The organism is Clostridium sp. UBA4548, from assembly GCF_002387895.1.
Taxonomy (GTDB): Bacteria; Bacillota; Clostridia; order Clostridiales; family Clostridiaceae; genus Clostridium_J.
Genome location: NZ_DGLI01000030.1, coordinates 1 through 47,636 on the forward strand (window position 1 = coordinate 1; position 47,636 = coordinate 47,636).

40 protein-coding genes are annotated in these 47,636 nt (G+C 30.4%); 30 read left to right on the plus strand and 10 right to left on the minus strand.

Going from position 1 to position 47,636, the window contains the following annotated elements:
- Window positions 1-307 precede the first annotated feature (307 nt).
- A complete protein-coding gene (locus tag B3040_RS12820) occupies window positions 308-1,390 on the minus strand; it encodes a GIY-YIG nuclease family protein (protein WP_291573893.1) in 1,083 nt (360 codons plus the stop codon).
- Window positions 1,391-1,543: 153 nt separating this feature from the next.
- Here B3040_RS12820 and B3040_RS12825 point away from each other — a divergent pair, with 153 nt between their 5' ends.
- The 5 genes from B3040_RS12825 to B3040_RS12845 all read left to right on the plus strand — a co-directional run bounded on the left by B3040_RS12825 (window position 1,544) and on the right by B3040_RS12845 (window position 5,971).
- A complete protein-coding gene (locus tag B3040_RS12825) occupies window positions 1,544-1,678 on the plus strand; it encodes an SHOCT domain-containing protein (protein ID WP_291573895.1) in 135 nt (44 codons plus the stop codon).
- Window positions 1,679-2,227: 549 nt separating this feature from the next.
- Window positions 2,228-4,135 carry an endonuclease MutS2 gene (locus B3040_RS12830; protein WP_291573896.1) on the plus strand — a complete coding sequence of 636 codons (1,908 nt, stop codon included), beginning with the start codon at window positions 2,228-2,230 and terminating at the stop codon, window positions 4,133-4,135.
- 190 nt (window positions 4,136-4,325) lie between these two features.
- Entirely contained in the window at window positions 4,326-4,760 is a 435-nt protein-coding gene (locus tag B3040_RS12835) for an N-acetyltransferase (RefSeq protein ID WP_291573898.1), read from the plus strand.
- A gap of 134 nt (window positions 4,761-4,894) precedes the next feature.
- Window positions 4,895-5,461 (plus strand): hypothetical protein, encoded by a 567-nt coding sequence (locus tag B3040_RS12840; protein ID WP_291573901.1) that lies wholly within the window; start codon window positions 4,895-4,897, stop codon window positions 5,459-5,461.
- Between the two features lie 345 nt (window positions 5,462-5,806).
- Complete coding sequence (locus tag B3040_RS12845) at window positions 5,807-5,971, plus strand: hypothetical protein (RefSeq protein ID WP_291573903.1); 165 nt, start codon at window positions 5,807-5,809, stop codon at window positions 5,969-5,971.
- A gap of 115 nt (window positions 5,972-6,086) precedes the next feature.
- On the opposite strand, the gene B3040_RS12850 is transcribed toward B3040_RS12845, so the two are convergent.
- Window positions 6,087-7,196, minus strand: coding sequence for a DUF4397 domain-containing protein (locus B3040_RS12850; protein ID WP_291573904.1), 1,110 nt, complete (start codon window positions 7,194-7,196; stop codon window positions 6,087-6,089).
- 620 nt (window positions 7,197-7,816) lie between these two features.
- On the opposite strand from B3040_RS12850, the gene B3040_RS12855 reads away from it, so the two are divergent.
- The 3 genes from B3040_RS12855 (at window position 7,817) to B3040_RS12865 (ending at window position 11,699) form a co-directional block, all read left to right on the plus strand.
- The gene (locus B3040_RS12855; protein ID WP_291573906.1) at window positions 7,817-8,995 is read left to right on the plus strand and encodes an HD-GYP domain-containing protein; all 1,179 of its coding nucleotides are present in this window, start codon (window positions 7,817-7,819) and stop codon (window positions 8,993-8,995) included.
- A 606-nt stretch (window positions 8,996-9,601) separates the two neighbouring features.
- On the plus strand, window positions 9,602-11,077 hold the full coding sequence (locus B3040_RS12860) for a protein adenylyltransferase SelO (RefSeq protein WP_291573908.1): 1,476 nt from the start codon (window positions 9,602-9,604) through the stop codon (window positions 11,075-11,077).
- A 283-nt stretch (window positions 11,078-11,360) separates the two neighbouring features.
- Window positions 11,361-11,699, plus strand: coding sequence for an arsenate reductase family protein (locus B3040_RS12865; RefSeq protein WP_291573911.1), 339 nt, complete (start codon window positions 11,361-11,363; stop codon window positions 11,697-11,699).
- A 319-nt stretch (window positions 11,700-12,018) separates the two neighbouring features.
- On the opposite strand, the gene B3040_RS12870 is transcribed toward B3040_RS12865, so the two are convergent.
- Window positions 12,019-12,204, minus strand: a complete 186-nt coding sequence (locus tag B3040_RS12870) for a hypothetical protein (protein WP_291573913.1) — start codon at window positions 12,202-12,204, stop codon at window positions 12,019-12,021.
- A gap of 262 nt (window positions 12,205-12,466) precedes the next feature.
- Here B3040_RS12870 and B3040_RS12875 point away from each other — a divergent pair, with 262 nt between their 5' ends.
- Both B3040_RS12875 and B3040_RS12880 read left to right on the plus strand, forming a co-directional pair.
- On the plus strand, window positions 12,467-13,231 hold the full coding sequence (locus B3040_RS12875) for a LytR/AlgR family response regulator transcription factor (protein WP_291573915.1): 765 nt from the start codon (window positions 12,467-12,469) through the stop codon (window positions 13,229-13,231).
- Window positions 13,218-14,492 carry a sensor histidine kinase gene (locus B3040_RS12880; RefSeq protein ID WP_291573917.1) on the plus strand — a complete coding sequence of 425 codons (1,275 nt, stop codon included), beginning with the start codon at window positions 13,218-13,220 and terminating at the stop codon, window positions 14,490-14,492. The genes B3040_RS12875 and B3040_RS12880 overlap by 14 nt, the downstream gene beginning before the upstream one ends.
- Here B3040_RS12880 and B3040_RS12885 read toward each other — a convergent pair.
- Window positions 14,489-14,635: a hypothetical protein gene (locus B3040_RS12885; RefSeq protein WP_017416897.1), complete on the minus strand. Its 147-nt coding sequence runs from the start codon at window positions 14,633-14,635 to the stop codon at window positions 14,489-14,491. The genes B3040_RS12880 and B3040_RS12885 overlap by 4 nt on opposite strands.
- A gap of 34 nt (window positions 14,636-14,669) precedes the next feature.
- On the minus strand, window positions 14,670-15,233 hold the full coding sequence (locus B3040_RS12890; protein WP_291573921.1) for an accessory gene regulator B family protein: 564 nt from the start codon (window positions 15,231-15,233) through the stop codon (window positions 14,670-14,672).
- A gap of 494 nt (window positions 15,234-15,727) precedes the next feature.
- Between B3040_RS12890 and B3040_RS12895 the strand changes: the two genes are divergently transcribed.
- Window positions 15,728-17,503, plus strand: coding sequence for an aminopeptidase P family protein (locus tag B3040_RS12895; RefSeq protein ID WP_291573923.1), 1,776 nt, complete (start codon window positions 15,728-15,730; stop codon window positions 17,501-17,503).
- Window positions 17,504-17,775: 272 nt separating this feature from the next.
- Here the strand turns inward: B3040_RS12895 and B3040_RS12900 are convergent, their stop codons facing one another.
- On the minus strand, window positions 17,776-18,132 hold the full coding sequence (locus tag B3040_RS12900; protein ID WP_291573925.1) for an MmcQ/YjbR family DNA-binding protein: 357 nt from the start codon (window positions 18,130-18,132) through the stop codon (window positions 17,776-17,778).
- 430 nt (window positions 18,133-18,562) lie between these two features.
- Between B3040_RS12900 and B3040_RS12905 the strand changes: the two genes are divergently transcribed.
- The 8 genes from B3040_RS12905 to B3040_RS12940 all read left to right on the plus strand — a co-directional run bounded on the left by B3040_RS12905 (window position 18,563) and on the right by B3040_RS12940 (window position 27,193).
- On the plus strand, window positions 18,563-20,101 hold the full coding sequence (locus B3040_RS12905) for a PAS domain-containing sensor histidine kinase (protein ID WP_291573927.1): 1,539 nt from the start codon (window positions 18,563-18,565) through the stop codon (window positions 20,099-20,101).
- A 123-nt stretch (window positions 20,102-20,224) separates the two neighbouring features.
- Window positions 20,225-20,800 (plus strand): phosphate propanoyltransferase, encoded by a 576-nt coding sequence (gene pduL, locus B3040_RS12910; protein WP_017416902.1) that lies wholly within the window; start codon window positions 20,225-20,227, stop codon window positions 20,798-20,800.
- Window positions 20,801-21,106: 306 nt separating this feature from the next.
- The gene (locus tag B3040_RS12915) at window positions 21,107-21,676 is read left to right on the plus strand and encodes a TetR/AcrR family transcriptional regulator C-terminal domain-containing protein (protein WP_291573929.1); all 570 of its coding nucleotides are present in this window, start codon (window positions 21,107-21,109) and stop codon (window positions 21,674-21,676) included.
- A 64-nt stretch (window positions 21,677-21,740) separates the two neighbouring features.
- Entirely contained in the window at window positions 21,741-22,619 is an 879-nt protein-coding gene (locus B3040_RS12920) for a DegV family protein (RefSeq protein WP_291573931.1), read from the plus strand.
- Between the two features lie 361 nt (window positions 22,620-22,980).
- The gene (locus B3040_RS12925) at window positions 22,981-23,727 is read left to right on the plus strand and encodes a nitroreductase family protein (RefSeq protein ID WP_291573934.1); all 747 of its coding nucleotides are present in this window, start codon (window positions 22,981-22,983) and stop codon (window positions 23,725-23,727) included.
- 287 nt (window positions 23,728-24,014) lie between these two features.
- Window positions 24,015-24,281, plus strand: a complete 267-nt coding sequence (locus B3040_RS12930) for a metal-sensing transcriptional repressor (RefSeq protein WP_026051124.1) — start codon at window positions 24,015-24,017, stop codon at window positions 24,279-24,281.
- A 52-nt stretch (window positions 24,282-24,333) separates the two neighbouring features.
- Entirely contained in the window at window positions 24,334-26,778 is a 2,445-nt protein-coding gene (locus B3040_RS12935; RefSeq protein ID WP_291573936.1) for a heavy metal translocating P-type ATPase, read from the plus strand.
- A gap of 208 nt (window positions 26,779-26,986) precedes the next feature.
- A complete protein-coding gene (locus B3040_RS12940) occupies window positions 26,987-27,193 on the plus strand; it encodes a heavy-metal-associated domain-containing protein (RefSeq protein WP_291573938.1) in 207 nt (68 codons plus the stop codon).
- 107 nt (window positions 27,194-27,300) lie between these two features.
- Here B3040_RS12940 and B3040_RS12945 read toward each other — a convergent pair whose 3' ends face one another.
- Window positions 27,301-27,927 carry a flavodoxin family protein gene (locus tag B3040_RS12945; protein ID WP_291573940.1) on the minus strand — a complete coding sequence of 209 codons (627 nt, stop codon included), beginning with the start codon at window positions 27,925-27,927 and terminating at the stop codon, window positions 27,301-27,303.
- A gap of 154 nt (window positions 27,928-28,081) precedes the next feature.
- Here B3040_RS12945 and B3040_RS12950 point away from each other — a divergent pair, with 154 nt between their 5' ends.
- The 7 genes from B3040_RS12950 to B3040_RS12980 all read left to right on the plus strand — a co-directional run bounded on the left by B3040_RS12950 (window position 28,082) and on the right by B3040_RS12980 (window position 36,284).
- A complete protein-coding gene (locus B3040_RS12950; RefSeq protein ID WP_291573943.1) occupies window positions 28,082-28,453 on the plus strand; it encodes a winged helix-turn-helix transcriptional regulator in 372 nt (123 codons plus the stop codon).
- Between the two features lie 547 nt (window positions 28,454-29,000).
- On the plus strand, window positions 29,001-31,283 hold the full coding sequence (helD, locus tag B3040_RS12955; RefSeq protein WP_291573945.1) for an RNA polymerase recycling motor HelD: 2,283 nt from the start codon (window positions 29,001-29,003) through the stop codon (window positions 31,281-31,283).
- A gap of 275 nt (window positions 31,284-31,558) precedes the next feature.
- Entirely contained in the window at window positions 31,559-31,984 is a 426-nt protein-coding gene (locus B3040_RS12960; RefSeq protein ID WP_291573947.1) for a flavodoxin, read from the plus strand.
- A 136-nt stretch (window positions 31,985-32,120) separates the two neighbouring features.
- Window positions 32,121-32,726 (plus strand): DUF3793 family protein, encoded by a 606-nt coding sequence (locus B3040_RS12965; RefSeq protein WP_291573949.1) that lies wholly within the window; start codon window positions 32,121-32,123, stop codon window positions 32,724-32,726.
- 277 nt (window positions 32,727-33,003) lie between these two features.
- A complete protein-coding gene (locus B3040_RS12970) occupies window positions 33,004-34,755 on the plus strand; it encodes a methyl-accepting chemotaxis protein (protein ID WP_291573952.1) in 1,752 nt (583 codons plus the stop codon).
- 360 nt (window positions 34,756-35,115) lie between these two features.
- Window positions 35,116-35,778 carry an amidase family protein gene (locus tag B3040_RS12975; RefSeq protein ID WP_291573954.1) on the plus strand — a complete coding sequence of 221 codons (663 nt, stop codon included), beginning with the start codon at window positions 35,116-35,118 and terminating at the stop codon, window positions 35,776-35,778.
- Window positions 35,779-35,927: 149 nt separating this feature from the next.
- Window positions 35,928-36,284 carry a DUF2512 family protein gene (locus B3040_RS12980; RefSeq protein ID WP_291573956.1) on the plus strand — a complete coding sequence of 119 codons (357 nt, stop codon included), beginning with the start codon at window positions 35,928-35,930 and terminating at the stop codon, window positions 36,282-36,284.
- Window positions 36,285-36,487: 203 nt separating this feature from the next.
- Here B3040_RS12980 and nadC read toward each other — a convergent pair whose 3' ends face one another.
- From nadC to nadA, 3 genes are read right to left on the minus strand one after another with little or no spacing between them, the layout of a single operon-like run.
- Window positions 36,488-37,330: a carboxylating nicotinate-nucleotide diphosphorylase gene (gene nadC, locus B3040_RS12985; RefSeq protein WP_349679179.1), complete on the minus strand. Its 843-nt coding sequence runs from the start codon at window positions 37,328-37,330 to the stop codon at window positions 36,488-36,490.
- On the minus strand, window positions 37,266-38,612 hold the full coding sequence (locus B3040_RS12990; RefSeq protein ID WP_291573960.1) for an L-aspartate oxidase: 1,347 nt from the start codon (window positions 38,610-38,612) through the stop codon (window positions 37,266-37,268). Before B3040_RS12990 ends, nadC begins: the two co-directional genes overlap by 65 nt.
- 4 nt (window positions 38,613-38,616) lie before the next feature.
- Entirely contained in the window at window positions 38,617-39,522 is a 906-nt protein-coding gene (nadA, locus tag B3040_RS12995) for a quinolinate synthase NadA (RefSeq protein WP_291573963.1), read from the minus strand.
- A gap of 599 nt (window positions 39,523-40,121) precedes the next feature.
- Here nadA and B3040_RS13000 point away from each other — a divergent pair.
- From B3040_RS13000 to B3040_RS13015, 4 genes are all read left to right on the plus strand, one after another.
- Window positions 40,122-41,573: an amino acid permease gene (locus B3040_RS13000; RefSeq protein WP_291573965.1), complete on the plus strand. Its 1,452-nt coding sequence runs from the start codon at window positions 40,122-40,124 to the stop codon at window positions 41,571-41,573.
- 365 nt (window positions 41,574-41,938) lie between these two features.
- The gene (locus B3040_RS13005) at window positions 41,939-42,214 is read left to right on the plus strand and encodes a hypothetical protein (protein ID WP_291573967.1); all 276 of its coding nucleotides are present in this window, start codon (window positions 41,939-41,941) and stop codon (window positions 42,212-42,214) included.
- 441 nt (window positions 42,215-42,655) lie between these two features.
- Window positions 42,656-43,861: an FprA family A-type flavoprotein gene (locus tag B3040_RS13010; RefSeq protein WP_291573969.1), complete on the plus strand. Its 1,206-nt coding sequence runs from the start codon at window positions 42,656-42,658 to the stop codon at window positions 43,859-43,861.
- Window positions 43,862-44,112: 251 nt separating this feature from the next.
- Window positions 44,113-47,571, plus strand: coding sequence for an ATP-binding protein (locus B3040_RS13015; protein ID WP_291573971.1), 3,459 nt, complete (start codon window positions 44,113-44,115; stop codon window positions 47,569-47,571).
- The last annotated feature ends 65 nt before the right edge of the window (window positions 47,572-47,636 follow it).

Consider the following 47,636-nt stretch of genomic DNA (forward strand, 5'->3'; position numbering starts at 1 on the left):
AAATTATTTTACAGACTCAAAAAATAAATAAGTCAGTATGATTGTATATTTTGAGTTATACTGCGTCAACAGAACCCTTAGATAGATCTACTATCTGCTGAACCTGTTTCCTTGTCTGCACAAGCTTGCTTGTGAACTAAAAATATCCTTCACATCTTTGACTTGTTATTTGTTTTCAAATGCTTAATAAGTTTTTAGAAGAGTAATAGTAAGGTTAAGAACTGAAACTCGCATAAATAATATATATTGTTATATTGCTCTATTGTTATAAATATATATTTATAACAATAGAGTAATATTTATATATTTATGACATGGATTTTTCTAGATGTAATTCAATAGCTTCATCTATTTTTGTACTATTGATGGATTTAAGATGTTCATCAGGAATAATTATATACTTACAATTACTAGTCCTTAAATAACTATAAATAATTTGAGCCTCATCAATATCATCTCTAGTAACTTTAATAGAAGAATTAAGAACATCAGCATTAAAGTTAATAAGTATATCATTTTTTAATACTTGAATTAATTCTTTGGTAAGGCTATGAAAAGTATATTTCTTACTGAAGATAACTTTATTTCCTTTGATAAAGAAAGATTTAATTTGATTTTCTTTAAGTGACTCAAGCATCAGAATATTATTATTTGCCTTTGTAAAATCTATAACCTTTTCTTTGTTTATGATAGATTTTATTGCTTCTATACAATCCCTGTATTTTGCAGCAACTTCGAAGTTGAACTCCTCTGATGCCTTATTCATTGCTTCTTCAAGTTCTAAGATCAAAGTATTATCAAGCCCATTTAGTAATCCTATAATTTTTTTTATTATGATGCTATACTGATCTTTAGCCCTGCCACCCATACACATACCAAGGCATAGTCCTAGGGAGTGCTTAAGGCAAGTAGAATTTTTTTTAGTAGGATTACTACAATTTATTTTATAAAACTCCTTTATACCTTCTAAAGCATTTTCTATAATACCTTTTGTTGCATAGGGTCCAAAGTAAAGATTTCTAGGATTTTCATCATTACTATTTGTTACTTCTATCTTTGGATAACTCTCGTCCATAGTTATTTTTATATATGTATAAGCTAAAGGATTTTTCATCAGCTTATTATAGGCAGGTTTCAACTTTTTGATTAATTGGCATTCCAACATAAAGGCTTCAAATTCTGTATCTGTAACTATATAATCAAGGTCCTTTAGATTTTGCACAAGTTTTTCTAGTTTTGAAGAGGAAGGCTTTGATTTGTAAAAGTATGATCTAACTCTGTTTTTTAAATTTTTAGATTTTCCCACATAAATTATAGTGCCTAAGGAATCCTTCATTAGATATACTCCAGGGCAACTGGGAAGATTTTTAACCTTTTCCTTTAGCGTCATAAAAATATCCTTTCTATATACATAGAATTTTAACAAAATAATAAAATTAAAGATAAAGCATAAACAGGATTATGGGTAGCATCTACACCTGTAATTATAGTAGCATTACATAAAATTAACTTCAATGGATTATAGTATTTACCAAAACTTACTTTGAGTAAAATTACATTCAGTGTGACTGATGAAATATTAAAGTTTAAGCAACTTTTAGATATGAGAGCAATAACTCAAGAAGAATTTGATAAGAAGAAAGTTGAATTGATTTCCATATACACTCCTAGCTGTTAAATTCTATAGAGTAGTTGACAATTTATAGTCCTATGTAATAAGATGATAATGATAGGTTTCATTAAAAATAAATGAGGTGCTTTATGAGCGTGTTAGTATCTAAATAGATAAAATTTTATAACTAAATAAGTCTTTGAAAAAGGGGTGTTTTATACCTTTATTTGTCATGGGATTATTTAGTAAAATCTATGAAGATACAATCCGCAAAGTGCTGTATATTAAGAAAGGGTAGTTTATTCTACCTTTTATGAAGTTACGTATTTTTAGCTGTGGTGGTATCCACAGCTTTTTTGTTTTTTGGGAATATTAGGCATTTGAAAATAAATAACAAGTCAAAGATGTGAAGGATATTTTGAGTTAGACAAGGAAGCAGGTTCCGCAGATAGTGGTGCTATCTAAGGGTTCTGCTGACGCAGTATAACTCAAAATAGACAAACAAACTGACTTATTTATTTTTTCAAAATGCCTTAATAGATGAAATCTATCTATAGGGATAGTATCTTCATGAAGTAAAAAGAAAAGAAAAATTCTACATGAGGAGAGAAGATAATGAATACAAATACATTTAATAAGTTACAATATATGGAATTGAAGGAAGTAGTAAAGTCCTATTGTGTAAGTGGGTTAGGAAAAGACTTAATAGATAAGCTTGAACCAAGCACAAGTTTGAAGGTTGTGGATCAAAGACTTAATGAAACAACTGAAGGGCGGGTGCTTCTAGATACTGTTAGTCATATTCCATTAGAGGGAGTATTTAATATAACAAATATTATAGATAGTATGGAAAAAGGAGCAATTTTAGAGCCTGAAGCATTGACCACTCTTTGTAATTTCCTAAGAGGCTGTAGAAAAATTAAGGAATTTATGAAGGGAAAAGAATTTTATGCTCCTACCTTAAGTGCATATGGAGATTCTATTACGGAATTTAAGTCTGTAGAAGAAGAAATTGAGTTTGCAATAAGAGGTAGTGTAGTAGATTCTAATGCCAGTAAAGAACTGAAAAAAATTCGTAGGCATATAGAAGTAACTGAAGGGAAGATACAAGAAAAGCTAGAGAACTTTTTAAAAAGTAGCAACAATAAAACTTATATACAAGATTTTTTCATTAGCAAGAGAAAAGACAGATATACAATTCCTATAAAGTCCACTTATAAAAATTATGTAACAGGAACAATTGTAGAAACCTCCTCTAAGGGGTCTACAGTGTTTATTGAGCCAAGTATTATATCAAAAAATACTTTGGAATTAGTAGAACTAAAATCCGAGGAAGCGCTAGAAGAGTATAAGATATTATCTTATTTAACAGGCTTGATTTTTGATAATATAAGAGCAATAAAAATTAATATTGAGGTAATGGCAGAATATGATATGATTTTTGCTAAAGCTAAATATAGTAGAGAGATTCAGGGAATAAAGCCTAAGCTTAATGACTACGGATATATAGATCTTGTTAAAGGAAAGCATCCTCTATTAAAAGGAGATATAGTGCCTTTAGATTTTAGAATTGGAGTAGATTACAGGGCTTTAATAATAACAGGACCTAATGCTGGGGGAAAAACTGTTGCCTTAAAAACCGTTGGACTTTTAACTTTAGCTGTGCAGTCAGGGTTTCATATTTCAGCTAAAGATGGAACAGAGATGTCTGTTTTTGAGAAGGTTTTCGTGGATATTGGAGATGATCAAAGTATTGAGAACTCCCTTAGTACCTTTTCTTCTCATATTAAGAACTTGGCAGATATTATTAATTGCAGTAATAGGTCTACTTTAATCCTTTGTGATGAAATAGGAAGTGGAACTGAACCAAATGAAGGGGCAGGTCTTGCTATTGCTATTTTGGAAGAATTTTATCATAAAGGGTGTATAATCATGGCAACTACCCATTATGGTGAGATTAAAAATTTCTCTGAGAGTCATAATGATTTTGAAAATGCTGCTATGCAGTTTAAAAGTGATACCTTAGAGCCCTTATATAAATTAATTATAGGAAAATCAGGAGAAAGTAATGCTCTTTGGATATCTAAGAAAATGGGTATAAAAGAGTCTATTCTTGAAAGAGCAAGGCAATATATTGAAAATAAAAGTTACAACTTAGATTTAATAAAGGACAGCAAAGTTAAAAAGAAAAAAGAAGAGGAAGTAATAAGTAACAAGGAAGAGTATGAGTTTAAAACTGGAGATAAAGTTTTTCTTATAGATCATAGCGATTATGGCATTGTTTATGAATCAGTGGATAGATTTAATAATATTAAGGTGTTATACAAAGATAGCTTTGTTGAAGTTAATATAAAGAGACTTAAGCTAGACTTAAAGGCCGAAGAACTATATCCAGAGGGATACGATCTGAATACCTTGTTTGTAAGTTATAAAGAAAGAAAGCTTGAAAGGGATATAGAAAGAGGTTCTAAGAAAGCTCTTAAGCTTATTCAAAAGGAAATGAGAAACAATAGAAAATCTTAAAAATTAAGTTTATTTGTGTACTAAGGGAGATTTATATTTCATTGAATATTCAATGGAGTAAAACGTAAAGTATATATGAGGTTAATCTTAAAGAAGTAGAAATGCTTAGTACAATAATTTAAAGGTTTTGTATTGGTAATAAGCTATTTGGAGCAGTTGATATAAAAAGTTAGTTGAGAGGAATATTATTATGATTAAAAAATTAGCTATAAATGACGATGAAATCAATAAGATAATGGAAATTTGGAAAGAGGCTACCATTAAGGCTCATAATTTTATTTCAGAGGATTATTGGTTAAATAGTTATAATGTTGTAAAAGAAAAATACATTCCCATGGCTGAAACCTATGTTTATTTAGAGCAGGGACAAATACAGGGTTTCATAAGTGTCATAGGCGGAGATTTTATTGGAGCGGTGTTTGTTCATGTAAATTGTCAAGGTAAAGGGATAGGAACTAAGTTAATTGATTATGTAAAATCCATTTATTCAAAGATTAATTTGGCAGTTTATAAGGAAAACTATAAATCTGTAGAGTTTTATAAAAAGGCTGGATTCATAGTTGAAAGTGAAACCATAAATGAAGAAACTAAGAGACCTGAATATATTATGTGTTTTCAAAAGTAGCAGGAATATGAAATTAGGTTTTTAAAAATCTTATTTTGATTTCTTAAGAAATATTTAAGAAATATGATAAGTAATTCTTAAAACCACTCTTTTATAATTATATATATAAAATAATTTAACAAGGGTGGGTTTTAATGAAGAAGGTAAATCTTGCAATAATTACTGTGTTGATTATGTTAGTTGCCATTGTAACTATCTATGAGACAATGTTAAATAATAAGTCACAACAAGGGGATCTAAGGGGAAAAATTTATTCCTATATGATGGATAAGCAAAATCGAATAGAGGTATATGAGGCAGCTATTGACCTAAATGGAGGTAAGTCAGCAAATACCTGTGTATATTTTTTATCAGAGGTTTTAAGAAGAAATGATGTGCAAATATCCAAGGATACAGCTAATACATCCCAAATTTTAAAAAAGCTAAATCAAATGGGATGGAAGAAAGATACTGATTATAAGAATTTACAACCAGGTGATATTGGTTTTACTACAGATGCCGATGGAAATAAAGAGGGTATTCCAACTCATACTTATATTTTTATGGGATGGGTGGAAAAAGGAAATTATGACTTCGCTTATATAGTTGACAACCAAGCAAAGGACTATGATAACAAAATTTATCATATTAGTAATATCAAAAATGTAGGTGAAGCAAATGGTTTTACCAAAGAAGCTTTTAGTTTCTTTATGAGCCCCTAACTGAAAACTAATATTAATTATTTTTTAGTTGTATAAATTTAAGAAGTGATCATAATTTATCAGTAATTATACTATAAGCAGGACTAAAATATAGTTCATAAAGAGCAATAAGAATTTTGCCGAAATTACTTTAATTTACATTGTAAGTTACCTAGTATAATTTCACCTTTTGCCTCATACTTATATAACACCTATTTCTTACGAAGGAGATAGAGATATCTTTTTAAATTAACTTTTAAAGGATTCAATAATATTTTTCAACAATATTATTTTATGAGATAACTTATGTTGAACATAGGAATAATGTAATAGAATTGTAAGGAAACAGTTAATAGGAGGGGTACAATGAGAAGGGTAGATTATAAGAAACTAAGAAAAGACTTGTTAAGTAAAGCAAAAGCATCAGGGATTACACTTCTAGTTATAGTGGTAGAGAATGCGGACGAGGATAAACTTCTTAGTTTATCAGAGGAGTATGGTTTAGATATTTCACAGTATATTACTGAATAAGGGAAATGATTTTGTGGTTTAAATTGGGTATCTCAATGTTTATAAAATACCATAACAACAAAAAAGGAACTACTCATAGTGCTTACTTATGCATTATGAGCAGCTCCTTTTTTATTTAGTCATTATTAAAACCAAAGGATACTATTACAATAGTCATATCAACTATTTTTTTGTTTGGAACTTGTAGGGATGACATAATTTCAAATATCCAAGGATAAAGAAGACTAAGATCTCTTCCAGCCATATTAGCTCGTTTTCTAAGAGTGCCTTTGTATCTATTATGGTTTTTTTGTACATAATCAAGGATTACTCGCACTAGATATTCAGCTACTTTTCTATGAAGACCGAACTTTTCAAGGTCGGAATAAACTACTTCATGTTTGCCGCAAAAATCATCCATAACTTCATCCATATTCTTAGGAGATCTATACATTGCAGTAGTGGTAGTAGTGGTGGTGATTTTATATTCTAGTGGATAATATTCTTCATCAAAGTTAGTAGTTAGAATTCCAGGAGTTCTGTTTACTGTTGCATAAACTTGTAAAGAAGGATCACCTTCTAAATTGCCAAGTACATAAACTGTATAGTAAAAGTTAGGCATAATTTCAACATTGGAGATAGTCATTACTACAGAGGTACTTCCTGTAGGTCTTATTTGTAATGTATAAACTCCTCTTGGGATATTAATGTAATTCGTAACTTCACCAAATTCTACATCTTGGAAGAGCACAGCACCATTTTGGAGCGTTACATCTACAGCTGGTGCGTCTGGAGATAAGTGAACTACCCTTACAAAAGCACCTTGACCTGTTGAAGGGGTTATATCTTCAGGTATAGGTAGCAATCTGAGATCATCCATGCTGCCAATTGCTGCAATAGTAAGTCTTGTTCCACTGGGGACTTCAACATCAGTATCAATAACTGGAGAAGTAGTAGTGCCAGTACCATATACTTTCACATTATAAGTTCCAGCTTGAAGAGGTAAATAACCAGTTGCCTCTGTAAAAGCTAGATTTTCAGCTACTAGGTTATCGTCAACATAGATATCAACTGCAGGAGCATCAGGTGAAGCGTGTAAGATTTTTACATAGGACATGGTGCCTTCAATGGAAGTACCGGTGTTATTATTGGTATCATTATTCATGCCGTTCATAGTGTTATTGTTATTCATATCATCAGAACGATAATATTGATAATGTTGTTTCTCTATTGGATTATTATACATTTTAAGTATCCTTTCATAATATTTACAATTTATAATATTAAGTTTTATTTGAAAGAGTTACTGTATTTAAGCAAAAAACAAGAATTTTCTGTTTTACTATAGAAAAAAGATTAAATCACTATGGGCAGCTGGGGTTATCTTAGTTAGTAAAAGGAAATAAAACATGGATTTGGATGAAGATAAAAGGTTTATTATTTAAATACAACTAAGACTAGTATAAATACCTATGTAAGGCATCTGAAAATAAATAATAAGTCAAAGATGTGAATAATAGTTTGAGTTCACAAGTAAGCTTGTGCCGACAAGGGAACAGGTTCCACAGATGCCAGAGATATCTAAGGGGCCGGTTGGCACAGTAGAATATAAAGTAGACAAGCATACTGGTTTACTTATTTTTGAAGAGGTCTAGGTAGAAATAGCTTATGCTTCAAAATATACTGTGTTTTAAAACATAAAAGAAATTTAAGTAGTAAGCTACATTAACGATAATTTATGTAAGAAGCTTAAAACTAACCGTGTTAGTAATAAGTCCATCATATTAAGGTCAAACATAATACGGGATAAGTTAGTTATGACAAGCTATCTAAAAGAAATTTATAATGATAAAGTGGGGTGTAGTTATGGAGGAGTATAAAGAGATGCAAGAAAATATAACTAATTATGAGATTAAGCACATTAATGAATTAGTTAGTGGGGATATTGTTTTACATCCTATCTATAGAGAAGATGGATTGCTTTTAGTAAATAGATATACTATGTTAACACCTTTGTTGATTAATAAGATGAGATTACATATGAATAATAACTTAAGGGTATTAACAACAGATACAAGGGAAAAATTTACTGATTTTATTAATGGAAAATCATTTATAAGTAAGGACTTTCTGAATAAATTGAAGGAAATTGTTATTGAGTCAAATAAATCTTTTCATTATTCTATAAGTCTAGAAGAATATATGAGTAAAGATATTAAATTTAAAAATAAAGAATCTATTTTAACCACATTATTAAAATCTATGCCTTTGTGGAATAGCATGGAGTCTTACTTAGAGGGAAATACACTTAAGGTTAGAGTAGAAAGTGCTAAGGAAAAATTATTGGAAAAGGTACACAGTGATAAGGTTTTACTTTCATTTATAAATAGAATTAAAGATTATGATGATTTACTTTTGATGCACAGTGTAAATACCTTAGGGATTTCCTTTCTAATAGGAGCTACCTTAGAACTAACAGAGGAGGAACTTGTTCAACTAGGTATTGCGGCTTTGTTTTGCAATATAGGATTTTTAAAGTATGACAATAAAGTTTTTCAAAATTATATAAATAATGGTGAAGAAGCACAACTACAAATTGAACATATTAAGGCTTCCTTAGATATTTTAGGAGAATCAGAGTATTGTAAACAAAAATCAATTTTTTATGGTATCTATGATCACCATGAACATTATTGTGGTGGTGGAGTTCCTAATGGAAAGCAGGGCGACCAGATAAGTTTATTTGGTAAAATACTTAAAATTGCTGTTGAGTATGATGACTCTGTTGGGGGATACTTTGCCAATAGTGGGAAAATATCCTATGAAACTATTAGTATGCTTTTAGATAATAAGGAAGGCTTTTTTGATAATAATATTTTAAAGGTATTTATGTATAGATCAAATTTGTATAAAATTGGCAACCCTATAAGAATATCAATTAATACAAGGGGAGAAATATTAGGATTTACAAACTTTATTAATTATCCAAACAAGCCTATAATAAAACTTAAAGATGGTAGTATTATAGATACTTATAGAAAGTAAACTTTACTGTTAATATGATGAATAACTTAGATGCTTAGTCCTTCTTGACATTGTCGGGGAGGATTTTTCAATGAAAAAAGAGTAGAAACTAAAAAGTTTCTACTCTAAAAATCAAAAGGGGGTAATGTTGTTAAAGATTCTATCATCAAGGGGTTTATATTTATTATTATACAATAATGATTATTAATATCAAGTAGAAAAACATAAAAAAATGAAAGTTTACATTATATTCATAAATTATTTTGATTTATGAATATAAGTATTGATTGGGTTTAGTAATTATAAAATAGTAATTAAATAATGGTTAAATATTATAAGCTATCTTTTAAGAAGTGGAGTTTTAGGCAATTAAAATTAAATATTAAAGTAACAATATCTTTTTAGAAAGGTATAATAAAAATCTCTCAGCAGACAATAAAATAGATATATTTCGTTAGAAAAAAAGTATTACAATTAGCTGGATAAGTTTAGGTTTAAAATAGTTAAATAACTGTAATTAAATAAATAGACAATATGTATTATCAAAAATTACTTATTAAGGCAGAACTTTAATTTACATGTAACAGAAAAGTAAATAAAAAATATAAGATTAAGAAGGGAGATATTATGGTAGAAGGAAAAGGTATAAAAGAAATAGGGTGGAACCTAGATAACAGTTATGCGCGATTACCTGAGAAATTTTTTACTATTGTTGATCCAAACCCTGTTCCATCACCAAAAGTGGTAATAATTAATGACTCCTTAGCATCATCTTTAGGGTTGAAGGTAGATATGCTGCGAAGTAGTGATGGTATAGCTATGTTTTCTGGAAATCAGGTGCCTGAAGGTGGATTACCACTTGCACAAGCTTATGCTGGTCATCAATTTGGGTATTTTACTATGTTGGGTGATGGAAGAGCAATGCTACTTGGAGAGCAAATTACACCCGAAAATCAAAGGTTTGATATTCAGTTGAAGGGATCAGGTAGAACTCCTTACTCCAGGGGTGGTGATGGTAAGGCTGCTCTTGGGCCTATGCTAAGAGAGTATATAATCAGTGAAGCTATGGATGCTCTTGGAATTCCAACTACTCGTAGTTTGGCGGTGGTGACAACAGGAGAAACTATAATACGTGAAACAGAGCTACCTGGTGCAATAATGACAAGGGTAGCTGCTAGTCATCTTAGAGTTGGTACTTTCCAGTATGCTTCAAGGTGGTGTACTGTTGAAGAACTTAAAGCGCTTGCTGATTACACTTTGGATAGACATTTTCCTGAGGCTAAATCTAGTGAAAATCCATATGTTTCTTTATTGAAGAAGGTTGTCAAAGGGCAAGCTAAGCTTATTGCAAAATGGCAACTAGTAGGATTTATTCATGGGGTAATGAATACTGACAATATGGCAATAAGTGGTGAGACTATTGACTATGGACCTTGTGCTTTTATGGATACCTATGATCCAGCAACTGTTTTTAGTTCCATCGATGCTCAAGGACGTTATGCATATGGAAATCAACCAGCAATGGCGGGATGGAATCTTGCTAGGTTTGCTGAAACCTTATTACCACTATTACATCATAATCAAGAAGAAGCACTGAAAATAGCTCAAGATGCAGTTTCAGAATTTGCTGAATTATACCATTCACACTGGATTACTGGAATGAGAGCAAAACTGGGAATCTTTAATGAGGAATTGCAAGATAAAGCTTTAATTGAGGACCTACTAAACATAATGAAAAAGTATGGTGCAGATTATACAAATACTTTCAGGGGATTAACATTAGGCAATTTTGAAGATGTTACATTGTTTGGTACTTCGGAGTTTTCTAAGTGGCATGAATTGTGGAAGGCAAGACTTACAAGACAAGAACACTCAGAAGAATCTTCCTATGAGTTAATGAGAAATAGCAATCCAGCAGTGATTCCCCGTAATCATAGGGTAGAAGAAGCTCTGGAGGCTGCAGTTATAAAGGGAGATTATACTGTGATGGAAAGACTCCTAAAGGTTATTTCTAAGCCTTATGATCATTCAACAAAACAAATAGAGTATTGCACATTGCCAGAGATTTCAAAGCGCCCTTATAGAACATTTTGCGGTACTTAATTAATAAAAACAAAATATAAAAGAAAAAAGTTAATGAACAATTTTAAATCACAGTGATAAAAAGGGCTTAGGCCCTTTTTTATTGCTAAAAATATTTAATTAATAGGATAATTAGTTTATAACTTCCCATAAGTTTTAGTTATAAAAAATCAGGTTTAAATTGAGATTCAATTAAAGAAAGATATGTAGAAGGGTTGTATAGACTTTTTCAATTATGAATACTCAGGTATAATATAAAAATATAATAAAAAATAAAGATTTCAGGTGAAAGGAGTTGCAATTAGTGAATATTCAAATTTTCGGAACAAAAAAGTGTTTTGACACAAAAAAAGCAGAGCGATATTTTAAAGAAAGAAAAATAAAATATCAATTGATTGATTTGAATATAAAAGGATTAAGTAAGGGAGAACTGCAAAGCGTTATAACTTCAGTTGGACTAGAAAAATTAATTAATAGCAAATCAAAGTTATATGAAAAATTAAACTTAAACCATATTAGAAGTTTAGAGATCAAAGGAGAAATATTACTTAATAATCCACTTCTTTTAAACACCCCAGTAGTGAGAAATGGAAAACAAGCTACTGTGGGCTATGAGCCAGAGCTTTGGAAGGCATGGGAATAGCACTAAGATTTCTCTATAGGGAGTCAAATTAAGGATTAAACTTATACAGGAAACCAATATAGGTTTCCTTAAGGCGTTTTGAAGATGAATAAAATAACCTTTTACTAAGGAAGTGAATATTAAAAAGAACTACTTAAGTAATTTCTTAGGTAGTTCTTTAAAATTGGTTACTTGTTATATATTGTAAAAATAATTAAAAATCTATTGATTCATTTCCATATTTTGTGTTATAATAAAGAAGTGGGCAGATTGCAGATTGAGTAATTTGCTTATGATATTAGAAATATTGTGTTTTAATGCAATGGATAACTTGGCAGAGTTATCTATTGTATTTTTTTTTATCAAGGTTTAATGTAATTTCAGAAGAAACCTCATCACCTTTTAAAGTTGTTTTTGATTGAAACAAGCCTTTCATTAGTTCCTGCTTATAGCAAAAGCCCAGTAGCATAGCAACAATTCCTAACATTGTAACACATAGAATAACAATAATAAAATTCAAATTCACAAGACCACACTCCTTTTTATATTTATAGGTGCAATCTGCCCACTTTTATAAAAGCTTAAAAATTATATAGGTCTATAGTTTAATTGTAGCATATAATTTTGATAATATATTTAATGGAGCATAAAACACCTAAAATATGTCATTAATTTTATGCAATTATTTAATTTGATTAATCAAATTATTTAATTTAAAGGAGGTGTTTTCAAATAAATATAGAATAAGTAATTAAATACAAATTTTGGTAAAGGGGCATGATAACTTTATGTACAATATATTAATTTTAGAAGACGATTGTATTCAGTTGAAAACCCTATCAGGTATTATAAAACAATGTGATAAAAGTTACCAAGTATATGAAGCCAATGATATTGCTGAGGCAATTAAAATATCCAAGCAGGTAAAGATTAATCTTTTTTTTATAGATATTAACTTAAAAAATGAATCTGGTCTTAATTTTGCCTATGAAATAAGAAGAATGGATAGCTATGGGCTAACTTGGATAGTTTTTGTAACAATCTATAAAGAATATATGCTTTCGGCCTTTAAGAAAGTTCACTGCTATGATTATATTTTAAAGCCTTACAATAAGGAAAATATTCAAAACTTAACAAAGCGATTGTTGTCAGACAATAGGCAGCAAATTGCTGTTACAGAAATTAAGAAAAAATTTATTATTGTACCTATAAAAAACATACAAGTGAAAATATTTGTTAATGAAGTTATTTTTGTGGAGGTTTTTATTAGAACTTCCATAATTCACACTATTAATGGTTCATTTACCATAGATTATTTATCTCTTAAAAAATTAAACGCTATGATAGACTATGAGGATATACTTCAGAGTCACAGATCTTATTTAGTTAATATAAGATATATCAGCAAAATTGAGAAGACTAATGATAAAACTTCTTATATAATTTACTTTAATAACACTGATAAGACTGCATTATTGGGGTACAGCTTTAAAAAAAATATATTGGATAGATTCAGTGATCCTGTAGGTGGGGAGATAAATGAGCAATTATAAGATATTTATTGTAGTACTTTTAGAAGTAGGTAGTTTTATGTTACTTTGGAATATGTTTAATAGAGACTATGAAAAGACGGTGTTAAAGAGTATCGCCATTGTCTTTTGCACTTCATTAGTAGTTTTAATTACAAATTATATTTATCCTCCTATGCAATTTTTAGTTAATTACTTGTTCTTATTTCTAGCGATTAATTTGGTGTTTAAAAAAATAATGAAGTACTTATTGCTTGAGTTTGGATTGGTTTTAGCGATTTTTGGAATAATGCAACTTACTGTAATAATACTTCTTAGGATATGTATTCCAGCATTTATGGTGAAGGATGATTTTATATATTTACTTGTAGCAAACATAATATGTATGATTTTAAGCTTTTTTATTTCCAGGTATATGACTTACGGAAAGCTAATTATATTATTTAGACAGGGAAGTTTTAAAATATACTTTTTCTCTATAAATCTACTTATGTATATAATTACTGCAAAGTGGATATGGAATTTTAAAAGGTATGAGTTTTTAGATGATATTTCAATATACCTTGTAATTCCTATAGTATTTATTCTGGCAAATTTATTTTTTCTTGAATATCAAATGAAAAATAATGAATTAAAAAAGTCATTAGAAGATTATGAAAAATATTCTCCTGTAATAGCTAAGCTTCTAGAAGATGTAAGAGTAAGACAACATGATTTTAAGAATCATTTAAATACAGTTTATAGCCTTGTTTTAGTTTCAGATGAAAGGAATTTAAAGAGTACTATTACCCAGTATATAGATTGTCTCAATATTTCCTTAGAAAATATTGAAAAGGTGTTGCAGATAGATAATACAGTAGTAACAGCTGTAATCTATAATAAAATAAATGAAGCTTCGAAGAATAATATTGAGTTTAGATATAGTATTCAAAAGAATTTAAAGTTTCCTTATAGAGATTATGAGCTTTCAGAGATTCTTAATAATCTTTTAGATAACGCTTTTGATGCTGTTACAAATTCGAAAAGTGATAAAAGAAAAATATTTTTAAATATTGGATATCTTGAGGAAAACTGCATTATAGAAATGGGAAATACTGGGGAAAGGATAGAGTTTAATGATATTTCAAAAATTTTTGATGCAGGATATACTACAAAAATAGGAGAAAATCGAGGATATGGTCTTTATAATGTGAAAAGAATAGTTGAGTCCTATGGTGGTAGAGTTCAACTATCCTTTGAAAATAACTATACAATTTTCAGCATAAAGTTATCAGAGGCTACCTAAAATTCATCCTTTAAACATTCTGGAATTTCAGGCTCCCCAAGGAAAAGAAAAGATCCATACCAAGGAAACACCAAGGCAGTTACTGTAAGACAAAGTGTACACAACATATTTTTCCCTTTAAAACTGTTAAATAAATTTTTCATAATACCCTCCTTATAGAATAAATTAATTATTTGGTTATAGCTTCGGCTTTTTTATCAGTACAAGTTGAACGCTTTGCAGCAATATAGTACTGAAGCCGCAGTTAACATAAGCAGTGTTTTTTAAAGACAATAGGATAATGGTCCATATAGCTATAGATGAAGCTGCTATAATCTTATATTGCAGCTTTTTTTTCTTATCTTTTATTGGTCTTCGTACACTACACATTGGAGCTTTCAATGAAACTATTAAAAAGCTAGCTATACCAGCAAAAAGGTAGTATGTCCTTGGGAGTTGTGGTATTAAAGGAGCTATCATGCTGGTGAAAATAAACATTGCAGTAGTTAAAAGTAAACAATTTAAGGCACCTTTTAGATGGATTCCTCCAGCAAATACTCTTGTAGACATTAATACTAGCAAGGAAAAAAAGAATAACTTTTCCTTATGGATTATATTAAAAAATAGCACTAAAAAAATAATTTTAAATCCCTCGCCTAGAAGTATACTTAGGCCATATTGTATTCTTCCACGGTCTTTTGCATTATTGTAGGTTTCGGTACAAATAAAGGAGGTCAGTTGTGAAGCTAATTTATCCACCATATCTCATACACCCCTAAAAGTGAAAATAATTTAAACTATCATTACATTTAGTAAAAAGGATTTGTTTATGTAATGATATGATTCGGAAATTATATTTATTACAGTTTAAGCTTACATTTCTAAAAGTTTAAAGAAACTATCTAATGAAAATAAATAATTTTAAAATATATAAGTTGCAACAGTATTTCTACAATAATCAATAAATTAAAAACAGCTTATATGAGAGAGAATGAAAAAGCAGACTTATTGTTTGTGTAGTTTCTTTATTTCATTCTATGTAGTAAAAATCATTATAAATCAAATGTGTTTTTGGTGAAAAATATTTTTCATATATGAATTATAAGGTAATTTGTGATATGATATTCATGAAGAAGAAAAAATGCAATATAGTTATGAAAAGCGAAACGTAAGGTAATAGAAGTTACTGTTTTAGCTTAGAAAGTATAACTACACAACTAAAATAAAATCAATTAGTTTTAAGGAGGACATGGGATATGGAGATTAAGGAAAGGATATCAAAGCTAAGAGAATTAATGGTGCAAAGTAATGTGGATGCTTATATTGTACCAAGTCAAGACCCTCATTTAAGTGAATACGTTGGTGAACATTTTAAATGCAGAGCATGGATAAGTGGGTTTACTGGGTCAGCTGGGACTGCAGTATTTACAAAAGAAAAAGCAGGATTATGGACCGATGGAAGATATTATATTCAAGCAGAAAAACAACTTAAAGGTACTGGCATAGAGTTGTTTAGAGCAGCAGAAATTGGAGTTCCTAGCTATACACAGTGGTTACAAAGTGAGCTAAAAGAAAATAATATTGTAGGATTTGATGGAATGGTATTTTCAACATCTTTTGCTGAGAAGATGGAGAAGGATTTATGGAGTAAAGGAATAAGAATAAATAGTGATTTAGATTTAATAAGTCCAATATGGACAGATAGACCAGAGATCCCATCTGATGAAATATTCCTTCACCACACAAAATATTGCGGTAAAAGTAGAAATGAAAAAGTTTCTCAAGTAAGAGAAAAAATGAGTAAAAGTGGAGCAAATTATTATTTGGTTTCTTCATTAGATGACATTTGTTGGCTTTTAAATATTAGAGGGAATGATGTGTCAAACAATCCTTTTGCAACAGCGTACTGTCTTGTTGGGGAAAGAGAAACTTTTCTATTTATCAATAAAAACAAAGTAAACAGCAGTGTGGAAAGAGAATTAATGCAGAGTAATGTTTTTGTTAAAGATTATGATGAGATTTATAACTCTCTCAAGGAGTTAGAGGATACTTCAGTAATTATACTAGATTATGATATGGTTAATTATAGCTTGGTTGAGAGTATAAATAAAAAAGTTAAAAAGATTCATCGCCCTAACCTAACAACTAGGATGAAAGCTATAAAGAATGATGTGGAAGTGCAAAATATTAAAGATGCATATATAAAGGATGGGGTTGCTTTAGTCCAACTTTTCAGATGGATTAGAGATAATGTTGAAAATATTACCGAAATTGATGTGGTAAAAAAAGCTGAAGAATTTAGAAGAAATCAACCACTATCTATGGGACCAAGCTTTGATAGTATAGCAGCCTATAAAGAAAATGCAGCAATGATGCACTACAATCCCTATAATGAAGAAACACCTAGATATTTAAAAGAAGAAGGGTTTTTCCTCTTAGATTCTGGTGGACAATATCTTAATGGAACTACTGATATTACGAGAACTATATCCTTAGGAAAGCTAACTGATGAAGAAAGAAGAGATTTTACTTTAGTATTGAAATCAGTTATAGCTCTTTCCACAATAAAGTTCCTATATGGTGCTACAGGATCAAATTTAGATATACTAGCTAGAAGACCACTGTGGGAATATGGTATTGATTATAAATGTGGCACAGGTCATGGCATAGGATTTTTTTCCAATGTCCATGAACAACCTCAACGTTTTAGCCAGGTTCCCAACAACATTAAGTTGGAAAAAGGGATGATGATAACCATAGAGCCAGGGGTTTATAAGGAAGGAAGACACGGGGTTAGAACAGAGAATACTGTGGTAGTTGTAGAGGATGAAAAAACGGAGTTTGGCCAATTCATGCGCTTTGAAGAGCTATGTTATGTACCAATCGATAGAAGTGCAATACTTCCTGAAATGCTTACAGAGTTTGAGAAAGAATGGTTAAATAATTATCATGATAAAGTATTTAAAACCCTTTCGCCATATTTGGATGAAAATTGCAAGCAGTGGCTCTTGAGGGAAACTGAAAAGCTATAGTTTATTGTAGCATTTTTGGTACTAGTTCGGTTATACTTAGTGAAGTCTTGAACTTAGAAGAGAACAAAGACTTAATGAAATACAAGAATCATAGGATCAAGAAGGCATAAATATTAATTTTGTGCCTTCTTGATTTTTTACCTAGTAGTTAACATACCAGGATATTAATAATTTTAGACCATGTTAAGTGGAGTAAAATAATTTTAAATAAAGTTTTTAGAATAAATTAAACAAGAGAGCAGATTTCTTAAAATATAAGAGAAATCTAAATTTTATGTCTCAAGTATTTCCTTTTGTAGTCTTTTTGATAAGCTATTAAATACAATATCATAGGAGATATCTATAAGGTGTTCAATGAATTCATCTGCTAAGGAGCCGTCAATGGTTAGTGTATTCCAGTACTTTTTATTCATATGATAGCCAGGGGTAATTGAAGGATAATCAAACCTTAAACATTGAGCCATATAGGGATCACACTTTAAGTTTAGTTGTAAGGGGTTACTGCTTAATCTAATTAAGGCAAAAATTTTAGAACCAACTCTAAAAACAAGCGTTTCGCTATCAAAAGGAAAATCACTGGTTGAGGATTTTTTTGATTCACAATATTTTTTCAATGTTTCTACATTCATTTATAGTCACCACCCAGTAAATATTTTATATATAAAATTATACAACAGTTCTAATATCAATAATAAGTTTTAATCACGTAAACTTATAGAAATAGTAAAAAGTTAATTAAACTTACATATATTTTATAGAGTAATCATAAATCAATAGAGAGTGTTTAAAATTTTATTTACCGAATATTGCTAAAGTTCCACATTATTTATTTAAAATAAAGTTAAAAATGTAGTTTAATTAGCTTCTGTTATAAATAACTTGCTTTCATATTATGGTTATTAAATAAGCTATTTTAATTATATAAATAGTTTTTATTTATAATTCAGTGGTTATGTTAAATTATTATAGTTACTGTATAGGAAAAATGTAGAAAAATGTGGTAAAATGGTAGGGGGTAAAATATAAATTCGAATTATACTGCGGGTGGGGGATATCCTTATGAATGAAGTAGCCTTTTTAGGTGATCTAAAATCACAATGGTATATTGAAGTGTATAACGGAAAAGTTGTGGAGATAAGTGAAAGTTTTATAGAAGCTACACAATATTCAATTAATGAGTTTTTAGGAAAGAGTTTTGAAGAACTAATTAGAAAATTAAGAGTTGGTCCAAAGAGTAATTTAGAACAGTTAGAGAAAAATGTAAATTATTTTTTTTTCACCAAATCCTTTGAAGTTAGATTTATTAAGATACAACTATTAGAAGTTAAGGATAATAAGACTTATATTATAAGAGAGAAATGTAACTCTAGTTTAGATGATAAGTTTATCTTTGCTAATAAATTAGCTGAGGATAATCATTTTGGTATTGGTATTTTTGCGTTGCCAGATGTAATTTTGCTTAAGTCTAATGAGAAGTTTCTAAACTTTTTTGATGAACCTTATAATAAAAAAGAAAACTGCATTGGAAAATCTGTCAGTGAATTTGTTACTGGTTTTATAGGAAGTGCATCAGAAAAGATATGGCAAAAAATTATTGATACCGGGGAAACTTATAATATTGATGAATATATGTATGATAGATTTAATAGGGGTGTAACCTATTGGAAAAGTACGCTTACACCAATCCATGAAGATGGTAAGTTAAGATATTGTATTGAAATGACTACAGACATAACTGAACAAGTTATGCATAGGAAGAAGATAGAAGAACAGTCAAGGGTTATAGAAGAACAAAAGAGAGCTTTAGAAAAGGCTTTAGAAATGAAAGATGAGTTTCTTTCAATAATCTCTCACGAATTTAGAACACCTTTAAATGTGATAAGTGCAGCGATACAAGCTATGAATTATATTTGTTCAAATGAGCTTTCAGAGAAGGCCACTAGATATGTAGATATTATAAAGAAGAACAATTTAAGGCAGTTAAGATTAGTAAACAACCTTTTAGATATTACTCGTGTTAATGCTGGAACCATAAAGGTTTATAAAAGAAATTTAGATATAGTTTCTCTTACTAGATCTATAGTGGAGTCTGTACAGTTGTATGCGAAACAAAAGGAAATTAAATTATCCTTTAATTATTTCTTGGCAAGTAAGGTAACAGCAGTAGATGCTGAAAAGTATGAGAGAATATTATTAAATTTACTTTCAAATGCCATTAAGTTTACTCCAAAAGGAAAAACCATAGATGTTTGCCTTGAGTTTATTAAAAAAAGTGTAAAAATCCAAGTTAAAGACACTGGAATTGGTATACCCAAAGATAAAATAGATCTAATTTTTGAGAGATTCGGGCAAGTCGATAGCTCACTATCACGTAAGGCAGAAGGTATTGGTATAGGTTTATCCCTAGTGAAAAACTTTGTAATAGCACTAGGTGGAACTATAAAAGTTAAGAGCAGTATAGGAAAAGGTACTATTTTTACTATAACAATTCCCGATGAAAAAAAATTAGAAGAGAAAGAGGCGATAGAAAGAAGTGAATTGTTAGATAATCGCGTGACAGATGTTACTGCAGTAGAGTTTTCAGATATCTATTTTTGATTAGAATTCATTGTTTTTGCACATAATATATAAAATATTTACAATAATAAACTTAGGGATTTGATTTACTTTGATAAAGGGATTATAATATATGTGAAATTAAACCAAGGGAGGAAAGCTATAATGGAAAAGAAAATGGTACCAGTAGGGTTATCAAACAAACACATTCACTTAAGTCAAGAGCATTTAGATATTTTATTTGGAGAGGGTTATGAATTAAAGAAGTTCAAAGACTTATCCCAACCAGGTCAATATGCTGCAGAAGAAAAAGTAGATGTTGTGGGTGTAAAAGGAACTTTAAAAGGAGTAAGAATACTAGGACCAGTTAGAAAAGAGACACAAGTTGAGGTTTCTTTAGCAGATGGTTTTGTATTAGGAGTAATCCCACCAGTTAGAGATTCGGGGGATCTAATAGATAGTCCAGGAGCAAAAATTGTTGGACCAAAGGGTGAAGTTGTAATAGAAAAGGGTATTATTGCAGCTGCAAGACATATACACATGCATACTTCTGACGCTGAAAACTTTGGAGTTGTAGATAAAGAAGAGGTTAGTGTTAGAGTTGAAGGTAAAAGAGGATTAATATTTGAGAATGTATTAGTAAGAGTTAATAAGGATTATGCTCTTGAAATGCACGTGGACATAGAAGAAGGTAATGCTGCAGGGCTTAAAAATGGAGCAGTAGTAGAATTAATAAAATAGAACATAATACTTGAAGATAAAATTGAGGATACCTATGACAAAGGTATACCTCAATTTTTTTATTAAAGATGTAACTTAGTGGAATATGATTATGCTTTTTTATTTATATTTTACAAAAAATTCTTACCTTAAGGATATGAAGAAAGAGTATTCAATTATTTAATAAGGGAAATTAAATTGTATTCAAAATTTTAAAGTCTAATGATAATATATAAGTTATATGAATTTGATTATGTTGAATAATAATTAGAGCATTAATTTATTTAGAAAGTAAGGGGATAAAGATTATATCCAAAAGGTGAGTGAATGAATAAAGAAAACAATAGTACAAAAAAGAAGTTGGCAGAAGCGTTAAAACAACTTATGAGCGAGAAGCCCTTTGAGAAGATTAAAATTCAAGAAATTGCAGACTTATGTCAAATGAATAGACGAACATTTTATTATCATTTTAAAGATATTTTTGAATTGTTGGATTGGTTTTATCATGAAGAGACCATGAAGCAGTTAGAAATAAATAGTACATATGAAACATGGACTAATGAGTTATTATATTTATTTCACTATATTGAATCAAATAAAAAGGTGACTTTGTGCGTGTTCAAGTCTTTAGGGAGACAATATCTTGAAGATTTTATGTATAAAAGTGTTTTTCGTGTAGTTAAAAACATTGTTTATGGAATGGCAACAGATTTAGAAGTTAAGGAGAATGAAAAGGATTTTATAGCACATTATTATACGGTGTCTTTGTTAGGTGTGATGACACATTGGATTCAAGCCGATTTCACACCAACACCTACAGAGATAACAAATATGACAAGTCTTACTATTCAAGGAACAATGAGAGGCGCGTTAGAGCGTTTTTCACAAAATCAGTAATTTGTGTATATACGATTAATGCAAGTAGATGATATAATTTCCTTATATTTAGGAGGGAATTATAGTGCAGGATTATATAATTGTTACAGATGCAACATGTGATTTATCAGTAGATATTATAAAAAGCTTAGGTGTCATTGTTTTACCTATGGAGTTTATTATAGATGATAAGAGCTATAGTCATCATCCTGATGAAAGAGATATGAGTTTTCATGATTTTTATAGTTACTTAAGAATTGGTAAAATGTCTACCACTTCGCAGATTAATTACAATACCTATAGGTCTGTTTTTAGTGATATTTTAAATCAGGGAAAGGATATTCTATACATTTCATTTTCATCTGGGTTGAGTGGAACCTATAATGCCTCTAGATTAGTGATAAATGAATTGGAAGAGGAGTTCCGAGATAGGAAAATCCTAAGCGTAGATTCTTTAAGTGCTTCCATAGGTGAGGGGCTTGTAGTTTATCTAGCTGCGTTAAAAAAACAGCAGGGATTTTCTTTAGAAGAATTGATTCAGTGGATAGAATATACGCGTTTTCAAGTGTGCCATTGGTTTGCGGTTGATGACCTAGAGCACTTAAAACGTGGAGGTAGAATTAATGCTGTACAAGCTTCAGTTGGAAGTATTTTGAACTTAAAACCTATATTGAGTGTAAATAGAGAAGGAAAGTTGGTTACTATAGCTAAGGTTAGGGGTAAAAAGAAAAGTTATCAATACTTAATAGAAAAATTGAAGGATGATGGCATAGATACTAATAGCCAGAATATTATAGTGGGACATGCTGATTGTGAGGAAGATGCTATTTGTTTGAAGGGTATGATTTTAAAGGAAGGCTTAGCTAAGGATGTTTTAATAAGTAATATTGGACCTATTATTGGAACTCATACTGGTGCAGGAATGTTAGCAGTGACCTTTATAGGAAAGCGTCAAGATAATTAGAGGTTTTGGAGTAAACTGCTTAAGATAGTAAACTAAATAATTTTACAAGAGGTTTTTCTATAATAATTTTAAATTATGAAATAGGCATATGTGTGAAAAAATATATAGTTAAATTAGAAATAAACTAATTCAGAAGTCTAACATTTAAAGTTAATTTTATATGTTAGACTTTTTATTTGCGCTATTTTTGGTGTTTTACACCAATAAAGATATACAAAAGCTAGTAAGTTATTTCAGTAATGTAATTTTAATTTTTTATTTGGATATTATGGTATATAATTATAAATAAGGTTGTTATGAATATGTTTTTTAAACCGGGGCTAACTACCAAAAAATAAATTATAATATGGGAGATTATGTTATGAATGAAGTTTTACAACAAATAAAATGTAGAAAATCTATGAGAGTATTTGAAGATAGACCTATTGAAGCTGTGTTAAAAAAAGAAATTCTAAATGCTGCCTTTGAAGCTCCAACGGCTGGTGCAATGATGCTCTATAGTATACTAGACATTACCGATGAAACATTAAGGAAAAAATTATCCATAGAATGCGATAATCAACCTTTTATTGCTGACTCTCCTTTAGTACTTATATTTCTTGCAGACTACCAAAGGTGGTACGATGCTTTTGAATTAGAAAAGTGTAATCCAAGAACACCGGGGGAGGGAGATATCCTTCTTGCATGTGCTGATGCTATAATTGCAGCTCAAAATACTGTAGTCGCTGCTGAATCTTTAGGAATTGGTTCATGCTATATTGGAGATATTATTGAGAATTGTGAAACTATTAGAGAGTTACTAAACCTTCCAGAGTATGTTTTGCCTGCAGCTATGGTGGTTTACGGATATCCAACTGAAGCACAAAAAATCAGAAAAAAACCTGTGCGTTTTGAAGAGCAGTATATAGTCTATGAAAATAAGTATCGCAGACTATCAAGAGAAGAACATATACAGATGCATGAAGGAAGAAATGAAAAGGCAGGGGTAGTTAATAAAAATGTTAGTGAAGGGATCAAAGCTCTTTGCAATCGTAAGTATATGTCTGATTTTTCCTTAGAAATGAATAGATCAGCAGGGGAATATCTTAAGAAGTTTAGAACAGAATAATGTAGTTTACTAACTTATAAGTGATAATTAAAAAAATGAAAGAGGCGAGAAAGTGACTACTTCCTTGCCTTTTTTTAGTTGAATGAATAAGTTGTACGGTTACTGAAACATACCCCTAGGGGGTGTAAAATGGTGCAATTCGTAGATATAATGTAAAAAACAAAGATAATTAGGGAAAAACTTCTTTCTATAAGAATTTTCATATATTGACTTATTAGAACATGGAGAGTATTATTAATTTACAGACACCCCCCAAGGGGGTGGTAATAATGAATGTAGGTGATAAAATGAATAACGAAAAAAAGAAAGCACTTCAAGCATTGAAAACATCTAGAGGACAAATTGAAGGAATTATTAAGATGTTAGAAGATGAAAGATATTGCGTTGATATATCAAATCAAATAATTGCTGCTCAAGGACTTTTAAAGAAAGCAAACTTGTTAATTTTAGAGCAACATATAAATCATTGTGTAAAAGATGCCATTATAAATAACGATGGCAGTGAGAAAGTAGAAGAAATAATGAGTATTATTGCTAAGCTAACAAATAGATAAGAAGTTAGCTATTTAATAACTAAGAGATTTTGAATTAAGAGGGAGGGGCAAAATGATTGAAAAAACTATAAAGATTGAAGGTATGACTTGCGCTTCTTGCGCTAAAGCTGTTGAAAGAGCAGCTAAGAAGTTAGATGGTGTAAGTGAAGCATCAGTAAATTTCGCAACGGAAAAGCTTACTGTAAAGTTTGATGGATCAAAGTTATCTTTGATAGAGTTAAATAGTGCTATTGAAAAAGCTGGCTATAATGCAGTTAATGAAGAAAGCAGTAAATCTTTTAAAATAGAGGGTATGACTTGTGCATCTTGTGCAAAGGCAGTAGAGCGAGCAGTAACAAAGATTGATGGAGTTAATGAGGCTAGTGTTAACTTTGCAACTGAAAAATTGAGTGTAGCTTTTGAATCTTCAAAGGTTAGAATATCAGATATAAAGAAAAGTGTAGAAAAAGCGGGTTATAAAATTGTAGATGAAGAAGTTACAGTGGATACAGACAAAGTAAAAAAAGAAGAAGAGATGAAAGCTTTGTGGAAAAGATTTGTGATTTCAGCAGTATTTACTATCCCTTTATTAATTGTAGCAATGGGACCTATGGTTGGGTTGAAGCTACCAGAAATAATAGATCCTAAAACTAATGCTGTAAACTTTGCTATTTTACAGATTATTCTTGCTACACCAGTTGTTATGGTTGGAAATAAGTTTTTTAAAGTAGGGTTTAAAACCTTAGTAAAGGGTAGCCCTAATATGGATTCATTAATTGCCATAGGAACCTCAGCATCCTATTTGTATAGCGTATTTGGAGTATATAAGATTTTAATTGGAAATCATCACTACACTCACAATCTATACTTTGAATCGGCAGGGGTCATACTAACATTAATTACTCTTGGAAAGTATCTTGAATCGGTTACAAAAGGAAAGACTTCTGAGGCTATAAAAAAGCTCATGGGATTGGCACCGAAAACTGCTACTATAATCAAAAATAATAAGGAAGAAATAGTTCCTATAGATGACGTGGAAGTTGGCGATGTAATTATCGTAAAGCCAGGAGAAAAGCTACCTGTTGATGGAGAAGTTGTTGAAGGAAGTACATCTATTGATGAATCTATGCTTACAGGAGAAAGTATACCTGTAGAAAAGAATGTTGGATCCAAGGTTATAGGTGCAAGTATAAATAAGGCTGGGTTTATTAAGTATAAAGCTACAAAAGTTGGCAAAGATACGGCTTTAGCTCAAATTGTAAAGCTGGTTGAGGAAGCTCAAGGGTCAAAGGCACCTATTGCAAAAATGGCGGATGTTATTTCTGGGTATTTCGTACCAGTAGTAATTGTACTTGCAATTATTTCGGCCCTTGCTTGGTATTTTTCAGGGCAAACAGGAACTTTTGCACTAACAATATTTATATCAGTTCTTGTAATTGCGTGTCCATGTTCTCTAGGACTTGCAACCCCTACTGCTATAATGGTGGGTACTGGCAAGGGTGCGGAATATGGAGTTTTAATAAAAAGTGGTGAGGCTCTTGAAACAGCACATAAAATTAAAACTATAGTATTTGATAAAACTGGTACAATTACTGAAGGTAAACCAAAGGTAACTGATATTGTTACAGTACAAGGTATAGATGAGAACTATCTTTTACAACTTGCTGCAAGTTCAGAAAAAGGATCTGAACACCCTCTTGGGGAAGCTATAGTTAAAGCGGCAGAAGAAAAGAATTTAGAAATAAAAAAAGTAGAAGGATTTAAGGCAATCCCTGGACAGGGAATACAGGTTGTAATTGATGGAAAGCAAATATTACTCGGAAATAGAAAACTTATGGATGAGAGTAATATATCCTTAGATAATCTAGAAGAAACCTCAAATAGACTAGCAAATGAAGGAAAGACACCAATGTATGCTTCAGTAAATGGTAAGATTAATGGAATAGTTGCAGTTGCTGATACTGTAAAGGCAAGCAGTAAAAAGGCTATAGAAAAACTTCATAAAATGGGTATAGAAGTAGCAATGATTACAGGAGACAATAAGAGAACTGCAGAAGCAATAGCTAAGCAGGTTGGAATAGATGTGATACTTGCAGAAGTATTACCCCAGGATAAGGCAAGTGAAGTAAAAAAACTTCAAGGAATGGGCAAGAAAGTTGCAATGGTTGGAGACGGTATTAATGATGCACCAGCCCTTGCACAAGCAGATGTTGGTATTGCTATAGGCTCTGGTACAGATGTAGCTATAGAATCAGCTGATATAGTTTTAATGAGAAGTGACCTTATGGATGTTCCCACAGCAATTGAGCTAAGTAAAAAGACAATAAAAAATATTAAAGAGAATTTGTTCTGGGCTTTTGGTTATAATACTCTTGGTATTCCAATAGCTATGGGAATATGGTATATCTTTGGAGGCAAGCTTCTTGACCCAATGATAGCAGGTGCTGCAATGAGTTTTAGTTCAGTTTCAGTTCTTCTAAATGCTTTAAGACTCAAAGGTTTCAAACCACTTAATTAATTAAGCTTTAAAGGCGTGGAAGTAAAGGTTCTTAAAACTAGAATTCTAGGTGTATCAATTTTCACTGGAATAAGATACCCTTCCTAAGATAATCACTAAATGAAAATAATAACTATTTAATTTAAAAAGTATGATAATATGGAGGAAAAACTTTAGTTAAAGCTTCCATGTTTCAAAAATAAAAGTATTTAATTGGAGGAGATTTAAAATGACAAAAAAAATATTAATCGAAGGAATGAGTTGTGGACATTGCGTTATGCACGCAACAAATGCATTAAAGGAAATAGGGCTTACAGATGTAAAGGTTGAGTTAGCTACAAAAACAGCAACAGCTAAAGGTGAGGCATCAGATGAGGCTATAAAGGCTGCAATTGAGGATGCAGGCTATGAAGTGGTTAAAATAGAAAATATTTAATGTAAATTGTCTATAAAAAATGCAGCCTTTTTAAATAGTAACATATTTAAAAAGGCTGCATTTTAATTTTTGAAAAGCATTTGAATTGAAATCTTCAGGATGTTATGTTAACGTATAAAATTAGTTCTAGCTCTTTCTTCTTTTTTTGGAAGTGCAATACCTGACTCTTTACCTGCATGAATACACTTTAAAAGCCAGGCCATATTTTTACCTAAAGTTCTCATAACCTGCATTCCTTCTAAATCTTGTTTTACCTCTTCTGGAGTATTTCCATGAACCATATTCCAATATTGAGAGGATACTATAGGCATTTGGGAAATAGTAAAGTATTTGTTTAGTTGGTCAAGAGCTGCTGTTGAACCTCCGCGACGACAACTTACAATTGCAGCACCAGGTTTATATTCAAAGCCACTTCCTGCATAGAAGAATCTATCTAAGAAAGAAGTTATTTCACCAGAGGCTCCAGCGTAATGAACTGGGGAACCAAAAATAAATCCATCAGCTTCCTTTGCTTTCTCCAAAGCAATATTTACTACATCATCATTAAAAACACATTTATTATCATCATTTTTATAACAGCCACCACAAGCCATACAGCCACGAATAGGTTTGTTTCCTATGTGGAAAATTTCAGCTTCAATATTTTCTTTTTCAAGTTCCTTTGCTATTTCACATAAGGCAGTATAAGTACATCCTTTTGATTTAGGACTTCCGTTAATAAGTAATACTTTCATTTTTATACCTCGCTTTAGATAAAAGTTATTATTAAATTTGATACTTTTATTAATCTATGATAATATTCTAGAATATAAGTGTTATACATACAAGTACGTACTTTTTTGTGGTATAGTTCCTAAAAAGATACTTAAAAAGGAGGAAAGTGCAATCATGGAGAGATGTGTTTTAAATATTAAGAATAAAGAGTATGCATGTACCTTTGAGATAGCAATGGATTTAATAGGAGGCAAGTGGAAACCTATTATAATATGGCATCTCGGAACTAAGGGAACAAAAAGATTTAATGAGCTAAAAAAACTTCTACCTCAAATAACTCAAAAAATGTTGACACAACAATTAAGGGAACTAGAAAGTGATTGTTTAGTTGAAAGAAAAGTATATCCTCAAGTACCTCCAAAGGTAGAATATTCTTTATCAGATTTAGGTGAAAGCTTAATGCCTATTTTAAGGATGATGTGTCAATGGGGGGAAGGTTATTATGAAAGAATGTGCAATTATGAAAGTGAATTAAATGCTAAATAAGATAATAGGTGTAAAGTTATAACTACAGATACTAATGTTTAATCTTTTGCAATATATTGAGTAGAAAAAACATGGGATAAAAGAAACAGTTACTTATAAAAATAAAAACTATGTAAGATTGCTTACATAGTTTTTGTTTTTATAAATTTTCTACAGGTTTTATAATACATTAACTTCATAACCCTAAATATAGAAAATCATTATATATCTACACTACTATTAATAAATTGATCTAAAAAAATAAAACAACTAGAAATAGCTGTTTTTTCATATAGCTTCATTATTTTAACTTTACTAATAACTTATATTAATATCATATAACAAAAACATCACATTGTCAAGAAAAAACTAGCAAATAAATGAAAAATAGACTTTTAATCTAATTCTCTTGTAACTTAGTATGAGCTCAAGAGAATTGGCTTTATTGAGAGTTTTATGTTTTTTGTTTAATACTGTAAAATGTAATAGTTGGCAGAAAAATTTGGTGATTGGAAAAGAAAATAATTTAAAAAGTTTCAATTTGCCTAAAAGAATGTGAGGTGTTAGAATGTCTGCACATAGTCATCCGGAATATAAAAACGAGGTTAAAAGATTAGCTTATACACTTGATTATTTAAAGAATTATAATAGTAATGTGCTAAAAGAAAAACTAAGAATCGATAAGGAAGTTGAGTATGGGTTAAGTCACTATAACTCAGACAATGCTGAGCAGTTCAATGAACTAGTGATAAATAAGAGCATCAATGAGTCCTTATCACAGAAATTGAAAAATCTTGATAAGAGTCTTTCAAAACCTTATTTTGCAAGAGTGGATTTTGTGGAAGAAGGGACAAAAATAAAACAAGATTTATATATTGGCAAAGTATCCTTAATGAGAGATAGTGATCAGGAACTAATTATAATTGATTGGAGAGCTCCTGTTGCAACTCTTTACTATGAAGGAAGGCTGGGTGAGGCATCTTACCAAAGTGCTGATGGGGAAATAAAAGGTGAAATAAAACTAAAAAGGCAATATGCCATTGAAAAAGCTGAACTACAAGAAATATATGATATAGATATAACTACCAATGATGATTTTCTTCAAGCTGCCTTAGGGTCAAGTAAAGATAATAGATTAAAGGATATAGTTTCAACCATTCAAGTAGAACAAAATAAAGTAATCAGAGCAGATATGTGGAAACCCTTAGTTGTCCAAGGTGCTGCAGGTGGAGGAAAAACCACAATAGCTCTCCATAGAATAGCATATCTTCTATATAACTACGAAAGTACTTTAAATCCTAAAAACTTCATGATAATCGCACCTAATAGATTCTTTTTAAGCTATATTTCAGAAGTGCTTCCTGACTTAGGTGTAGAAAATGTATTACAAACTACCTTTGAGGATTTTGCTCTTGGTATACTTGGAAAGAAGCTCAAATTAAAAAGTTCAAATGAAAAACTTTCTTTTTTAATAAATAATAATCATAAAGATTTCCAACAGAAAAACAATTTAATAAAGTCAAATTCTATGTTTAAGTCTTCCTTGGATTTTAAAGACTCTATAAATAGATACATTAAACTTATAGAAGATAACCTAATACCAACTGGAGATTTTACTATAGAAACTTTCACTTTAATCAAATATGAAAGAATAAGGGAAATGTTTTTAGTAGAATATAAACATCTACCAATGGTAAAAAGGATTAATGAAATTAAAAAAACTTTAGTAAATACCTTAAGAAAAAATAAAGAATCTATTATTGAAGAAGTAATAAGACAGTATGATGAGAAGATAGAAGCTATAAAGAATGAAATGGAGGATTGCGATAAAAGGCGAAAATCTATTATAAGAATTGCAGACACCAGAGATGCTCTTGTGGAGAAAATAAGAAAAAAATCTAAAACCATAGTAAGGGAATATTTAAATAAATTTAAAATACTAAGTCCAATAGAATATTATAAAAGGTTCCTTATGGATGAGATTATATTTAATAAATTTACTATGAACTATATTAAGGAAGAAGTAGCTAAGGATTTAAGAGTTGAAACACTGAAAAGCATAGAAAGTAATACAATTGAAATGGAGGATTTAGCTCCATTGATGTATATAAAGGAGCAAGTTCAAGGACTGGATGACAAAATTTCAGTAAGACATGTAGTAATAGATGAGGCTCAAGACTTTAGTGAATTCCAGCTATTTATATTAAAAAAATTAATTGGAGGAAATTCTTTCACAGTTCTGGGAGATTTATGTCAGGGTATATACTCCTATAGAGGAATAAGCAATTGGGAACAGGTATCAAAAAGAGTTTTTGGAGAAGATAACTTTCAAATGCTTACTTTAGAGCAAAGTTATAGAACTACCATTGAAATCATGGATGCAGCCAGTAAAGTTATAAACTCTTTAAAAGATCCAAACCTTCCTAATCCTAAACCAGTAATCAGACACGGAGAGCCTGTTACAATATTTGAAAAATATAGTCTAAGTGAGGTATCAAAAGGAATTGTAAGTAAGGTTAACGCTGTTCTAGAAGAAGGATTTAAATCGGTAGCGATAATTTGCAAGACTTTAGATGAGTGTAAAAATTTGAAAACAGAATTAAAAAAGTATGAGTTAAATGTTGAAGTAATTACAGGAAGTGAGAGTCAATACTCAGGTGGTGTTGTGTTAATACCTAGTTATTTAGTAAAAGGTCTAGAATTTGATGTTGTAATTATTGCTAATGCAAGTAAAAAAACTTTTACCAAAGATCCACTAGACGTAAAACTTCTTTATGTAGCAATGACAAGACCACTACACAGACTTTATATTTACTCAGTTGGAGAAAAAGCAGAGATGCTTCAGTTGTAATAAATTTACTAATAATAACAACTAATTAATATGTAATATTATTTAAATAAAATATATAACTAAAAACTTAATTCAAAATCATAATTAACCCCTTATGACGAAATCTCATAGGGGGTTAATTTTATTAATCAGTCATTTAATTGGTAGTTATTTAATTTAACTTCATATTTTAATAAAAACTTGGAAAAGATTATTGACATTTGGAAAATACAAGAATATAATTTAGTTAACGAAAATGATAATCAATATCAATTAATTGCGAAGAGGTGTTTAATATGAGTAAAGTTACTATAATCTATTGGAGTGGTACAGGAAATACAAAAACTATGGCAGAATTTATTGAAGCAGGAGCAAAAAGTAAGGGTTCAGAGGTTGTATTAAAAGAGGTAGGAGAGGCAACTATCCAAGATATAGAGCAAGGAGATGTTGTTGCTCTTGGTTGCCCATCGATGGGAGATGAAATTTTAGAGGAATCCGAAATGGAACCTTTTATTGAAGAAATAAAAAATTATGTTAAAAACAAGAAAATAGTGTTATTTGGCTCTTACGGATGGGGAGATGGACAGTGGATGAGAGATTGGGAAGAAAGAATGCTTAGTTATGGAGCAGTAATTCAATTAGATTGCATTATTGCAAACTATGAGCCAGATGAAGACAAAAAAGAAGAGTGTGTAGAACTGGGTAAAAAAATAGCCCAGTAAAAATTATGTAATTAAGTCTTAGAAGATAGAGCATTAACATAATCATACGCTTGAAAAGTCAGGTTAGTTCAATCAATAGTTTTTAAATTCAGTTTAAGAATATAAGTGAGATAACAATCAATGAGGAGTGGTTATAGTGAAATTAGCAGCAAAAGACTTTAGAGAGAATTTGCACCTATTAAATGATATAGATTATATGGTAAGTATCATTGCTTATAATATTGCACCAACTTTAAAAAAGCTAAAAGCTGCTACCACTGTAACCTTATGTGATAATCACAGAAATATGGCACACCTTTGGAAGGTTTATAGAACGGAAGTTACAAAAAAGCTAAATATATGTGCCTTTGATTTAAAAGAAACAGAGAAGGCAATAGTAGTGCTGTTCTATGATGAGAAGTTTTTACTAGAAAAAATTCAAGAGGAGTATAATGCAAAGTTTTTGATTGAGCTAGGGTATAGGCCAGATGAAAGTTTAGAAGAGAGTTTAAAAAAATTAAAAGTGAGATATAGCAAGTTGATCTGTCCTCATGAATTAGGGATATTCTTAGGGTTTCCTCTTGAGGATGTTAAGGAATTTATAACAAATCCTTATAAGGAATGTCTGTTATGTGGATATTGGAAAGTCTATCATAATAAAGAGCAGGCCTTGAAAACCTTTAAGTATTATGATGAAGCTAAAGTTGAAATTTCAAATATACTCTATGAAAGTATAGATAGATTAAGAACTATAGCTTTATAAAAGAATAACGTTGTTTAAATTATTAGCTACTTTTAAACAAAAAACATGCTGGAGATATCTAGCATGTTTTTTGCTTAAATAAAAGTTAGGGTAGTTGGAGGGCTATTACTTTACTAATGTAAGAATTACGAATAATTGCAAAATTAAAATAGAAAAAAGTACTAAAATATATAAAGCATTATTAAAATCAGACGATTAAGAAAGTAAAGTGATTTTAAAGTTAACAAGAAATTTTTAGCGTACTTGTTATTAAATACTATTAGAAGGGGATGAACTAATGAAAAGGTTAAAACAAAAGAGGGGCAATATTGGATTGCAAAGTAAATTAACTATTAAGATGAAGTTAGTAATTGGATTTCTTCTTATGTCTTTGCTTATAGGAGCAATAGGTACCTTAGGAACTTTAGCAATGAGGCAGGTTAATAACAATGGAAAGATGATATCAGATAGTAAATTAGCTTCTGTTGAGAAAGGTACTTACATAAGGCATAATATTTTAGCTATAAGAGTTAACATGGTTAGTATTTTAGATGAAAGTCAAAAAAATAAAATCCAAGATTACTTAGGAGATATTTCAGGTACTGTAGCCTTAAATGAAAAGCTTTTTAAAGAATTAGAGGCTATACCAAATAAGACAAAAGAGGAAGAAGAAATCTATAAGGAGCGAATTTTACCTGAGTTAACGAAATATGGTGAAACAAGAGAGAAAGTTATTGAAGCAGTTCAATCAAATAATTATGTAGAAGCTAGAAGATTATATGATTTTGAGTTGTTGGGTCAAAGTACATTATTGGAAAATGCTTTAACAAAAATGATATCAGCTAACTTAAAGGAGAGTGAAAGATTAAAGACCGTAAATAACTCTATTTATTTAAAATCCTTTTATTTTATGATAGTAGTTATAGCAGTTGGTGTCGTTGTTGCAATAGTTACTGGAGCTTACTTATCAACAAGTATAGATAAGAGATTAAAAAGAGTAGTTGGGTTTGTTAGAGAGTTCGGTGATGGAAACCTAACCCAAAACATAGAAATTAAATCTCATGATGAGATAGGTATGGTAGAAGTATCAATAAATAAGGCTATGGAAAGTGTTAGAAATCTCATTAAGGAAATTAATGTAGGAGCTCAGGAGGTTAGTTCTACAAGTGAAGAATTATCAGCAACCCTAGAAGAAGTTTCAGCAAAAATGGAGTTTGTAAATGAGGCAACATCAGAAATTGTGAGGGGTACTGAAGAAGTAAGCTCATCAACTGAGGAGATTAGTGCTTCTATGCAAGAAATCGGTGCTACAACTCAAGAGCTAGCTAATAGGGCGCAAGAGGGATATAAATCTTCTAAGGAAATACAAAACCGCGCAATTAATGTTAAGAATAATGGCGTGGATTCTATGGAAAGCTCAAAGTTAATATACAGAGAGAAGTTTAATAAGGTAAAAGAAGCAATTGAGGATGGAAAAGTAGTTGAAGAAATTACAGTGATGACAGAATCTATTGGAGCAATAGCAGAACAAACAAATCTACTTGCATTAAATGCGGCTATTGAAGCAGCAAGGGCAGGAGAACAAGGGAGAGGCTTTGCTGTTGTTGCTGAGGAAGTACGAAGGTTAGCAGAACAATCTTCTAGTACTGTGGCTAGTATTCAAAAAGTAGTAAATCAAGTTAGAATTGCTTTTGAAAAACTTTCTAATAGCGCTGAAGAAACTTTGATTTATATAGATAAAAATGTAATGAAGGACTATGAAACTATGGTGGAAACTGGAGGTCAGTATGAAGAGGATGCAAAGTTCCTGTACATAATGGCCCAAGAAATTGCAGTAGCAACAGATGAAATGTCAAACACAATTGATCAAATTAACTTGGCAATTCAAAATGTGTCGGCAACTACTGAAGAATCAGCTTCAAGCTCAGAAGGAATAATGGGCGGAGTAAGTGAAAGTACTGTAGCTATTGAGGAAATTGCAAAAGCTGCACAAAGTCAGGCACAGTTAGCTGAAAAATTAAATGAGTTGGTACAAGAATTCAAAGTATAAACATATTAAACAATCATTTAAGTGAGATAAGCGATACAGCAAAAGACTAATTAAAGGGCATAGAAATTTATATTAAACTAAAATTTCAATATAATGTAATATGTGTTTGTAAAAAAGATGTTGTCTTAAGATAGATAACATCTTTTTTATATGTGAATTTAACTATATAGTGTACCGTTTTTTCATATATAATGTATATAGGGGAAGTTAAAGAATAACTTATTCTAAGGAAACTATTATTGATGTGTAGAGTGTTTTAACATGAGAATAAAAAGCTTATTAATAACTTTATAAGGATAAATTCTTATAGGATAAGAGAAAATTGTTTATTATAGGGGGATAAAATGGAGAATTTAAATATTGTTGAAATTCAAGATAGAAATATTGGATAAGAACTCACTTAATGATGTAGTGATAGGAGTTCCACAGTGTAATTTTGATGATTATGAAGATGAGGAAATAAAGAAGATATTTATAACTGCTATAAAGGAATTAGAAAAACTTGGTGCGAAAATAACGGAGGTGAATATTCCGAAGGAAAATCACTTAATAAATGGTGATGTTTTATTCTATGAGTTTCCAAAAGCTTTAGAGGAATACTTTAAAACTTTAGGGGAGTTTGCTCCTGTGAAAACTTTAGAGGAGATAGTTAAATTTAATGAGGAAAATCTTCTAGAGAGAGTTCCTTATGACCAAAAAATATTTGAAAGATGCTTAGAAATGCAAAAGGATTATGATGAAAAGTACCAAGATACTCTAAGTAGTAGTATAAGCTACGGAAGGGAAATAGATTCTATAGTAAGAGAATATAATTTAGATGCGTTAGCTTTTTTAAATACAAGTGGGGTTGGTATTGCAGCAAAGGTTGGATATCCGTCAGTTACTGTCCCAGCTGGATATACAAAAGATAACAGACCTATAGGCTTAACCTTTACAGCTACTGGATTTACCGAAGATAAGTTGTTATCTTATGCTTATGCTTATGAGTGTGCATATAATAAGAGAAAAAGTCCATTAACTTAAGTTATAAATAAAAGCTTTTCAAATAAAAACCTCTATACAATCCGTTGTATAGAGGTTTTATCAGGTTTGTCTACAGTTTTCTAGAGGATATTTTTTCTTAATAGAGGAATAATAATTTTACTTGAAAGTTTTGGAGGGAGGTGAAAAGAATGAGGCATATTACTGCTTTGCTTATAAAGTTTGCAATGATTGCTATTGCTTTAGAAGTGGTTCTTGGTATGTCAACAACCCTAACTTTCACTGATATCTTATATATAGCTGCAACTGTAACAATTTTGGCTTATATTGTAGGAGATATTTTTGTGTTATCTATGACTAATAACACTATAGCAACTATAGCAGATGTCGGGCTAACTTTAGTTACTATTTATGCTTTTAATTATGCTTGGAATATTAGTAGAATATCACTAACAGATTCATTGATAGCAGCAGTAGTAGTAGGAGTAGGAGAATGGTTTTTTCACAAATACGTGGCTAATAACGTTTTTCTAAGTAGAGAACAATAATACAATGAGTTGATAAATATAATGTTAAAAGGCTAGGATTTATATTTTTTTTATAGTCCTAGCCTTTTAATTATTAAACCTCAAATGTCTTGATCCCTTTATAGTAAATATTACAACGATATATATGTTTCAATAAAGTTATCAAATAGAATTAGTTATATTAAAAAACATATACCCAATAAATATCAAAGAACAAAATTTAGTTATTTATTTTTAATAACTAAATTTTTCATTGAGAAATCTAAAATATCTGCGGAGTGAGTAAGCTCACCTACGGAAATGTAGTCTACTCCCGTTAATGCCATGTCTTTAATAGTTTTTAAGTTAACATTACCAGAACATTCGCTGATTGCTCTCTTAGCTATTATGCTTATAGCTTCTTTCATTGTTTCAATATCCATGTTATCTAGCATTATAATATCAGCCTTTGCATCCAAAGCTTCAACAACCATATCTAAACTTTCCACTTCCACTTCGATTTGCTTTCCATAGCACCCCTTAGATCTAACTAAGGCCACAGCCTTTTTAATTCCCCCTGCTGCTGCAATGTGGTTGTCTTTAAGCATAACTCCATCAGATAAGTTAAATCTGTGATTATAGCCACCGCCAATTTTAACTGCATATTTTTCAAGTATTCTAAGACCAGGAGTTGTTTTTCTGGTGTCTAAAAGCTTTGAACTTGTACCTTCTAATTGGGAGACAAATTTTGAAGTTAAGGTAGCAATACCACTCATTCGCTGTAAAAAGTTAAGAGCTGTACGTTCACCTGATAGTATGTTTGAAGTGCTGCCTGAAAGTTCAGCAATAAGTTCTCCATTATTAACCTTATCTCCATCTTCTTTATAGAACTTTATCTCAACTTTTCCTAGTAATTCAAATACTCTTTTGAATATCATAAGTCCAGCTATAATACCTGTATCTTTAGAGATTAATTGAACACTACATTGAGTATCTTCTTTTAAAATAGCTGAGGTGGATATATCATACCAAGGCATATCCTCCTCTAGTGCATTTAATATTATCTTGTCTATAACTGAATAATTCATCATTTAAATGTGGTGCCCTCCTTTTCAATTCTTCTATAACAGCTTTTCTAGAATAAATTTCGATGGTATCAATTTTTGATACTATCTTTGGTACCTTTTTTACCTTAACAGTAATACTAGAAGCCTGGGTATTAATTTTTATTGCAGCTCTTTTAGAAAAAACTAAAGCTTCAAGTAAGGAGTTGCTTGCTAATCTGTTACTACCATGTACTCCGGTGCATGCAGTTTCACCAACGGCATAAAGATTTGTCATTGAAGTTTCAGACAACATATTTACTTTAATTCCACCCATAAAATAATGTTGTGCTGGAGACACTGGAATTGGAGCTTTAGTTATATCAACTCCTTGAAGTAAACATTCTTTATAGATAGAAGGAAATCTGCTTTTAACATACTCTGAGGATAAATGAGATATGTCTAAATAGACATAAGGAATGCCCAGAGTATGGATTTCTTTTTCAATAGCCTTACTTACAACATCTCGAGGCAAAAGTTCATTAACAAAATGTTCTTTATTAAAGTTGTAAAGTTTGCCCCCTTCACCCCTTAAGGATTCAGAAATTAAAAATCTTCTTCCATTATGAGCAGCACTATATAGAGCAGTAGGGTGAAATTGAATATAGGAAATATCTTTTAATTCAATATGGTGCTTTAGCGCTAAAAATAAACCATCACCAGTAATGGATCTTTCGTTAGTAGAGTTTTTAAATAGGCCTCCAATGCCACCAGTTGCTAAAATAACTGACTTGCAAAAAATATTTAATTGCTTTGTACCCTGAATAAGAACAGCGCCTAAGCATAAATTACCTTCAGTGATTAGATCTACTACTTGACAATGCTCCATTAGAGATATGTTTTTTTTCTTTTTTACCTTGTTTAGTAGGGTATCAACTAAATGCTTTCCTGTGTTATCTTTGCAATAAACTATTCGGGGTCTACTATGAGCACCCTCTCGTGTATAGCATAACTTATTTTCCACTTTATTAAAGGGTGTACCAAAGCTAGTTAAGCTTTCCAAGATTTCTATAGATTCTCTACAAAGTATTTCTACACTTTCATGCTGATTTTTGTAATTACCTGCCTTCAGTGTATCTTCAATGAAGGGAGTAATATCTTCTTGGTCAACAGCTACAGAAATTCCGCCCTGAGCTAAATAAGAGTTACATTCAGTAGGAAGTCCTTTGCTAACCATAAGTATATTTAGTTTTTCATCTAGATTTAGAGCAGAGTAAAGTCCAGCAGCACCTGTTCCAATAATTAATACATCAGTACAAATGTCCATTTTATTACCTCGCATAATTGTGCATGTTAACTAAGGAATTGAGAGCTCTAATTCTAGTTTCCTCATCTACTTCAATAGAATTAGATAAATCTAGAAGACATTCATATACATCCTCTAGGGTGGTTTTTTTCATGTTTACACAGGTCATAGTGCTACCAGGAGTATAAAAGTTCTTATTAGGATTTCTCTTTTTTAGTTCATGGAGGACACCTTGTTCTGTTACGATGATAAAATCCCTTGAGTTGTTATTAGTTGCATACTCAATGATTTCGGAGGTGCTTCCAATAAAGTCAGATATATCTCTCACCTCTTTTTCACATTCAGGATGCGCAAGTGCCAAGGCTTCAGGCTTTATTCTTTTTATGTCCAGAATGTGAGAAGGATTTACCTTTCTATGAGTTATGCAAAAGCCAGGCCAGAGTATGAATTTTTTATCAGGCATTTGTTCTGCTAAATAAGAACCAAGGTTTTTATCCGGTAGAAATATAATTTCATCCTTGTCCAATTTTCTTAGAATTCTAACTGCATTTGAAGAAGTGACAGAAACATCACAGTGTGCTTTTACCTCTGCAGTAGAATTAATATAGCAAACAACAGCAGCATTAGGATAGTCCTTTTTCAATTCTAAAAGAGCTTCTCCATCAGCCATATCAGCCATAGGACAGCCAGCATCTAAAACGGGCAGAAGAATAGTTTTTTCAGGAGACAGAATTTTAGCGCTCTCGGCCATAAATCTCACACCACAAAATACTATTATTTGTTCTGGTGAATCTTTAGCAATTTTACTTAAATAGTAAGAATCACCCACATAATCTGCAATATCTTGGATTTCTGGCCGTTGATAATAATGGGCTAAAATTAGAGCTTTTTTTTCTTTCTTCAGTTTAATTATGTTTTCTAATAATGACATACATATCACTTCCATAACTTAGTTTACAAGTGTATATACACTTGTAAACATTATAACATCGATAAGTTAGTATAGCAACCTTGGTAAAAATATAAAAAGATTTTTAAAAAGAAAGGTTATGTTTACCAATAGAACAGTTTGAAAGGAGATAAGTTAAAAAATAAGTCAAATCAGTATAATTTTAAAATACGCAATATTAAAAAAAATAAAACTTAAAGTATTTTCAAAGTTGTTTATTTGAATATTTTAAATCTAATTAAATATATTCAAATATTTATGAATGTTAGTAATAAGTTTAGTTTCTTATTCTATAGTGAATTTAGAATTGAAATTATATATAATGTATAAAAATAGTAATAATATTAAATTTGTTTTAATTAAATTTATTGTTTATTAATAAATTCATAGGAATACCTATCAATTGAAGTTTGAAGATTTTATTCTGTCAAAAAATATAGAATAATATTAAAAAATAAAAAAACGTGTTCAAAATTGTCATTGTAAAGTAAAAAAAACCATGCTATGATATAAAACAACGAAATGATTGGTATAATTATTCGGTATTTTTAAAAAATATTTTTTTTGAGGAGGAGAATTCCATGTCAGACAACAGCAAAAAATTAAGTTGGAATAACCTTGCATTAATGGCTTTTGTAAGTGTTTGGGGATTTGGAAACGTTGTAAACGGTTTTGCAACCCAAGGTATGAAAGTAGTTATTTCATGGATACTAATGTTCGCATTGTACTTTGTACCATATGCTCTTATGGTAGGGGAAATGGGATCAACTTTTAAAGAGGGCAAAGGTGGAGTTAGTTCTTGGATTAGAACAACTTCTGGAGCTAAACTAGCTTTTTTAGCTGGATGGACATACTGGGTAGTTCACGTTCCTTACTTAGCTCAAAAACCACAGGGAGTATTAATTGCTCTAGGATGGGCTGTTAAACAAGATGGTAGTTTAGTAAAGAGTATGAATCCAATGGTATTACAGTTAATATGCTTAGTTATATTCCTAGCATTCTTATGGATATCATCTAAAGGAGTAAGCTCAATAAAAAGAATTGGTACTATAGCAGGAACATCAATGTTTGTTATGTCCCTCCTTTATGTAGTATTAGCAATAGCAGCACCTGCAATAACAGATGCTCAAACATTTAGTATTGATTTTAGTATGAAAAATTTAATGCCAGATTTTAATTTTGAGTACTTAACAAGTTTAGCAATATTAGTATTTGCAGTTGGTGGATGTGAAAAGATATCACCATATGTTAACAATATGAAAAATCCATCAAAAGATTTCCCAAAAGGAATGATAGCGCTTGCAGTAATGGTTGCTGTTACAGCTTTACTTGGAACTTTTGCAATGGGAATGATGTTTGACCCAAATAATATTCCAAAAGACTTAATGATGAACGGTGCATACTATTCATTCCAAAAGTTAGGTCAATATTATGGAGTAGGTAACTTATTCTTAGTTATATATGCACTTGCAAATATGATGGCGCAAATTTCTGCATTAGCTTTCTCAATCGATGCTCCAATAAAAGTTTTATTAGCTGATGTTGATAGCAAATTTATACCAAAATCTTTAACAAAAGTTAATGAGAATGGGACACCAATAAATGGTTATAAATTAACAGCAATTCTTGTTGGAATACTTATAGTAGTTCCAGCCTTCGGAATTGGTGATATGACATCATTATTTAACTGGTTATTAAGACTTAATGCTGTTGTTATGCCATTAAGATACTTATGGGTATTTTTCGCTTATATGGCATTAAAGAAGGCTGCAGAAGGCAGATTCGAGTCAACATATAAGTTTACTAAGAATAAAACAGTTGGTTTCATAATGGGATTATGGTGCTTTGTATTTACAGCTTTTGCTTGTATAATGGGAATGTTCCCTAAGGGAGTAGAAATGTTCTCAAGTCAATGGAAGTTCCAAATGACACTTAATGTGTTAACTCCAGTAGTATTATTAGGATTAGGATTAATACTTCCAGTGATTGCAAGGAAATCTAATAAAGAAGAATCTAAGAGTGAGGCAGTATAGTAGTTTAAATTAAAAATGTACAAGCTGCTTAGATATTAATTATTAATAATGAAACTCCACAGTGAAAAGAGTAAATGCTCTTAACTGTGGAGTTTTTAATAGTATTTTCTTTGGAAGACTCTATATGTAGCCTATCTTCTTTTTATAATATCTAGTAAATACAATAATAAAACTGGTGTTAATATGAAGTCTGTAGACGTGGTTCCCACAGTTGAAAAAAGTTTGTTGTTGTGAGAGAAGGAATTGTAATAAATATTTCAATTAAAATATATAGGTATATGAGAAAAAATACAATTAGATGACGACTATTGTTTAGTTTTAAAGCATAATATATAATAGATAACTAATTTTATCTGGAGGATATTGTGGAAAGAAAGCTTATGAATGGAAAAGTTTATAAGGAGATTGATTTTGAGGAAGTATTAAGCAACCATAGTGGGCAAAGTGATATATTTTATCACGTATTTTATGGTACTGTGGATTGGAACAAAGACGGTAATGAACAAAAGGCTATATGTATTTTCATGAAATATAACGGTAAGGTAAATGTATTATCTCCAGCTAATGTTCTAATTAGCGATTTATTCAAAGTTGAAGAGGCTATTGCAAAGGTTAAGCAAAGAAATTTGATTTTGAATTAACTCTAAATAAAATTGGAGTTAAAGTTAATACTGATAAAAGTAAACGAACAATTTCATTAGATAAAAGCTCTATGTAATTCTTAGTAATAAGATTATGTAGAGTTTTTGACTTTACAAGTGAATTAATATATTAACTAGAAAGTTAGTTTCACGTTAGTTGTGGAATAATATAGAAAAAATATGTTATAATTTTTATTGACATAAAAGAAAATAACTGCTGGAGTATGTAAACTTAATAATAGTACTGATAATACCTCTACGTTATTAAAAATTGTAGAGGCATTAGGAGGAAGAACTTGTGTTTTGCATAAAAATACACCACTAATAAACATACTAGTAGTTGGGGAAAATTTATGTTATTAGATACAAATTTATATTATCAACAATTAATATAGTTTAATAAAAGCAAAAGTAACAATAAAATTTTATAGGGGGAAAGACATGATAAATACAGTAAATATAAGCAATGAAGTGTATTACATAGGAGTAAATGATAGAGAAACCTATCTGTTTGAAAACTTATGGCCCTTAGATAAAGGAGTTTCATATAACTCATATTTAATAAGTGATGAAAAAATAGCAATCGTAGATACAGTTAAGAATACAAAAATTGATACTTTTATTGAGAAGATAGAAGGTCTTATTGATGGTAAGCCTGTTGATTATCTAATCATTAATCATATGGAGCCAGATCACTCTGGAGCTGTAAAAGAAGTAACTGAAAAATATCCGGACATTACTATAGTTGGTAATAAGAAAACCTTTGAAATTTTAGAGAGCTTTTATGGTACAATGGAAAATTACCTTATAGTAGAAGATGGAGATACCTTAAGCCTAGGGACTCATGTGCTAAAGTTTTATTTAACACCCATGATTCACTGGCCAGAAACTATGATGACATATGACATGAAAGATAATATTGTTTTTTCTGGGGATGCTTTTGGTGGATTCGGAACCTTAGATGGTGGGATTTTCGATGATGAAATAAATCTAGAGTTTTACACAGATGAGATTAGACGTTATTATTCTAATATTGTTGGAAAGTATGGAGCTATGGTTCAAAAAGCTTTAAAAAAGTTAAGAGATGCAGATATTGATATTAAAGTTGTTGCACCTACTCATGGTCCTGTATGGAGGAACAACCCAGCTACTATTATAGAATATTATGATTTATGGTCAAAGGGAGAAGCTGAAGAGGGTGTTGTTATCGTATATGGTTCTATGTATGGCAACACTCAAAAAATGGCGGATTTTATGGCGAGGGAACTTTCGAAGCTTGGGATTAAGAATATCCGTATATATGATGCTTCTAAAACTCATGTCTCATATATAATTAGTGATATTTGGAGGTTTAAAGGTGTAATATTAGGAAGTTGTGCTTACAATACAGGACTATTTCCCTCTATGGAAACTGTAATACATAAGATTGAAAGTTCTCAACTTAAAAATAGATATCTAGGCATTTTTGGAACCTCTACCTGGAGTGGAGGTGGTGTCTCTAATTTGAATTTGTTTGCTCAAAGAATAAAATGGCAACAAGTAGGGATTTCTGTTGAGGCAAAATCATCTCCTAAGGAGGAAAATTATCAGGCATGCACTGATATTGCAGCTGAAATGGCCCAAAAACTCATAATTGGGAGAGTTTAGTCCCTTAAAAGTAAAGCTACTAAAAATTTTACAAAAGAGCTATTGGCTTCAATAGCTCTTTTATTAATTTTCAGATTATTGTAGCCAGTGGCATAAGTTTAATAAAATAATCCTATAATATATAAGCGTCAGGCAATAATTAATATATTATAATAACTAATGTGATGTTATAATAATTAAGCGGAGATTTATCTAATAAAAAACTATTTATGTAGTGAGTATAAAAGTACAGGGGGGATAAGGAGTATATTATGGTATGTAGAAAAGTTACAAAAGTAAAATTTGCTGTATTGTTGATAGCAACACTTACAATCTTGTTATTAATAATTAAAAATAGTGCAAATGTTAATAGTACAAGCAAAGATGTACCTACAGCTGAAAATGGGGTGCTAGATTTACGGCAATGGAGCTTTAAAGTAGATGGAATGTTGAGAGTTGATGGTCAGTGGGAGTTCTATGAAAATCAAATTCTTTGGCCAAAGGATTTTGAAAATAATGGGTTAAGGGATTTTAAATATGCTAATATTCCAGGGGTATTCCCGAATCAAGGTTATGGTACATATAGAGTTAAATTGCTTTTTAGTGATGAGGATGAACTCTTTTCTATCAAAATAGACTTTATTCAAAGTGCATATAAACTTTGGGCTAATAATCATGAAGTAATGTTGGCGGGAAAAGTAGGAAAAGATAAAGAGGAAATGGTGCCGGAACTAGCTCCAAAGTTAGGTTTTTTCCATACTGAAAAGGGTGAGGCATATCTTACCTTACAAGTAAGTAATTTTTATAATAAGTATGGTTTTATAGATACTATACTGTTAGGAACTTCAAATCAAATAAAAGCTTATGGAGATAAAAAATTAGCCTTTGATTTATTCCTTTTTGGGTGCTCAGTGATAGCTGCAATTTATAGTCTAGGAATATTTCATATAAGAAGAAAAGATAAAGCTTCCCTATATTTCGCTGTAGTATGTATAATAGTTGCCATTAGAACTATTTTTGTAGGTGAGGGCTTTTTATTATCCTTATTTCCTAGTTTTGAATATGTGATTTCAGGGAAAATAAAGGTGCTAACCTTTTATTTATATATTCCATTCATAGTTTTATTTATAAACTACTGTTATGGAGGTCTCTTGTCAGAAAAGCTTATGAAATTATCTAATTGGTCCATTACTATATACACGGCTATAGTAATATTTTTACCCTATGGTGTGTACTTGGATTATATAATTCCTTTTGAAATATTTGCATTATTTATGCTTGGTTATATGATTATTAAGATTTCTAAATTATATTTTAAAAATGAACAAAGTGAATACATAGCTGTAGCAGGGCTTTTTGCTTTGTTTATAGTAAGAATTAATGATATTTTATACGAGTATAGCATTATAATAACAGGGTCCTTTGCAGCGTTAGGAATTTTGGCTTTTATACTAGCAAATTACTTTGTTCTAGCAGAAAGTCAAGGTATGGCATTTTCAAAAGTTGAAGATACAAGTGAAAATCTTAAAACATTAAATAAATTAAAAGATGAATTTTTAGCAGTAACTTCTCATGAATTAAAAACACCTTTAAATGGAATTATAGGTCTTTCAGAAACACTTGTAAGTAATGATAGTGCTGGGCTCGATTACAATGGAATATCTGATTTGAATCTGATAAATTCTAGTGCAAAGAGGCTATCGAATTTGGTAAATGACATGTTATTATTTTCTAGCCTTAAAAACAATGAAATAAAGCTACAAAGAAAACCAGTAAATGTTAGAAAAATTGTAGATATGGTCATTAAGTTTTCAGAGGCTTATAGTAACAACAAAAATGTTTCTATATGGAATTTGATGGATATAAATACACCGAATGTATTTGGTGATGAAAATAGAATACAACAGATTTTTCATAACTTAATAGGCAATGCAGTGAAATTTACCCATGAAGGGGAAATTGCTATTGGATATAATATACAGGAGGAATTCTTGCAAATCTACGTTGAAGATACAGGAATCGGAATTGCAGAAGAAAAAGTTCATAAAATTTTTGATCTTTATGAGCAAGTAGAAGGAATATCAGAAAAGTATGGTGGGACAGGATTGGGGCTATATATAACTAAAAAAATAGTAGAACTTCATGGAGGTACCATCACTGTAGCATCAAAGATTAAAAAGGGAACCAAGTTTGCTTTTACACTTCCTTTATATACACAGGAAAGTAAGGGTGAATATGTAGGCTGTAGAGAACTAGAAGATGTAGAAGTGAAAAATAGTGATAAAATACAAAAAACACATATGGATAAGGCGGCAAAGAAAGATAATAATGAGTATAATCAAATGTTATATCCAAGTTACCTAAAGGGCTTAGAAGAAGGTAATAATATTGATGATCACATAAACTATAAAGAAAAATATAACTTAAATACTGATACATTAAGGAAACATAAAATACTAATAGTTGATGATGAATATGTGAATATAAAAGTATTAAAAAATCACTTTTCAATGGATAAGTACATAATACTAGAAGCTTTTAACGGAAAAGAGGCACTTATATTAATAGAAGAACATAAGGATTTAGATTTAGTAATTCTTGATATGATGATGCCAGACTTTTTAGGTTATGAAGTTTGTGAGGTTATTAGGAAAAGTTACTCACTTTTCCAACTGCCTGTTTTAATAATGACTGCAGATAATAGTCTAGAGAATTTAGTGTTATCCTTCCAATGTGGAGCTAATGATTATTTAAAGAAACCTTTTAATAAATATGAACTAAACTCTAGAGTTAATACCTTGTTAACTTTAAAGGACTCCGTAGGAAAAGCCTTAAGTTTAACAGAAGAGATAACAATTGCTAATGAACAGGTAGAAAATTTAAGTCTTAATAATGAAAGAACAACTAAAAGAGTAGAGGAACTTATTGAGTATGAAAATTTGAGAACGGAATTCTTTGCCAATATATCTCATGAGCTAAGGACACCATTAAATGTAATTTCAAGCACCATACAATTATTATCATCATTAGATAAATCAAGAAGTCTGAAGGATGAAAAAATTCAGTATTATTTCTCTATAATGAACCAAAATTCTCTTAGATTACTAAGATTAATAAATAACCTTATAGATACAACAAAAGTGGAAGGTGGATATATTAATCTGAATTTATGCAATGGAGATATAGTTTATATAATAGAAGAAATATCACAATCTGTAGCAGAATATATAAAAACCCATGAGATAACACTTATTTTTGATACAGAAGTGGAAGAAAAAATCATAGCTTTTGATGAAGAGAAGATAGAGAGAATTATCTTAAATATCTTATCAAATTCAATAAAATTCACACCTAAAAATGGAACAATTTTTGTTAATATATATGATAAGGGTGACTTTATAGAAATATCTATAAAAGATACAGGGATAGGTATTCCTAAAGATAAATTAGAATTTATTTTTCAGCGATTTGCTCAAATAGATAAATCAACTACAAGGCAAAATGAAGGAAGCGGTATAGGCCTTGCTCTTGTAAAATCTTTAGTGGAAATGCACGGAGGAAAAATTTTTGTAAATAGCGAAATCAATAAAGGAAGTGAGTTCACAATTTCACTTCCAGTGAGGGTGTTAAGCCAGGATGAAGAAAAACATAATATAATTAGTAAAGAAGTAGCTAGATCAAAATATGAGGAACGATTGTATATAGAGTTTTCAGACATATATTCTAAATAAACTATTGTTTTTAACAAGGAGAGTATTTAATATATAAAATATTATAAATTATCGCTAACAAAAAC

Bases quoted from the DNA above. Each gene is read 5' to 3' on its own strand.
- B3040_RS12840 (WP_291573901.1), top strand. From the start codon at position 4,895: ATGAAGAAGGTAAATCTTGCAATAATTACTGTGTTGATTATGTTAGTT.
- B3040_RS12915 (WP_291573929.1), top strand. From the start codon at position 21,107: ATGAATAAAGAAAACAATAGTACAAAAAAGAAGTTGGCAGAAGCGTTA.
- pduL (WP_017416902.1), top strand. From the start codon at position 20,225: ATGGAAAAGAAAATGGTACCAGTAGGGTTATCAAACAAACACATTCAC.
- B3040_RS12970 (WP_291573952.1), top strand. From the start codon at position 33,004: ATGAAAAGGTTAAAACAAAAGAGGGGCAATATTGGATTGCAAAGTAAA.
- B3040_RS12935 (WP_291573936.1), top strand. From the start codon at position 24,334: ATGATTGAAAAAACTATAAAGATTGAAGGTATGACTTGCGCTTCTTGC.
- B3040_RS12895 (WP_291573923.1), top strand. From the start codon at position 15,728: ATGGAGATTAAGGAAAGGATATCAAAGCTAAGAGAATTAATGGTGCAA.
- B3040_RS12845 (WP_291573903.1), top strand. From the start codon at position 5,807: ATGAGAAGGGTAGATTATAAGAAACTAAGAAAAGACTTGTTAAGTAAA.
- B3040_RS12940 (WP_291573938.1), top strand. From the start codon at position 26,987: ATGACAAAAAAAATATTAATCGAAGGAATGAGTTGTGGACATTGCGTT.
- B3040_RS12960 (WP_291573947.1), top strand. From the start codon at position 31,559: ATGAGTAAAGTTACTATAATCTATTGGAGTGGTACAGGAAATACAAAA.
- B3040_RS12890 (WP_291573921.1), bottom strand. From the start codon at position 15,233: ATGGTGGATAAATTAGCTTCACAACTGACCTCCTTTATTTGTACCGAA.
- B3040_RS12855 (WP_291573906.1), top strand. From the start codon at position 7,817: ATGGAGGAGTATAAAGAGATGCAAGAAAATATAACTAATTATGAGATT.
- B3040_RS12860 (WP_291573908.1), top strand. From the start codon at position 9,602: ATGGTAGAAGGAAAAGGTATAAAAGAAATAGGGTGGAACCTAGATAAC.
- B3040_RS12925 (WP_291573934.1), top strand. From the start codon at position 22,981: ATGAATGAAGTTTTACAACAAATAAAATGTAGAAAATCTATGAGAGTA.
- B3040_RS12880 (WP_291573917.1), top strand. From the start codon at position 13,218: ATGAGCAATTATAAGATATTTATTGTAGTACTTTTAGAAGTAGGTAGT.
- B3040_RS12875 (WP_291573915.1), top strand. From the start codon at position 12,467: ATGTACAATATATTAATTTTAGAAGACGATTGTATTCAGTTGAAAACC.
- B3040_RS12850 (WP_291573904.1), bottom strand. From the start codon at position 7,196: ATGTATAATAATCCAATAGAGAAACAACATTATCAATATTATCGTTCT.
- helD (WP_291573945.1), top strand. From the start codon at position 29,001: ATGTCTGCACATAGTCATCCGGAATATAAAAACGAGGTTAAAAGATTA.
- B3040_RS12905 (WP_291573927.1), top strand. From the start codon at position 18,563: ATGAATGAAGTAGCCTTTTTAGGTGATCTAAAATCACAATGGTATATT.
- nadA (WP_291573963.1), bottom strand. From the start codon at position 39,522: ATGTCATTATTAGAAAACATAATTAAACTGAAGAAAGAAAAAAAAGCT.
- nadC (WP_349679179.1), bottom strand. From the start codon at position 37,330: ATGAATTATTCAGTTATAGACAAGATAATATTAAATGCACTAGAGGAG.
- B3040_RS12820 (WP_291573893.1), bottom strand. From the start codon at position 1,390: ATGACGCTAAAGGAAAAGGTTAAAAATCTTCCCAGTTGCCCTGGAGTA.
- B3040_RS12885 (WP_017416897.1), bottom strand. From the start codon at position 14,635: ATGAAAAATTTATTTAACAGTTTTAAAGGGAAAAATATGTTGTGTACA.
- B3040_RS12950 (WP_291573943.1), top strand. From the start codon at position 28,082: ATGGAGAGATGTGTTTTAAATATTAAGAATAAAGAGTATGCATGTACC.
- B3040_RS12930 (WP_026051124.1), top strand. From the start codon at position 24,015: ATGAATAACGAAAAAAAGAAAGCACTTCAAGCATTGAAAACATCTAGA.
- B3040_RS13000 (WP_291573965.1), top strand. From the start codon at position 40,122: ATGTCAGACAACAGCAAAAAATTAAGTTGGAATAACCTTGCATTAATG.
- B3040_RS12980 (WP_291573956.1), top strand. From the start codon at position 35,928: ATGAGGCATATTACTGCTTTGCTTATAAAGTTTGCAATGATTGCTATT.
- B3040_RS12945 (WP_291573940.1), bottom strand. From the start codon at position 27,927: ATGAAAGTATTACTTATTAACGGAAGTCCTAAATCAAAAGGATGTACT.
- B3040_RS12830 (WP_291573896.1), top strand. From the start codon at position 2,228: ATGAATACAAATACATTTAATAAGTTACAATATATGGAATTGAAGGAA.
- B3040_RS12990 (WP_291573960.1), bottom strand. From the start codon at position 38,612: ATGGACATTTGTACTGATGTATTAATTATTGGAACAGGTGCTGCTGGA.
- B3040_RS13015 (WP_291573971.1), top strand. From the start codon at position 44,113: ATGGTATGTAGAAAAGTTACAAAAGTAAAATTTGCTGTATTGTTGATA.
- B3040_RS12900 (WP_291573925.1), bottom strand. From the start codon at position 18,132: ATGAATGTAGAAACATTGAAAAAATATTGTGAATCAAAAAAATCCTCA.
- B3040_RS12835 (WP_291573898.1), top strand. From the start codon at position 4,326: ATGATTAAAAAATTAGCTATAAATGACGATGAAATCAATAAGATAATG.
- B3040_RS13010 (WP_291573969.1), top strand. From the start codon at position 42,656: ATGATAAATACAGTAAATATAAGCAATGAAGTGTATTACATAGGAGTA.